Origin of the sequence: Aliiroseovarius sediminis (genome assembly GCF_022678485.1) — a bacterium.
Classification (GTDB): Bacteria; Pseudomonadota; Alphaproteobacteria; order Rhodobacterales; family Rhodobacteraceae; genus Aliiroseovarius; species Aliiroseovarius sediminis.
The window spans coordinates 1-56620 of the sequence record NZ_JALBYP010000032.1 but is presented as its reverse complement, the minus strand read 5'-3'; the positions used below and the strand labels follow the sequence as shown (position 1 = coordinate 56620).

The 56620-nt window shown below is 58.7% G+C and carries 57 protein-coding genes (1 of these 57 cut by a window edge); 27 read left to right on the top strand and 30 right to left on the bottom strand.

Annotation, left to right across the window (positions count from 1 at the left end):
• Both hslU and hslV read right to left on the bottom strand, forming a co-directional pair.
• On the bottom strand, positions 1 to 1072 hold the 5' portion of the coding sequence (gene hslU, locus MN186_RS09275) for an ATP-dependent protease ATPase subunit HslU (protein ID WP_242114096.1). It extends 236 nt beyond the left edge of the window; the window shows 1072 of its 1308 coding nt (coding positions 1–1072); the start codon lies at positions 1070 to 1072; its stop codon lies beyond the left edge, outside the window.
• Entirely contained in the window at positions 1069 to 1626 is a 558-nt protein-coding gene (hslV, locus tag MN186_RS09270; protein WP_242114095.1) for an ATP-dependent protease subunit HslV, read from the bottom strand. Before hslV ends, hslU begins: the two co-directional genes overlap by 4 nt.
• A 97-nt stretch (positions 1627 to 1723) precedes the next feature.
• On the opposite strand from hslV, the gene MN186_RS09265 reads away from it, so the two are divergent.
• Positions 1724 to 2644, top strand: coding sequence for a hypothetical protein (locus MN186_RS09265; protein WP_242114094.1), 921 nt, complete (start codon positions 1724 to 1726; stop codon positions 2642 to 2644).
• Between the two features lie 3 nt (positions 2645 to 2647).
• Here the strand turns inward: MN186_RS09265 and hemH are convergent, their stop codons facing one another.
• Together hemH and MN186_RS09255 are read right to left on the bottom strand one after the other, a co-directional pair.
• A complete protein-coding gene (gene hemH / locus MN186_RS09260) occupies positions 2648 to 3676 on the bottom strand; it encodes a ferrochelatase (protein WP_242114093.1) in 1029 nt (342 codons plus the stop codon).
• Positions 3677 to 3733: 57 nt separating this feature from the next.
• Complete coding sequence (locus MN186_RS09255) at positions 3734 to 4567, bottom strand: methyltransferase domain-containing protein (RefSeq protein WP_242114092.1); 834 nt, start codon at positions 4565 to 4567, stop codon at positions 3734 to 3736.
• Positions 4568 to 4597: 30 nt separating this feature from the next.
• On the opposite strand from MN186_RS09255, the gene MN186_RS09250 reads away from it, so the two are divergent.
• From MN186_RS09250 to MN186_RS09235, 4 genes are read left to right on the top strand one after another with little or no spacing between them, the layout of a single operon-like run.
• Complete coding sequence (locus MN186_RS09250; RefSeq protein WP_242114091.1) at positions 4598 to 5311, top strand: ComF family protein; 714 nt, start codon at positions 4598 to 4600, stop codon at positions 5309 to 5311.
• 47 nt (positions 5312 to 5358) lie between these two features.
• Positions 5359 to 5616: a glutaredoxin 3 gene (grxC, locus tag MN186_RS09245; RefSeq protein WP_242114090.1), complete on the top strand. Its 258-nt coding sequence runs from the start codon at positions 5359 to 5361 to the stop codon at positions 5614 to 5616.
• A gap of 3 nt (positions 5617 to 5619) precedes the next feature.
• Positions 5620 to 6438, top strand: a complete 819-nt coding sequence (locus tag MN186_RS09240; RefSeq protein WP_242114089.1) for a carbon-nitrogen hydrolase family protein — start codon at positions 5620 to 5622, stop codon at positions 6436 to 6438.
• On the top strand, positions 6438 to 6884 hold the full coding sequence (locus tag MN186_RS09235; protein ID WP_242114088.1) for a MarR family winged helix-turn-helix transcriptional regulator: 447 nt from the start codon (positions 6438 to 6440) through the stop codon (positions 6882 to 6884). The genes MN186_RS09240 and MN186_RS09235 overlap by 1 nt, the downstream gene beginning before the upstream one ends.
• Before the next feature lie 124 nt (positions 6885 to 7008).
• Here the strand turns inward: MN186_RS09235 and ubiG are convergent, their stop codons facing one another.
• Complete coding sequence (ubiG, locus tag MN186_RS09230) at positions 7009 to 7776, bottom strand: bifunctional 2-polyprenyl-6-hydroxyphenol methylase/3-demethylubiquinol 3-O-methyltransferase UbiG (protein ID WP_242114087.1); 768 nt, start codon at positions 7774 to 7776, stop codon at positions 7009 to 7011.
• A 56-nt stretch (positions 7777 to 7832) separates the two neighbouring features.
• Here ubiG and pip point away from each other — a divergent pair, with 56 nt between their 5' ends.
• From pip to infB, 5 genes are all read left to right on the top strand, one after another.
• Positions 7833 to 8822, top strand: a complete 990-nt coding sequence (pip, locus tag MN186_RS09225) for a prolyl aminopeptidase (protein WP_242114086.1) — start codon at positions 7833 to 7835, stop codon at positions 8820 to 8822.
• A 132-nt stretch (positions 8823 to 8954) separates the two neighbouring features.
• Entirely contained in the window at positions 8955 to 9539 is a 585-nt protein-coding gene (gene rimP, locus MN186_RS09220) for a ribosome maturation factor RimP (RefSeq protein ID WP_242114085.1), read from the top strand.
• Between the two features lie 5 nt (positions 9540 to 9544).
• Positions 9545 to 11170: a transcription termination factor NusA gene (nusA, locus tag MN186_RS09215; protein WP_242114084.1), complete on the top strand. Its 1626-nt coding sequence runs from the start codon at positions 9545 to 9547 to the stop codon at positions 11168 to 11170.
• 22 nt (positions 11171 to 11192) lie between these two features.
• Positions 11193 to 11831, top strand: coding sequence for an RNA-binding protein (locus tag MN186_RS09210; RefSeq protein ID WP_242114083.1), 639 nt, complete (start codon positions 11193 to 11195; stop codon positions 11829 to 11831).
• Positions 11828 to 14314, top strand: coding sequence for a translation initiation factor IF-2 (gene infB, locus MN186_RS09205; RefSeq protein ID WP_242114082.1), 2487 nt, complete (start codon positions 11828 to 11830; stop codon positions 14312 to 14314). The genes MN186_RS09210 and infB overlap by 4 nt, the downstream gene beginning before the upstream one ends.
• An 80-nt stretch (positions 14315 to 14394) precedes the next feature.
• Here infB and mutT read toward each other — a convergent pair whose 3' ends face one another.
• The 3 genes from mutT to MN186_RS09190 are packed head-to-tail and all read right to left on the bottom strand — an operon-like array spanning position 14395 to position 17041.
• Positions 14395 to 14793 (bottom strand): 8-oxo-dGTP diphosphatase MutT, encoded by a 399-nt coding sequence (gene mutT / locus MN186_RS09200; RefSeq protein WP_242114081.1) that lies wholly within the window; start codon positions 14791 to 14793, stop codon positions 14395 to 14397.
• Between the two features lie 22 nt (positions 14794 to 14815).
• Positions 14816 to 16117 carry a bifunctional glutamate N-acetyltransferase/amino-acid acetyltransferase ArgJ gene (argJ, locus tag MN186_RS09195; RefSeq protein ID WP_242114080.1) on the bottom strand — a complete coding sequence of 434 codons (1302 nt, stop codon included), beginning with the start codon at positions 16115 to 16117 and terminating at the stop codon, positions 14816 to 14818.
• Between the two features lie 18 nt (positions 16118 to 16135).
• Complete coding sequence (locus MN186_RS09190) at positions 16136 to 17041, bottom strand: peptidylprolyl isomerase (protein ID WP_242114079.1); 906 nt, start codon at positions 17039 to 17041, stop codon at positions 16136 to 16138.
• 179 nt (positions 17042 to 17220) lie between these two features.
• Here MN186_RS09190 and secA point away from each other — a divergent pair, with 179 nt between their 5' ends.
• The gene (gene secA / locus MN186_RS09185; RefSeq protein WP_242114078.1) at positions 17221 to 19893 is read left to right on the top strand and encodes a preprotein translocase subunit SecA; all 2673 of its coding nucleotides are present in this window, start codon (positions 17221 to 17223) and stop codon (positions 19891 to 19893) included.
• Between the two features lie 87 nt (positions 19894 to 19980).
• Positions 19981 to 21540 (top strand): phosphate ABC transporter substrate-binding/OmpA family protein, encoded by a 1560-nt coding sequence (locus MN186_RS09180; protein WP_242114077.1) that lies wholly within the window; start codon positions 19981 to 19983, stop codon positions 21538 to 21540.
• Positions 21541 to 21543: 3 nt separating this feature from the next.
• Here MN186_RS09180 and radC read toward each other — a convergent pair whose 3' ends face one another.
• From radC to dnaK, 3 genes are all read right to left on the bottom strand, one after another.
• Positions 21544 to 22317, bottom strand: a complete 774-nt coding sequence (gene radC / locus MN186_RS09175) for a RadC family protein (protein WP_420838921.1) — start codon at positions 22315 to 22317, stop codon at positions 21544 to 21546.
• 52 nt (positions 22318 to 22369) lie between these two features.
• On the bottom strand, positions 22370 to 23512 hold the full coding sequence (dnaJ, locus tag MN186_RS09170) for a molecular chaperone DnaJ (protein ID WP_242114076.1): 1143 nt from the start codon (positions 23510 to 23512) through the stop codon (positions 22370 to 22372).
• Positions 23513 to 23577: 65 nt separating this feature from the next.
• Positions 23578 to 25491, bottom strand: a complete 1914-nt coding sequence (dnaK, locus tag MN186_RS09165) for a molecular chaperone DnaK (protein ID WP_242114075.1) — start codon at positions 25489 to 25491, stop codon at positions 23578 to 23580.
• Between the two features lie 193 nt (positions 25492 to 25684).
• Here dnaK and MN186_RS09160 point away from each other — a divergent pair, with 193 nt between their 5' ends.
• On the top strand, positions 25685 to 26311 hold the full coding sequence (locus tag MN186_RS09160; protein WP_242114074.1) for an alpha-ketoglutarate-dependent dioxygenase AlkB family protein: 627 nt from the start codon (positions 25685 to 25687) through the stop codon (positions 26309 to 26311).
• Here MN186_RS09160 and MN186_RS09155 read toward each other — a convergent pair.
• A complete protein-coding gene (locus tag MN186_RS09155; protein ID WP_242114073.1) occupies positions 26308 to 27129 on the bottom strand; it encodes an ABC transporter permease in 822 nt (273 codons plus the stop codon). The two genes, MN186_RS09160 and MN186_RS09155, sit on opposite strands and share 4 nt — an antisense overlap.
• Positions 27130 to 27259: 130 nt before the next feature.
• Here MN186_RS09155 and cysQ point away from each other — a divergent pair, with 130 nt between their 5' ends.
• The 7 genes from cysQ to MN186_RS09120 all read left to right on the top strand — a co-directional run bounded on the left by cysQ (position 27260) and on the right by MN186_RS09120 (position 35230).
• Positions 27260 to 28057, top strand: a complete 798-nt coding sequence (cysQ, locus tag MN186_RS09150; protein WP_242114072.1) for a 3'(2'),5'-bisphosphate nucleotidase CysQ — start codon at positions 27260 to 27262, stop codon at positions 28055 to 28057.
• A gap of 4 nt (positions 28058 to 28061) precedes the next feature.
• A complete protein-coding gene (locus tag MN186_RS09145; RefSeq protein WP_242114071.1) occupies positions 28062 to 28865 on the top strand; it encodes a 3-deoxy-manno-octulosonate cytidylyltransferase in 804 nt (267 codons plus the stop codon).
• Positions 28866 to 29109: 244 nt separating this feature from the next.
• Positions 29110 to 30006, top strand: coding sequence for a UTP--glucose-1-phosphate uridylyltransferase GalU (gene galU, locus MN186_RS09140; RefSeq protein ID WP_242114319.1), 897 nt, complete (start codon positions 29110 to 29112; stop codon positions 30004 to 30006).
• A 45-nt stretch (positions 30007 to 30051) separates the two neighbouring features.
• Positions 30052 to 31050, top strand: a complete 999-nt coding sequence (locus MN186_RS09135) for a glycosyltransferase family 2 protein (protein WP_242114070.1) — start codon at positions 30052 to 30054, stop codon at positions 31048 to 31050.
• 40 nt (positions 31051 to 31090) lie between these two features.
• Positions 31091 to 32101: a glycosyltransferase family 2 protein gene (locus MN186_RS09130; protein WP_242114069.1), complete on the top strand. Its 1011-nt coding sequence runs from the start codon at positions 31091 to 31093 to the stop codon at positions 32099 to 32101.
• Positions 32098 to 33807: a beta-1,6-N-acetylglucosaminyltransferase gene (locus MN186_RS09125; protein ID WP_242114068.1), complete on the top strand. Its 1710-nt coding sequence runs from the start codon at positions 32098 to 32100 to the stop codon at positions 33805 to 33807. Before MN186_RS09130 ends, MN186_RS09125 begins: the two co-directional genes overlap by 4 nt.
• A 4-nt stretch (positions 33808 to 33811) precedes the next feature.
• The gene (locus MN186_RS09120; RefSeq protein ID WP_242114067.1) at positions 33812 to 35230 is read left to right on the top strand and encodes a nodulation protein NodH; all 1419 of its coding nucleotides are present in this window, start codon (positions 33812 to 33814) and stop codon (positions 35228 to 35230) included.
• Between the two features lie 7 nt (positions 35231 to 35237).
• Here MN186_RS09120 and MN186_RS09115 read toward each other — a convergent pair whose 3' ends face one another.
• The 10 genes from MN186_RS09115 to MN186_RS09070 form a co-directional block, all read right to left on the bottom strand.
• On the bottom strand, positions 35238 to 35702 hold the full coding sequence (locus tag MN186_RS09115) for a PTS sugar transporter subunit IIA (protein ID WP_242114066.1): 465 nt from the start codon (positions 35700 to 35702) through the stop codon (positions 35238 to 35240).
• 38 nt (positions 35703 to 35740) lie between these two features.
• Positions 35741 to 36319, bottom strand: a complete 579-nt coding sequence (gene hpf, locus MN186_RS09110) for a ribosome hibernation-promoting factor, HPF/YfiA family (protein ID WP_242114065.1) — start codon at positions 36317 to 36319, stop codon at positions 35741 to 35743.
• A 245-nt stretch (positions 36320 to 36564) separates the two neighbouring features.
• On the bottom strand, positions 36565 to 37326 hold the full coding sequence (lptB, locus tag MN186_RS09105; RefSeq protein ID WP_242114064.1) for an LPS export ABC transporter ATP-binding protein: 762 nt from the start codon (positions 37324 to 37326) through the stop codon (positions 36565 to 36567).
• Entirely contained in the window at positions 37326 to 37820 is a 495-nt protein-coding gene (locus MN186_RS09100; RefSeq protein ID WP_242114063.1) for an LptA/OstA family protein, read from the bottom strand. Before MN186_RS09100 ends, lptB begins: the two co-directional genes overlap by 1 nt.
• Positions 37820 to 38443 carry an LPS export ABC transporter periplasmic protein LptC gene (gene lptC, locus MN186_RS09095; RefSeq protein WP_242114062.1) on the bottom strand — a complete coding sequence of 208 codons (624 nt, stop codon included), beginning with the start codon at positions 38441 to 38443 and terminating at the stop codon, positions 37820 to 37822. Before lptC ends, MN186_RS09100 begins: the two co-directional genes overlap by 1 nt.
• Positions 38444 to 38525: 82 nt before the next feature.
• Complete coding sequence (locus MN186_RS09090; RefSeq protein WP_242114061.1) at positions 38526 to 39137, bottom strand: ribonuclease D; 612 nt, start codon at positions 39135 to 39137, stop codon at positions 38526 to 38528.
• Between the two features lie 67 nt (positions 39138 to 39204).
• On the bottom strand, positions 39205 to 40074 hold the full coding sequence (locus tag MN186_RS09085; RefSeq protein WP_242114060.1) for a dimethyl sulfoxide reductase anchor subunit family protein: 870 nt from the start codon (positions 40072 to 40074) through the stop codon (positions 39205 to 39207).
• 12 nt (positions 40075 to 40086) lie between these two features.
• Entirely contained in the window at positions 40087 to 40818 is a 732-nt protein-coding gene (locus MN186_RS09080; RefSeq protein WP_242114059.1) for a 4Fe-4S dicluster domain-containing protein, read from the bottom strand.
• Complete coding sequence (locus MN186_RS09075) at positions 40818 to 43643, bottom strand: molybdopterin oxidoreductase family protein (protein WP_242114058.1); 2826 nt, start codon at positions 43641 to 43643, stop codon at positions 40818 to 40820. Before MN186_RS09075 ends, MN186_RS09080 begins: the two co-directional genes overlap by 1 nt.
• Positions 43640 to 43792 carry a hypothetical protein gene (locus MN186_RS09070; RefSeq protein ID WP_242114057.1) on the bottom strand — a complete coding sequence of 51 codons (153 nt, stop codon included), beginning with the start codon at positions 43790 to 43792 and terminating at the stop codon, positions 43640 to 43642. The genes MN186_RS09075 and MN186_RS09070 overlap by 4 nt, the downstream gene beginning before the upstream one ends.
• Between MN186_RS09070 and MN186_RS09065 the strand changes: the two genes are divergently transcribed.
• The 3 genes from MN186_RS09065 (at position 43791) to lpxK (ending at position 47094) form a co-directional block, all read left to right on the top strand.
• The gene (locus MN186_RS09065; RefSeq protein ID WP_242114056.1) at positions 43791 to 44708 is read left to right on the top strand and encodes an alpha/beta hydrolase; all 918 of its coding nucleotides are present in this window, start codon (positions 43791 to 43793) and stop codon (positions 44706 to 44708) included. The two genes, MN186_RS09070 and MN186_RS09065, sit on opposite strands and share 2 nt — an antisense overlap.
• An 89-nt stretch (positions 44709 to 44797) precedes the next feature.
• On the top strand, positions 44798 to 46072 hold the full coding sequence (locus MN186_RS09060; RefSeq protein WP_242114055.1) for a 3-deoxy-D-manno-octulosonic acid transferase: 1275 nt from the start codon (positions 44798 to 44800) through the stop codon (positions 46070 to 46072).
• 8 nt (positions 46073 to 46080) lie between these two features.
• Positions 46081 to 47094 (top strand): tetraacyldisaccharide 4'-kinase, encoded by a 1014-nt coding sequence (lpxK, locus tag MN186_RS09055; protein ID WP_242114054.1) that lies wholly within the window; start codon positions 46081 to 46083, stop codon positions 47092 to 47094.
• Positions 47095 to 47103: 9 nt separating this feature from the next.
• Here lpxK and MN186_RS09050 read toward each other — a convergent pair whose 3' ends face one another.
• Positions 47104 to 47769, bottom strand: coding sequence for a DsbA family protein (locus MN186_RS09050; RefSeq protein ID WP_242114053.1), 666 nt, complete (start codon positions 47767 to 47769; stop codon positions 47104 to 47106).
• Positions 47770 to 47777: 8 nt separating this feature from the next.
• Positions 47778 to 48305, bottom strand: coding sequence for a DUF721 domain-containing protein (locus MN186_RS09045; protein WP_242114052.1), 528 nt, complete (start codon positions 48303 to 48305; stop codon positions 47778 to 47780).
• A gap of 72 nt (positions 48306 to 48377) precedes the next feature.
• On the opposite strand from MN186_RS09045, the gene mutY reads away from it, so the two are divergent.
• Together mutY and MN186_RS09035 are read left to right on the top strand one after the other, a co-directional pair.
• Positions 48378 to 49418, top strand: coding sequence for an A/G-specific adenine glycosylase (gene mutY, locus MN186_RS09040; RefSeq protein WP_242114051.1), 1041 nt, complete (start codon positions 48378 to 48380; stop codon positions 49416 to 49418).
• A 54-nt stretch (positions 49419 to 49472) separates the two neighbouring features.
• Complete coding sequence (locus MN186_RS09035) at positions 49473 to 50612, top strand: alkane 1-monooxygenase (protein ID WP_242114050.1); 1140 nt, start codon at positions 49473 to 49475, stop codon at positions 50610 to 50612.
• On the opposite strand, the gene MN186_RS09030 is transcribed toward MN186_RS09035, so the two are convergent.
• The 4 genes from MN186_RS09030 to MN186_RS09015 form a co-directional block, all read right to left on the bottom strand.
• On the bottom strand, positions 50609 to 51232 hold the full coding sequence (locus MN186_RS09030; RefSeq protein WP_242114049.1) for a glutathione S-transferase: 624 nt from the start codon (positions 51230 to 51232) through the stop codon (positions 50609 to 50611). The genes MN186_RS09035 and MN186_RS09030 overlap by 4 nt on opposite strands.
• Positions 51233 to 51407: 175 nt before the next feature.
• Entirely contained in the window at positions 51408 to 52508 is a 1101-nt protein-coding gene (locus MN186_RS09025) for a site-specific DNA-methyltransferase (RefSeq protein WP_242114048.1), read from the bottom strand.
• Positions 52509 to 52620: 112 nt separating this feature from the next.
• Entirely contained in the window at positions 52621 to 53259 is a 639-nt protein-coding gene (locus tag MN186_RS09020) for a ribonuclease HII (protein ID WP_242114047.1), read from the bottom strand.
• A gap of 114 nt (positions 53260 to 53373) precedes the next feature.
• Complete coding sequence (locus MN186_RS09015) at positions 53374 to 53853, bottom strand: hypothetical protein (RefSeq protein WP_242114046.1); 480 nt, start codon at positions 53851 to 53853, stop codon at positions 53374 to 53376.
• A 153-nt stretch (positions 53854 to 54006) separates the two neighbouring features.
• On the opposite strand from MN186_RS09015, the gene MN186_RS09010 reads away from it, so the two are divergent.
• Together MN186_RS09010 and MN186_RS09005 are read left to right on the top strand one after the other, a co-directional pair.
• Positions 54007 to 54294, top strand: coding sequence for a hypothetical protein (locus tag MN186_RS09010; RefSeq protein ID WP_420838920.1), 288 nt, complete (start codon positions 54007 to 54009; stop codon positions 54292 to 54294).
• Entirely contained in the window at positions 54266 to 54970 is a 705-nt protein-coding gene (locus tag MN186_RS09005) for a winged helix-turn-helix domain-containing protein (protein WP_242114045.1), read from the top strand. Before MN186_RS09010 ends, MN186_RS09005 begins: the two co-directional genes overlap by 29 nt.
• Before the next feature lie 527 nt (positions 54971 to 55497).
• Here MN186_RS09005 and MN186_RS09000 read toward each other — a convergent pair.
• The gene (locus MN186_RS09000) at positions 55498 to 55716 is read right to left on the bottom strand and encodes a hypothetical protein (protein ID WP_242114044.1); all 219 of its coding nucleotides are present in this window, start codon (positions 55714 to 55716) and stop codon (positions 55498 to 55500) included.
• Positions 55717 to 55835: 119 nt separating this feature from the next.
• Positions 55836 to 56620 (bottom strand): helix-turn-helix domain-containing protein (locus tag MN186_RS08995; protein ID WP_242114043.1); only part of this gene is annotated, 785 nt, incomplete at its 5' end.

Genomic DNA, 56620 nt, shown 5'->3' with positions numbered 1-56620 from the left:
CCGTCACTTCTTCGGTGCCCATCAGCGCTGTGTATTGACGCGTCAGCGCGTTGTCGGTTTCGGTCAGGATGCGCACGAAGTCTTCTTCCGTCAGCGCGCGCAGTTCGACCCGGATGGGCAGACGACCCTGCAATTCGGGCAGCAGATCAGACGGCTTAGCCACGTGAAACGCGCCCGATGCGATGAACAGGATATGGTCGGTCTTCACCGGTCCGTGCTTGGTGGATACGGTGGTGCCTTCGATCAGAGGCAGCAAGTCACGCTGCACACCTTCCCGACTGACATCGGCACCGCGCGCATCGGCGCGGGCGCAGACTTTGTCAATCTCGTCCAGAAACACGATGCCGTTTTGTTCGACTGCCTCAAGCGCGGCGCGAGTGACGGTTTCATCATCCAATAACTTGTCCGCTTCGTCCGAGACCAAGACGTCATAGCTGTCGCGCACGGTCATTTTCTTCTTCACGGTGCGCTGCCCGAACGCTTTGCCGAACATATCGCCAAGGTTCAGCATTCCCATGCCCTGCCCCGGCTGGCCCGGCACGTCCAACATCTGCATTGGGTTCGAGCTGTCAGCAACGTCAATTTCAATCTCGTGGTCGTCCAGTTCGCCCGACCGCAACTTTTTGCGAAACATCTCGCGGGTCGCGTCACGGGCATCCGTGCCGGCAATGGCCTCGATCACGCGATCCTCGGCGGCGGCTTCGGCCCGGGATTTCACGTCCTCGCGCATATGCTCGCGGGTTTGCATGATTGCGGCATCCACCAAATCGCGCAGAATCTGTTCCACGTCTCGCCCGACATAGCCGACCTCGGTAAATTTCGTCGCTTCAACCTTGATGAAAGGCGCGCGGGCCAGCTTGGCCAGACGGCGGCTGATTTCTGTCTTGCCGACGCCGGTGGGGCCGATCATCAGAATGTTCTTGGGGTAAACCTCGTCGCGCAGATCATCAGCCAATTGCTTGCGCCGCCAACGGTTGCGCAGGGCCACGGCGACGGCGCGCTTGGCGTCTTTCTGCCCGATGATATAGCGATCCAGCTCGCTGACGATTTCGCGGGGGGTCAGGTCGGTCATTTGCTGATTTCCTCAACTGTCAGGTTGCCGTTGGTGTAAACACAGATATCCGCGGCAATCGCCATCGCTTTGCGGGCCACGCCTTCGGCGTCCAGATCGCTGTCGATCAGACCCCGCGCAGCAGCCAGCGCGAAATTGCCGCCCGACCCGATCGCGGCTACGTCATGTTCAGGTTCCAGCACGTCGCCCGCGCCGGTGATGACCAGAAGCTCCTTGCCGTCAGTGACGATCAGCATGGCTTCCAGTTTCTGAAGATACTTGTCCGTGCGCCAGTCTTTCGCCAGCTCGACCGACGCGCGGGCAAGCTGGCCCGGCATCGCCTCAAGCTTCTTTTCCAGTCGCTCTAGCAAGGTGAAGGCATCCGCCGTGGACCCTGCGAAACCTGCTACCACGTCGAACCCGCCGGGCGAGAGTTTGCGCACCTTGCGCGCGCTGCCCTTGATCACGGTTTGACCAAGGCTGACCTGTCCGTCGCCTGCGATCACCACCTTATCGCCCTTGCGCACGCCAATGATCGTTGTGCCGTGCCAGCCGGGAAAATCCGTTTCTGCCATGTCGCCTCCGTTTCGTTTGACCCTATATGGACGCGGGCGGCAGGTCAGACAAGCACCCCGCCTTGTTCTTGGTCAGATCGGGGGCTAGCGTGCAGCCATGTCGGTCGCCAAAATCCTTCGTATCTATCTTGACCCCGAGCCGTTGCAGCGCGCCCGGCTGGGCAAGTTCAACTTTGTGAACCAGATTGTGTCTGCGCTGGAAAAACGCGGGTTCCGGGTAGAATACCGCAAGAATAGTAACTTGGAGCGTTTGGCATCCGCTGCCCGCAATGGCTATTCCATATTTCTGATGGATGACCCGCTGCACGATAACGCGCTGACCATGCGGCGCAGTTATTTCTATCCGTTCTGGCGGATCGAAGCATCAGCGAAGCGGTGGGAGTTCGAGGTTGCGCAGAAGGATTTTGACCCCAACAAGGTTGACCCCGATGCTGCCCGCGACTGGGCTGACAACTGGCGCAGGTGGTTGTTCAAGGGCGCGGCGTCACAGATCACGAGCGATGGTCCGATTTATGTGCCGCTGCAAGGGCGGCTGTTGCACCACCGCAGCTTTCAATCCGCCAGCCCGGTCGAGATGGTCGCCCATGTCGCGACCTATTTCCCCAAGGCACCCATTCTTGCCACCCTGCATCCCGCAGAAGTCTATACCCAAGCCGAACACAAGGCGCTGAACGACCTTGCGGCCCGTTACCCCAATATCACCTTGGCAACCGGGCAGATGAACGAAGCCCTTGCTACTTGTCGAGTTGTCGTCACGCAAAATTCGTCCGCCGCGCTGTTCGGGTTTTTTTTCGGCAAGCCCGCGGCGCTGTTTGGCCAGATTGATTTCCATCACATCGCCGCCAATGTTCATACGCTGGGCGTGCAAGAGGCGTTCGATACCGTTCAGAACATGACGCCGGAGTTTGACCGCTATCTTTACTGGTTCACGATGCAGAACGCCATTCAGGCGGATGCCGATGATTGCGAGGATCAGATCTTGCGCACCCTGCGAAAACGCGGTTGGCAGGTGGATTAGAGACTATTCCAGCCATCCCGCCAGATTGCGTTCAGCTACGCCTACCAGAGCGGCAATATGGGCGTCATCGTCGTTCAGACAGGGAATATAGGTGAAGCTTTCGCCCCCTGCCTCGACAAAGGCTTCCTGAATCTCTTCCTGAATTTCCTCAAGCGTTTCGACGCAATCGGCGGAAAAGGCAGGCGCGATCACCGCGATGTTCTTCTTGCCGGTTTCAGCCAGCCGCGCGACTTCTTTCACCGTATAGGGCTTCAGCCATTCCTCGGGCCCAAAGACGGATTGGAAGGTCGTGGTGATGTCGTCGTCGCCCCAGCCCAACCGTTCTTTCAACAGGCGGGTGCCTTTCTGACATTGGCAGTGATACGGGTCGCCTTCCATCAGATAGCGTTCCGGCATCCCGTGATAGGACACGACCAGCAGATCGGGCTTCTTCTCCATCGCCGCATATCCGCGTTCGACCGACTGGGCCAGCGCGTCGATATAGGCGGGATCGTCGAAATAGGGCGGGATCGTGCGGCTGGCAGGTTGCCATGCTTCGTCCATCAGGGCGCGGAAGAACTGGTCGTTCGCGGTGCCCATCGTCGCGCCCGCATATTGCGGATAAAGTGGGAAGAACAGGATGCGATCACAGCCCGCCGCGACCATTTCCCGCACCTTCGATTTGGTGGACGGATTGCCGTAGCGCATGCAGAAATCGGTCATCACCTCGGCGCCGTATCTCTTTTCCAGCGCCGCCTTCAGCTTGGTGATTTGCTGCTTGGTGATCGTCATCAAGGGGCTTTCGCCCTGTTTCTCGTTCCAGATCGACTTATAGGCCTCGCCCGAGGAAAACGGGCGTTTCGTTAGGATGATGCCTTGCAGGATTGGCTGCCATTTCCACGCGGGATAGTCGATCACACGCTTGTCCGACAGAAATTCGTTCAGATAGCGGCGCATGGACCAATAGTCATAGCCGTCAGGCGTGCCCAGATTGGCAAACAGAACGCCGACCTTGCGGGCGGGCAGGATTGGGTGGTCTGAGGGTTTTTCCATGGTTATCTCTACGTTCTGTTTCGCGTCTTGGATCAATCGCGGGCTAAGGGATGGGTGTCAATCGGTCAATTTGGTCTCGTCCGTGCCCAGCGCATCGGCCAGCCGCGCGGCAGCCGATCCGGGGCGCAGGGGTTTGGGCTGGCTGTCATCGGGCGCCCAGCCGGTCAGAAAGACCAGATCGAAGCTGGCGGATACACGTCCACCTTCTGCCGAGAAATGCTGGGCATAGCGTTCGTTTATGGTGGTCAAAAAGTGTCGCGACAGGGGCTGAATCAGTCTCTGATCCAGCGCATTTCGCTCGCCCATCAAGCGCAGATCACGGATCAGGGCGGTGGCGTCGGGGTATCTTACCTCGCGCAGATCGCTGTCGGCGACCGGCAGGGCAAAGCCCGCACGCTGCAGCAGCGCACCAAGATCGCGAATCTCGCCCATTGGCAGGATGCGCGGAGAGAGGCCGCCTGTTACCTCGATCTCGACCTCGGACAAAATGGCGCGGAGCTCGGACAGGGTTTGCCCGCCGAACATGACGCCTATGAACAACCCATCCGGCACCAGCGCCCGCTTGGCCTGGATCAACTGACCGACCGGGTCATTGGCCCAATGCAAGGACAGCCCGTGGATCACCAGATCATGTGCGCCGGGGGTCAGATCCAGCGTATCATCATCCGTCACGATTTTTGCGTCAGGAAAGGCTCGCGCCCAGATTTCAGGAAAACCCGTCACAATAGCGGTTTTGGTAAACGTTCTGTTAACCTCTGTCAGGCGATCCTTCACCTCGTCCGCCGCAAGGCGCTGCAGGAACAGCCCGTCGGGTGTGGCGCGATTGCGATTGCGGGCAAGCTGCGCACGATCGGTCAGACGGGGCGGTGAATTTGGGTCGGTCTGTGTCATGGGCGCGGACCATAGTTGGAAGGTCGGAAAATGCAATCGGCGCTTGGCGTGTTTTATCCCCCGCAATGCGTCAGCTGCGAGGCGCACACAGACACTGATTTCGCGCTGTGCGGCGACTGCTGGCGCGACACCCCGTTTATCGAAGGGCTGGTGTGTGACCTCTGCGGCGACCCCTTGCCGGGCGATAATGATGAAACGGTGCATTGCGATGCTTGTCTTGCCACAGACCGGCCATGGTCGCAGGGGCGCGCAGCAATGCTTTACAAAGGGAACGCGCGGCGGCTGATTTTGACGTTGAAACATGGCGACCGGCCCGAACTTGCCCGCGCCGCTGCCCCGTGGCTGGCCCGCGCGGCCACCCCGCTGATCCGTCTGGACACCATAATCGTTCCGATGCCGATCCATTGGTCTCGACTGTTTCGCCGCCGTTATAACCAGTCGGTCGAGTTGGCGCGGGCGATGGCGAATCTTCTGCAGCTGGATCACGCGCCGGATGCGATTGTCCGCCCCAAGCGCACGCGGGCGCATGACGGGATGGATATCGCCGCGCGCTTCGCCAATATGCAGGATGCGATCGGGCCGCATCCTAAAAGCAGTGGCGCGCTGGCAGGTCGTAATGTGTTGCTACTGGATGACGTGATGACTTCGGGCGCCAGTTTCGACGCCGCGACGCGGGCTTGTCTGGCGGCCGGCGCGGATCACGTAAACGTGCTGGCCCTTGCCCGTGTGACGCGGGACGCATAGGTTTTGGGCGTTCCGGCCACCCCGGCCTGCCTTGCTACGGAGCCCACATGAAACCCATCACTATCTATACCACGCAGCTTTGCGGCTTTTGCCATGCTGCCAAACGTTTGCTGAAGACCAAGAACGCCAGTTTTGACGAAATTGACGTGATGATGGACCCGGACAAACGGCAAGAGATGATGCAGCGAGCGGGCGGTCGCCACACTGTTCCGCAAATCTTTATCGGAGGCACCCATGTTGGCGGATACGACGATTTAGCTGCGCTGGATCGTGCGGGCAAACTTGACCCTTTGTTGGCGGGTTAGAGCATGAAAACCGCGCTGATCCAATTCACGGCGGGCGATGATGCGGACGCCAATCTTAAGGTGTTGCGGGGTATGATCCGCGAAGCTGCCGATGCCGGTGCAACCTTCGTCCTGACACCCGAGGTCAGCAATGTGCTGTCCAGCAGTCGCCGCCATCAGGAACGGATCTTGCAAGACGAGGCAGATGACCCCTTTCTGCGCTCCATGCAGGACGAAGCCGCCGCGCTGGGCATATGGCTGCTGCTGGGATCGCTGGCGCTGAAATCCGGTGACGCGGATGGGCGCTTTGCCAATCGGTCTTTCCTGATCACGCCAACGGGCGAAATCACCGCGCGCTATGACAAGATCCATATGTTCGACGTGGAAATCGACGAGAACGAGAGCTATCGCGAAAGCGCCGCTTATCGTCCGGGCGATAAGGCCGTCGTTGCCGAGACGCCGTTTGGCAAGATTGGCCTTACGATCTGTTATGACATGCGCTTTCCGCATCTGTATCGGGCCTTGGCCAAGGATGGCGCGACGATCATCACTGTACCCGCCGCCTTTTCGCCCGTTACCGGCAAGGCGCATTGGGAAAGCCTGCTGCGTGCCCGCGCGATAGAAAACGGTGTGTTCATTCTGGCCCCCGCGCAATGCGGGCAGAACGGGCCGAAACGGGCGACTCATGGACATTCGCTGGTCGTGTCGCCTTGGGGCAAGGTCTTGGCCGATGGCGGCGACGCGCCGGGCATCACCATGGTTGATCTTGACCTTGCAGACGTGGAACAGTCACGCAAACGCGTGCCGTCGCTTGGGCATGATCGTGAATTCGAAGGTCCGTAATGTCAGAAAGCTCGGTTGAAACCCTGTCGGTCGCCTTGTTTAGCGAAATGTTCATGGCTGACCAGTTGGCGCGCAATCGCCTTTCGAAAGCGCTGCCGAAAGGGATGGAGCTGAGTCACTTTTCCGTGTTGAACCATCTTGCACGGTTGAACGAGGAGAAAAGCCCCGCACAACTGGCCAAGACGTTTCACGTCACGCGCGGGGCCATGACCAATACGTTAAGCAAGTTGGAGTGGGCGGGGCACGTCCATATTCGGCCTGACTGGGACGATGCGCGGCGCAAGTTCGTGACCATCTCGCCTTCGGGGCGGTCTGCGCGGGATGCGGCGCTGCAAGCGATTACGCCGATTATCGGTAACATGGTGACGAAGATTGGGGCGGATAAGGTGCGGCAGGTTCTGCCCGTACTGCGTGAAATGCGTCAGATGCTTAGGGAAATGGAATGAGGGTGCTGGAAGCTGCTTCCAGGTCGGTCTGTCCCATCCGTAATTTCACAACGACCACTTGATTCGCTATCAATCGGCCCGAAGGCACGAGGATCACGATCACCGCCTGCCTGCCGCCAACGGATTAACCCGCTGGCCCGTCGCCTTTCGGCTTCACACTGGTCATGGCATAGTTCACCGAAAGGTCGCGGTCCGAGGTTGACCAACTCCACCCCAGCGGGTTGAACACCATGCCCTTGCGATCAACCTCGGTCAGGTCCGCTTTGGTGATCAGGTCGGACAGTTCGTCGGGTGTGATGAATTTTGACCATTCATGCGTCCCTTTGGGCAGCCAGCGCATGACATGTTCGGCGCCGACAATGGCCATCATAAAGCTTTTGGGGTTTCGGTTCAGGGTAGATGTCACCATCAATCCGCCCGGTTTCAGAAGCTTCTGACACGCGATCAGATAGGCCTGCGGGTCGGCGACATGCTCGACCACCTCCATGTTCAGCACCACGTCGAATTGTTCACCTGCGGCTGCCAGCGCCTCGGCGGTGGTGTGGCGGTAATCAATGTCCAGCCCCATTTGTTCGGCATGAAGCTGTGCAACGGGGATGTTGCGAGGTGCAGCGTCGGCGCCGACCACTTCCGCGCCCAGGCGCGCCATGGGTTCGGACAGCAGGCCGCCACCGCAGCCGATATCCAGCAGGCGCAACCCCTTGAACGGAGTATTATCAACAAGGTCGCGTCCGAATTCTGCGGCAATCTGGTTCGTGACATAGTCCAGCCGCACCGGGTTCATCATGTGCAACGGTTTGAACTTGCCGGTCGGATCCCACCATTCGGCGGCCATTGCCTCGAATTTTGCAACTTCGGCGGGGTCAACGGTGGTTTGGCTGTCAACACTCATCGCAAGCCTCTTTCTTTCTGATAGCGGGCGTGGCCCGGTCGAGATATAGATGACATATGGACAAGGTCGCAGGAAAAAACAACGCCACGCCCCGGCTTCATCCGCCGATCGAGCCATTTGACCGGCGGATGCTGGATGTGGGCGATGGGCACAGGCTGTATGTGGAACAAAGCGGCAATCCCGCCGGCATTCCCGTTGTCGTGTTTCATGGCGGGCCGGGTGGCGGGTCGTCACCTGCGATGCGCCGGTTCTTTGATCCCGATGATTATCGCATTGTCCTGTTTGATCAACGCGGCTGTGGACGATCACGCCCTCATGCGAGCATCGACGCCAACACCACATGGCATCTGGTGCAGGATATTGAGCATATTCGCCAAGTTCTTGGCATTGAACGTTGGATCGTGTTCGGTGGCTCTTGGGGTGCAACGCTGGCTTTGGTCTATGCACAAGCGCACCCGGCGCGAGTGGCATCGCTGGTTTTGCGCGGCGTGTTTTTGGCCACGCAAGCCGAGTTGGATTGGTTCTATGGCGGTGGCGCGGCCCGGTTCTGGCCCGAACTATGGTCGCGATTCGCGGGGCTGATCCCTGAAGATGAACGCCATGATATGATCGCAGCCTATAATCGACGTCTGTTTTCCGGCGACCGGCGGGAAGAAGCGCGCTATGCCAAGGCGTGGACGGGATGGGAAAACGCGCTTGCCTCGATCCAGAACACCGGCACGATGATCGACTGCCCGGCCGAGTATGCCCGCGCGTTTGCCCGGCTGGAAAACCACTATTTCAAACATGGTGCTTTTCTGGACGCCGATGGCAAGATTTTGCGTGATATGCCGCGAATTGCCCATATTCCTGGAGTCATTGTGCAGGGCCGTCACGATATGATTTGCCCGCCAGCGATGGCGTGGCAGTTGCATCAGCGCTGGCCGTCCGCGGACTTGCGGATGATCCACATGGCGGGGCATGCCCTGTCTGAACGCGGCATTGCAGACGAGCTGGTGCGTGTAATGCAAATATTGGCGCGGCAACGGCAAACCTTGGCGGTATAAGAGACTCGGCTTGCATCCCGTGGATAACTGCCCTATATCCCTTTTCAACAGCGGCGCTTCGGCCTCCACCCCCGAAGCCCACCGGAAATTTCGACGGGCCCGCTGGCCCGTTTTTTTGTTTTGGAGGTGCGTGTGAGCAACCTTGTTGCCAAAGCGGCCATAGACCGACGTCTTGCCGAGATCGTCCAGCCCGTGATCGAAGGGATGGGGTTTGAGCTTGTACGCCTGCGCCTGATGGGCGGCAAAACGCCCACGTTGCAGATCATGGCCGAACGTCCCGATGGTGGGATCGAGGTTGACGAATGCGGCGAGATATCGACGGCTGTCAGCGCGGTGCTGGATGTCGAAGACCCGATCGAGGATAACTATACGCTGGAAGTCGGCTCGCCCGGCATCGACCGCCCCCTGACCCGCCTCAAGGATTTTCAGGACTGGAATGGCTATGTCGCCAAGATTGAGACCTCGGAATTGATCGACGGGCGCAAACGCTTCAAGGGCGAACTGGCCGGCGTCGAAGGAAATGAAATTCTGATCGAGATCGAGGATAAGGGTGAAACAGTCACCATCGGCCTCGATTTCGACTGGCTGTCGGAAGCTAAGCTGGTTCTGACGGACGATCTTGTTCGGGACGTTCTGCGTCAGCGCAAAGATGACGGGCAGATCGACGAAGCCCAATTTGATGAAGTTCAAAAAATCACCGGTTCTGAGGAGGACTGAGACCAATGGCAATTACTTCTGCAAACCAGTTGGAGCTGCTTCAGACCGCCGAAGCCGTCGCCCGCGAAAAGATGATCGACCCCGCGCTGGTGATCGAAGCGATGGAAGAAAGCCTGGCGCGCGCTGCCAAGTCACGCTATGGCGCGGAAATGGATATTCGCGTGGCGATTGACCGCAAAACGGGCCGCGCCACATTCACCCGTGTGCGCACCGTGGTCGAAGATGAAGAGCTTGAGAATTATCAGGCCGAATTCACCGTCGATCAAGCCAAGCAATATATGGACGACCCCAAGATCGGTGACACGTTCGTAGAAGAAGTGCCGCCGGTTGAAATGGGCCGGATCGCTGCCCAATCCGCCAAGCAGGTAATCTTGCAAAAGGTTCGCGAAGCTGAACGTGACCGTCAGTTCGAAGAATTCAAGGACCGCGCGGGCACGATCATCAACGGTCAGGTCAAGCGCGAAGAATATGGCAACGTTATTGTCGATGTCGGCTCGGGCGAAGCAATCCTGCGCCGGAACGAAAAGATCGGCCGCGAAGCCTATCGTCCGAATGATCGCATCCGCTGCTACATCAAGGATGTGCGCCGCGAAGCCCGTGGCCCGCAGATTTTCCTGAGCCGCACCGCACCGGAATTCATGGCCGAGCTGTTCAAAATGGAGGTGCCGGAAATCTATGACGGCATCATCGAGATCAAGGCCGTGGCCCGCGACCCCGGTTCGCGCGCCAAGATTGCTGTGATATCTTATGACAGTTCGATTGACCCTGTTGGTGCCTGTGTCGGTATGCGCGGCTCGCGCGTGCAAGCCGTGGTGAACGAGCTTCAAGGCGAAAAGATCGACATCATCCCGTGGAACGAAGACCAGCCGACCTTCCTGGTAAACGCGCTTCAGCCCGCTGAAGTCTCCAAGGTGGTTCTGGACGAGGAAGCCGGTAAGATCGAAGTCGTCGTCCCGGACGAGCAGCTGTCGCTGGCCATTGGCCGTCGCGGTCAGAACGTGCGCCTTGCCTCGCAGCTGACCGGTCTGGACATCGATATCATGACCGAAGCCGAGGAAAGCGAACGCCGTCAGGCCGAGTTCGCCGAACGGACCAAGCTGTTCATGGACACGCTGGACCTGGACGAGTTCTTTGCTCAACTTTTGGTCGCCGAAGGCTTTGCAAACCTTGAAGAGGTTGCTTATGTGGAGCTTGATGAGCTGCTGGTGATCGACGGTGTCGATGATGCGACGGCAGAAGAACTTCAGGCCCGTGCCCGCGATTATCTGGAAGCACAGAACGCCAAGGCGCTGGAAAATGCCCGCGCGCTGGGCGTCGAAGACAGCCTGATCGCCTTCGAAGGTCTGACCCCGCAGATGGTCGAGGCATTGGCCGAAGACGGCGTGAAGTCGCTGGAAGATTTCGCCACCTGCGCTGACTGGGAACTGGCCGGTGGCTGGACAACCGTGGATGGCGAACGGTCCAAGGATGATGGCTCGCTTGAGAAATTCGGCGTCACGCTGGAACAGGCGCAAGACATGGTCATGACCGCGCGTATCATGCTGGGTTGGGTTGACCCAACCGAGCTTGAGGCCGACGAGACCGAAGAAGGCGCCGAAGAAGAAGGCGTCGCTGCGGAGGCCGGAGCCTGATCGCAGGCTTCGGGGGCGGCGCATGACGCGTGGTGGCCACAAATCGCGGCCGGAAGAGCCGGAACGGCGCTGCATCGCGACCGGAGAGAGCCAGCCCAAGGCAGGGCTGATCCGCTTTGTCGTGGGGCCTGATGGAACGGTGGTGCCCGATCTTCTGGGCAAGCTGCCGGGGCGCGGGATCTGGGTGTCAGCCGACCGCGCGGCGTTGACGAAGGCCGCCGAGAAGGGGCTGTTCGCGCGCGCAGCCAAACAGCAGGTCGTCGTGCCCGACGATTTGCTGGCGATGCTGGAAAAGGCGCTGGCGGCACGCGTGGTTCATCTGATCAGCCTCGCACGCAAAGCGGGGGGTGCGGTCGCCGGGTTTGAGAAGGTGAAAGACTGGCTTGTTAGAGAACAGGCCGCCGTCTTGATCCAGGCGTCGGATGGGTCCGAGCGGGGGAAGTCGAAACTTCGCCCGCCGCCGGGAAAAGACCGGTTCTTTACCTGCCTGACGGCAGATGAGCTGGGAATGGCCTTTGGCCGTGAAAATGTGATACATGGCGCGCTTGCGTCTGGTGGTTTGGTATCCCGTGTTGTAGAGGAAGCCAAGAAGCTAGATGCGCTGCGCGAGCAAGAGAAAGACGGTGGCAAGGGTCACCGGAAAGGTACGAAGACCAGATGAGCGATAATGACGGTAAAAAGACCCTGGGACTGCGCGGCGGAGCTCGCCCCGGTCAGGTGAAGCAAAGCTTCAGCCATGGGCGGACGAAGAATGTCGTGGTCGAAACGAAACGCAAACGCGTTGTCGTGCCCAAACCGGGTGCGTCGTCGGGTGGTGGCAAGACCTCGTCCGTGGCGGGTGACCCCAAGAAACGCCCCGCTGGCATTTCCGATGCCGAGCTGGAGCGCCGCATGAAAGCGCTGCAGGCCGCCAAGGCCCGCGAAACGGAAGAAGCCGAAGCCCGCGTCGCCGAAGAAAAGGCCCGCGAGGAAGACCGCCAGCGTCGCCGCGAAGAAGCCGAAGCCAAAGAGCGTGAAGAACGCGAGCGTGAAGAGGCGCTGAAAGCCAAGGCCGACGAAGAAGAGCGCAAGAAGCGTGAGGCCGAAGAGGCCAAGACGCGCGCCAAACAGCCGACAACCCCCGCTGTCGACCCGGCCGCCGCGCAGGCCGCCGAACAGCGCGGCCCCGGCAAGGCACCGTCAGGTCCGCGCAAGAAAGAAGATCGTCAAGCGCGCCCCGCTAAGGGTGCGGGTCGTGATGATGGTCGTCGCTCGGGCAAGCTGACGCTGAATCAGGCGCTGCGTGGTGGTGGCGACCGTCACCGCTCGGTCGCGTCGATGCGCCGTAAGCAAGAGCGTGCGCGTCAGAAGGCGATGGGCGAACAGGTTGATCGGGAAAAGATCATTCGCGACGTGCAATTGCCGGAAGCCATTCAGGTTTCCGAGCTTGCCGTCCGTATGGCTGAGCGCGTTGCGGATGTCGTCAAGTCCCTGATGAACATGGGCATGATGGTGACGCAGAACGAAACCATTGATGCCGACACCGCCGAACTGATCATCGAGGAATTCGGCCACAAGGTTGTCCGGGTGTCCGATGCGGACGTCGAAGACGTGATCGACCAAGTTGATGACAAGGAAGAAGATCTTGTCGACCGCCCGCCGGTCATCACCATCATGGGCCACGTTGACCACGGCAAAACCTCGCTTCTGGATGCGATCCGGAATGCAAAGGTCACAGTCGGCGAAGCTGGCGGCATCACGCAGCATATCGGTGCCTATCAGGTGACGACGGAAAACGGTGCTGTGTTGTCCTTCCTGGATACGCCCGGCCACGCGGCGTTTACGTCGATGCGTGCCCGTGGTGCGCAGGTGACGGATATCGTCGTTCTGGTTGTTGCCGCTGATGACGCGGTCATGCCGCAGACCATCGAAGCCATCAACCACGCCAAGGCTGCCGGAGTGCCGATGATCGTGGCGATCAACAAATGCGACAAACCGGCCGCGAACCCCGATCAGGTCCGCACCGAGCTTCTGCAACACGAAGTGATCGTCGAGAAGATGTCGGGCGATGTGCAGGATGTCGAGGTTTCGGCCATCAACGGCACCGGTCTGGACGAACTGCTGGAGGCCATCGCGCTTCAGGCTGAAATTCTTGAGCTGAAAGCCAACCCGAACCGCTCTGCGTCCGGCGCCGTGATCGAAGCGCAACTTGACGTGGGCCGCGGCCCTGTTGCCACGGTTCTGGTTCAGAATGGCACCCTGAAACAAGGCGATATCTTCGTTGTGGGTGAACAATACGGTAAGGTCCGCGCCTTGGTGAATGACCGTGGCGACCGGGTCGATGAAGCTGGCCCCTCGGTTCCGGTCGAGGTGCTGGGCCTGAACGGCACGCCCGAAGCTGGCGATGTTTTGAACGTCGTCACCACCGAAGCGCAAGCGCGCGAGATTGCCGAATATCGCGAACAGACCGCCAAGGACAAACGCGCCGCTGCCGGTGCTGCAACCACGCTTGAGCAGATGATGGCGAAGGCCAAGGCCGACGAAGACGTTGCCGAACTGCCCATTTTGGTCAAGGCCGACGTGCAAGGCTCCGCCGAAGCCATCGTTCAAGCGATGGAAAAGATCGGCAACGAAGAAGTCCGGGTGCGCGTTCTGCACTATGGTGTTGGCGCGATCACAGAATCCGATATCGGCTTGGCCGAAGCGTCGGGTGCTCCGGTGATTGGCTTCAACGTCCGCGCCAATGCGCAAGCTCGCAGCAGTGCCAACCAGAAGGGGGTCGAGATCCGGTATTACTCGATCATCTATGACCTTGTGGATGATGTGAAAGCCGCCGCCTCGGGTCTTCTGTCCGCCGAAGTGCGCGAGAATTTCATCGGATATGCCGAGATCCGCGAAGTCTTCAAGGTTTCGGGGGTTGGCAAGGTTGCTGGCTGCCTGGTGACCGAAGGTGTCGCCCGCCGTTCGGCCGGTGTGCGCCTTCTGCGCGACAACGTCGTGATCCACGAAGGTACGCTGAAAACGCTCAAACGCTTCAAGGACGAAGTGAAAGAGGTTCAGTCCGGTCAGGAATGCGGCATGGCCTTCGAGAACTACGAAGACATCCGCCCCGGCGACGTGATCGAGATCTTCGAGCGTGAAGAAGTCGAACGCACGCTGGATTGATGATCGGGCACCGAAAAACGCAAAAAGGGACGGTCTGACCGTCCCTTTTTTATGTGTTATGCTCGGTTGCGCGTGGCGGGTTACAACCAATCGCGCAGCATAGCGATCAGGGGCAGGTCGGCGGGCGGCATTGGGTAATCGCGCAACTGATCGACCCGCGCCCAGCTAAGCTTTTGACCTTCCAGCGGTTTCGGCTGCCCTTCCCATTTTCGGCAGGCAAAGACGGGCATGAGCAGGTGAAAATCGTCATAGCTGTGGCTGGCAAAGGTCAGCGGCGCCAAGCATGATGCCCAAGTGTCAATGTCCAGCTCTTCTTTCAACTCGCGAATCAGGGCGTGCTCGGGTGTCTCGTCCGGCTCAACCTTGCCGCCGGGAAACTCCCACAGACCCGCCATGGATTTCCCTTCGGGCCGTTGGGCCAGCAATATCCGCCCATCGCGGTCGATCAATGCCACTGCGGCAACAAGAACAACTTTCATCGTGATCCTTTCGGCGCCCGATTTACGACCGATAATCGGCGTTGATCTGGATATAGCCATGCGTCAGATCGCAGGTCCAGACCGTTGACGCGCCGTCGCCGACTCCCAGATCGACCGAGATCGTCAGCTCGTCGCGCAGCATATATTGCGCGCCGTCCTCCTCGCGGTAATCGGGCGACACCCATCCGTTTTCGGCAACCAGAATGTCACCAAACCGGATCGACAGCTTGTCACGCTCTGCGTAGGCACCTGATTTCCCGATCGCCATCACGATGCGGCCCCAGTTTGGGTCTTCGCCGGCGATGGCGGTTTTGACCAAGGGGGAATTAGCGATTGCCATAGCGTGGGTGCGCGCGTCCGTATCGGATTGCGCGCCGGTCACGCGGATTTCGACGAACTTGGTCGCCCCCTCGCCGTCGCGCACGACTTGATGGGCCAGGTCCAGCATCACGCCATGCAACGCCGTGCGGAAGGGTTCGTTGTCGCGCGCGACCGCAACTCCGGATGCCCCAGTCGCCGCCAGCAGCAGCGAGTCGGACGTCGATGTATCACTGTCCACTGTGATGCTGTTGAAACTGGTTCCGGTCAGGTCCGATAGTATCGCTTGCAAATCATCCTGAGCGATCGTCGCATCGGTGAAAATGAACACCAGCATCGTCGCCATATCCGGCGCGATCATGCCCGAGCCTTTGGCAATGCCCGCGATCTGCACCATCCGGTCGCCGATCTTCACCTCGGCCTTCGCGCCCTTGGCAAAGGTGTCGGTGGTGCGGATGGCGTCTGCGGCCTGTTCCAGCCCCTCCGGCGACAAACCGTCTTTCAGATCGTCAAGGGATGCGGTGATCCGATCATGCGGCAAGGGTTCACCGATTACGCCGGTTGAGGCAGTATAGACTCTGTTTTCGGGGATGGACAGCGCATCAGCTACTTGGCGTGTGATGGCCTGCACCGACTTTTCGCCTGCCCCACCGGTAAACGCGTTCGAGTTGCCTGCATTCACCAACATCGCGGCGCCTGCGTCGGGATTGGACCCCAGTTTCGCCTGACAATCCAGAACCGGCGCTGATCGTGTGGATGACTTCGTGAATACACCCGCAATCGTGGTGCCCGGTTGCAGCTCGGCCAGCATCACATCCAGCCGATCTGCGTATTTCACCCCTGCCTTGGCGGCGGAAAACCGCGCCCCACCGATCACTGGAAGGTCAGGAAAAAAGGGGGGCGCAAGAGGTGCGACGGCGTGGGTATGGGTTTCGGCGGCGACCAAGCGGGCCTTCAGTTTGCGCAGCCTCTTTTTCAGCTTCTTGATTTTCGCCGTCTTTCCCATACCCAAGCCTTTCTTGTGTTAGTCGTTGTTTTCCAGAAGTGACATATCACGCAGTGCGGCGGGGTCGATCCCTTCCAGCGCGATACGTTCAATCTTGGCGGCATCCAGAAGGGTTTTCAAAGCAGCTTCGACCGCGTCGCTTTCGATCTTCACGGCCAGTTGGTCGCGCACTTCGTCCAGCGTCGGGGCGCCTTTCATGCGGGTTTCGTTCAGCTTGATGACATGCCAGCCAAACTGCGTCTGAATGGGTGCGGAAACTGCGCCGTCTTCCATTTCCATTACCGCATCTTCGAATGGCTTGACCATCATGCCGGCACTAAACCAGCCCAAATCGCCTCCGTTCGGGCCAGTCGGGCCGGTCGAATGCTCTTGGGCCAGTTCGGCAAAATCGCCGCCACCTTCAATCTCGGCGACCAGCTCCTTCGCCTTGTCTTCGGTTTCTACCAGAATATGTGCGGCACTGAATTCCTTGGTTGGCTCGGCGTCTGCATATTGCGCGTCATAGGCGGCTTGCAGCGCCTCGTCGGTCACCGCGCTTGAAACGACCTCGTCGACCTTATCGTTAGCGGCCAGCTCGCGGCGTTGATTTTCCAGACGGATTTCGGCGCGGTGGCTAAGTTCGCCCATCGCCTGCCCCAGAACGGCCTGCTGGACCAATTGTTCGACAATGCCGGGCAGCAGAACGTCATCGGGCAGTTGCTGGAACTGTTCGGGCAGGGTCATACGGGCGGCAACCACATGCGCCATAGTGATATCGTCGCCATTGACGGTGGCGATAACGGTGTCGCCAGTGACGTCGATCATCTCGACCTCGGGGGCGGCGGTTGTGTCCTCGGTGGGGGCGTCCGTGTCCTGTGCCGCCAAAGGAAGGGCCAGACCGGCCGACATCACGGCGCTTAGAACAATGACGTTGCGTTTCAACATATATATATCCTCAAAACAGGCCGGATTCCCCGGCAACATTGACAGTTTTCCACCTGACGCTTACATCGCATGAAGGCTTGAGAGCGCTGGTTCTTGGGCCCCTAGATAGGGGGCTGAACGGGGACGGGCAAGTTCCCTCTGGTCACACCAGCGTCAGAACCGCATTGAGGCAAAAAAACATGCTTGGAAAAATCGCGCGTAAGGTCTTTGGCACCCCCAATGACCGTATGATCAAAACGACCCGCCCAATTGTCGAGAAAATCAACGCGCTTGAGGATGAATATGCCGCCCTGTCGGATGATGGCATCATCGCCAAGACTGAAGAGTTCAAGAAGCGCATCGCAGATGGGGAAAAGTTGGACGCGATCCTGCCCGAAGCCTTCGCCAACTGTCGCGAGGCCGCAAAACGCGCGCTGGGGCTGCGTGCATTCGACACTCAGCTGATCGGCGGCATCTTCCTGCACCGTGGAAATATTGCGGAAATGAAGACGGGCGAGGGCAAAACCCTTGTCGCGACCTTTCCCGCCTATCTGAATGCGTTGTCGGGCGATGGCGTGCATATCGTCACCGTGAACGATTATCTTGCCAAGCGTGACGCCGATTGGATGAGCGCGGTTTACGGAGCGCTTGGCCTTACCACCGGCGTGGTCTATCCGCATCAGGCGGATGACGAAAAACGTGCCGCCTATGCATGCGATGTGACCTACGCGACGAACAACGAGCTTGGGTTCGACTATCTGCGTGACAACATGAAATCCGACCTGAAGGACATGTATCAGCGTGGGCATAATTTCGCCGTCGTGGACGAGGTTGACTCGATCCTGATCGACGAAGCGCGCACGCCCCTGATCATCTCCGGCCCGTCCGAAGATCGGTCAGAACTTTACGTCACCATCGACGCGCTGATTCCCGAATTGACCGAAGAACATTATACGATCGACGAAAAGAACCGTGGCGCCACGTTTACCGAAGAAGGCAACGAGTTTCTTGAGCAGGTCTTGCACGAACGGGGCCTTCTGCCGGTGGAACAGTCCCTGTATGACCCCGAAAGCACGACGCTTGTTCACCACGTGAACCAAGGGCTGCGCGCGCACAAACTGTTCCAGCGTGACAAGGATTACATCGTGCGCGATGGCGAGGTCGTGTTGATCGACGAATTCACCGGCCGCATGATGGCCGGTCGCCGCCTGTCCGAAGGCCTGCACCAAGCCATCGAGGCCAAGGAAGGTTGCAAGACGCAGCCCGAAAACGTGACGCTGGCTTCGGTGACGTTCCAGAACTATTTTCGGCTTTACAACAAGCTGTCCGGTATGACCGGCACGGCGCTGACCGAAGCCGATGAATTCGACGAAATTTACAAGCTGGGCGTGGTCGAAATTCCCACCAACCGTCCCATCGCGCGGGTCGACGAACACGATGCCGTCTATCGCACCACGGGCGAAAAATACGCCGCTGTGGTTGAGGAGATTAGCAAGGCCAACGAAAAGGGCCAGCCGATGCTGGTTGGCACCACCTCAATCGAGAAATCCGAGGAGCTGTCGCGGCTTCTTAAAGAAGCTGGCATCAAGCATGACGTTCTGAACGCCCGCCAGCATGAACGCGAGGCGCAGATTGTTGCGGACGCGGGCAAGCTGGGGGCCGTGACCATCGCAACCAACATGGCCGGGCGCGGGACCGACATCAAACTGGGCGGCAACGTCGAATTCAAGGTGATGGAGGCCATCGCGGCCGACCCTGATGGCAACCCAGACGAAATCCGTGCACGGATCGAAGCCGAACATGACGCGGACGAACAGGCGGTCAAAGATGCGGGCGGTCTGTTCGTTCTGGCCACTGAACGTCATGAAAGCCGCCGGATTGACAACCAGTTGCGCGGCCGTTCTGGCCGTCAGGGCGACCCCGGTCGGTCATCGTTCTTCCTGTCGCTGGAAGACGATTTGATGCGCATCTTCGGGTCCGAACGGCTGGAAAAGGTGCTGTCCACCCTTGGCATGAAAGAAGGCGAGGCGATCATTCACCCCTGGGTCAATAAATCGCTGGAACGCGCGCAAGCGAAGGTTGAAGGCCGCAACTTCGACATCCGCAAGCAGCTTCTGAAATTCGATGACGTGATGAATGATCAGCGGAAAGCGATCTTTGGTCAGCGTCTGGAAATCATGGAAGCCGAAGACTTGTCTGAGATTGTGGGCGACATGCGCCACCAAGTGATCGACGATCTGGTCGACACCTACATGCCGCCCAAAACCTATGCGGATCAATGGGACACCGAAGGGCTTAGGGCTGCGGTTGTTGAAAACCTCGGGTTCGAGGTGCCGGTGGTCGACTGGGCCGCCGAAGAAGGCGTGGATGACGACAGTATCCGCGAGCGATTGTATGATGCCTCGAACGAATTCATGGCCAAGAAGGCTGCGGATTTCGGGCCCGAGACCATGCGCTCGATCGAAAAGCAGCTTGTCTTGCAGACCATCGACGCTAAATGGCGCGAGCATCTTCTGACGCTTGATCATCTGCGCTCGGTCGTCGGGTTCCGGGGTTATGCCCAACGTGATCCGCTGAATGAATACAAGACCGAAGCGTTCCAGTTGTTTGAAAGCATGTTGGACAGCCTGCGTGCCGATGTGACACAGAAGCTGGCTCAGATTCGGCCCATGTCCGAGGAAGAACAGCAGGCCATGATGCAGCAAATGAAGCAGCAACAGCAGGCGTTGGAACAAGCCGCTGATGACGCGCAGGACGCCAAGGATGGGTTCGACGAAACCAACCCGGCCAGTTGGGGCAATCCGTCGCGCAACGATCCGTGCCCTTGCGGGTCGGGCAAGAAGTTCAAGCATTGCCACGGGCGACTGGTCTGATTCAGTGCGCCCCGCGCATCCACGGTTGAAATTCGGTGCGTCAATCGGGATGATTGCGCATCGGATAGTCACGGGTCGGGGTCTGACATGAGCTTTCTGCGCGCGGGTATCGCCGCCCTTTGCCTGTTTCTGGCATCCAACCTTGCGGCGCACGCACAAGACGTCACGCTGACCTCGCGCGATGGCGAGATCGAGCTGACCGGCACGCTTCTGACCTTCGACGGTGAGTTTTACCGCGTTGACACGGAGTTCGGCATCCTGACGGTCGATAGTTCGGGCGTCACCTGCGAGGGGCCGGGCTGTCCCAGTCTTGGGCCATTCGTTGCCGAACTGACGATCTCGGGCGCACACAGCATGGGCGAGGTGCTGTTCCCTGCGCTGGTCGAAGGCTTCGCGCTGCGTCAGGGATACGCCCTGAAACGCGAGGATGTGCTGGGCGTTGGTACACTTTACACGCTTTACGACGGCGCATCTGGGCAGGAACAAGCGCGCATTACGATTAAATTAACCACGAGCGCGGAGGGGTTTGCCGACCTGTTGGGCCAGCAGGCCGACATGGTATTGTCGATGCGTCGCGCATCCACCCGCGAACGCAGCATGGCGCGCGAGGCGGGGCTGGGCGATCTGCGTGTTGCGCGGCAAAGCCGGGTCATTGCGCTGGACGCGCTTGTGCCCATCGTGGCACCCGGTAATCCGGTCACCCAAATGTCCATTGCGCAACTGGCTGCGATCTATTCTGGCAAAATTCGAAACTGGCAGGAGCTGGGAGGCGAGGATGCGCCGATCACGCCCTATCTGATGGACATTCAGGAGGGGTTCGGCCCGGCCTTCATGCAGGACGTGATCGCCGCCAGCGGTGTCAGCCTGTCGGACCGGGTGCGGTTTCAACCGTCGAACAAGTCGCTGACTGACGCGGTGGCGCGTGACCCGTTCGGGATCGCCATAACCTCGTTCATGCGGCCGGGGAACGGAGAGATCGTACAGCTGACCGGCCGTTGCGGGTTCAAGGTTCGTGCCTCGGCGCAGTCAATCAAGTCCGAAGACTATCCGTTGACCATGCCGATGTATCTGTATCTGCCCGAACGTCGCCTGCCGCTTTTGGGTCGCGAGTTTCTGTCTTACCTCAGAACCGACAGCGCGCAATTTGTGACGCGCCGGGCGGGGTTCGTCGACCAGGCCCTGACCCGGATTCCAATGGGCGATCAGGGCAACCGGATGGCCAACGCCATCGTCGCGGCCGGGGACGAAGTCGCGCTATCCGAACTCAAGCGTATGGTGGACCGTTTTGACGGTAAGGACCGCCTGTCGATCAGTTTCCGCTTCGAAGGTGGATCAACCCTGTTGGATGCGCCGTCACGGTCGAATATCGCGTTATTGGCAAAGGCTTTGGAAAGCGGTCGGTTTGATGGACGTCAGGTTCTGTTTGTCGGGTTTTCGGACGGTCAGGGCGCGGCGGCGCAGAACCTTGGCCTTGCGCGCAAACGCGCCGAAGCCGTACGGACACTGGTTTTGTCGCAACTTGAGGCGTTTGACGACTCCCGCGTGGATTTACAGATTGATGCGTTCGGCGAGGCACTGCCTATGGCCTGTGACGACAGCGCGTGGGGTCGGGGTGTGAACCGTCGGGTCGAAATTTGGGTTGATTGACCCTTACAGATAGCCCGATCCGCGAAAACTCAGCTCGCTCGATTTTCCGACGATCAGATGATCGTGCAGCGTCAGACCCAGTGCGGTTGCGGCGTCGTTGACCTGTTGCGTCATCCGAATATCACTGTCTGATGGCGTGGGATCGCCTGATGGGTGATTGTGTACAAGGATGATCGCGGACGCGTTCAGTTCCAGCGCCCGCTTGACGACCTCACGCGGGTAAACCGGAACGTGGTCGACGGTGCCCTGCCCCTGTGCCTCGTCCGCGATCAGCACGTTCTTGCGATCCAGAAACAGCACGCGAAACTGTTCCGTGTCGCGGTGGGCCATGGTGGTGTGGCAATAATCCAGCACCGCATCCCAGGACGAAATGACATGCCGTTGAATTACCCGACTGCGCGCCAAGCGATGCGCCGAGGCTTCGATGATCTTTAGCTCGGTCATGACAGCATCGCCCACGCCCGGCACATCGCGCAACCGCTGGGTCGGTGCGGTCACGACGCGGTTGAAATCGCCGAACGTGTCCAGCAACATACGTGCCAAGGGCTTTACGTCCTGGCGCGGAATGGCGCGGAACAGGACAAGCTCCAGCATCTCGTAATCCGGCATTGCTTGCGCGCCGCCATCCATGAAACGTTCGCGCAATCGTTTGCGGTGATCCTTGATATAGGACGGCAATTTCCCGTTCTTGACCGATACGGGAATCGCTGGCGCTTCGTCAGTGTCGAAAAGCGCTTGGGGCATTTCTTGGAATTGGAATTGTCTGCTATCGTTCATGACAGCAGACTGCACCGAAACTGGTGAACGAAAGGTTAACAACTCTACGTTGTTAACCTTTCATGCTGTCCCAAAAGCTTTTTACCTTTGTAAAAAAGGATGAACTTTCGGGATTGTTTTCTTCCGATAGCTTTTCAAACTCGCGCAGCAACTCTTTCTGTTTCGCGGTCAGGTTGACCGGCGTTTCCACGGCAAGCTCGATATACATATCGCCGCGTCCGCCGCCACGCAGGCCCGGCATCCCTTTTGAGCGCAGACGCATCTGCCGCCCCGATTGGCTGCCCGCCGGAATTTTCACGCGCGACCGGCCACCGTCGATGGTCGGCACCTCGATGTCCCCGCCCAGTGCGGCGGCCGCAACCGACACAGGCACGCGGCAATGAAGATGTGTGCCTTCGCGGTCGAAAATCGGATGCTCGGTCACGTCGATGAAGATATAAAGATCCCCAGTCGGACCGCCACGCACACCAGCTTCGCCTTCACCAGACAGGCGGATGCGCGTGCCTGTTTCGACACCTGCCGGAATGTTCACCGATAGTGACCGTTCCTTATGCTTGCGCCCCGCGCCGCCACAGCTTTTGCACGGGTTCTGGATCATCTGCCCGGTGCCCTGACATGTCGGACAAGTGCGTTCGACCGTAAAGAAGCCCTGCTGCGCCCGCACTTTGCCCATGCCTGAACAGGTTGGGCAAACAGTGGGCTCGGCGCCTGCTTCGGCACCGGTGCCACTGCACTCATCGCACGCGACCGAGGTCGGCACATTGATGGTTTTTTGCAGGCCCGCGAAGGCTTCTTCCAGCGTGACGCGCAGGTTATAGCGCAGGTCCGATCCGCGTTGCGCACGCGCACCGCCGCCACGGCCCCCGCCCATGAAATCGCCAAACAGGTCGTCAAACACGTCCGAGAACGCGCTGGCGAAATCGCCACCGCCGCCGGGATGTCCGCCGCCGGGCCGACCACCCATGCCGCCTTCGAACGCCGCATGGCCAAACCGATCATAGGCCGCTTTTCTATCAGCGTCCTTCAACACATCATAAGCCTCATTCGCTTCCTTGAACTGGGCTTCGGCGTTCGGGTTATCTGAATTGCGGTCGGGGTGCAGCTCTTTCGCTTTTTTGCGATAGGCCTTTTTCAATTCGTCTGCCGACGCGCCTTTCGACACGCCGAGAACTTCGTAATAATCACGCTTTGACATGGAGAACTCCCTTTGGGAGGGGGGCAGGGCCGCCTGATGCAGCCCCGCCCGTTACCTATTCAGACTTAACGTTTGTTTTCGTCGTCAAGGTCTTCGAAGTCGGCATCGACAATGTCGTCATCTACCGCCGAGGGGCCTTCGGCTTCCTCGGGTTCTTCGCCAGCCGCTTCTTCCTGCTGCGACTTATAGATCGCTTCGCCCAGCTTCATGGCCGATTCGGTAACGTTCTGGATGCCGGATTTAATCTTCTCGGCGTTGTCTTCTTCCATCACGTCTTTCAGCGCAGAAATCGCAAGCTCGATCGCTTCGATCGTGGTCGGGTCCACCTTGTCCGAATGCTCTTCCATCGACTTTTCGGTCGAATGGATCAGGCTTTCGGCTTGGTTCTTGGCTTCGACCAGTTCCTTACGTTCCTTGTCGGCTTCGGCGTTGGCTTCGGCATCTTTCACCATCTTCTCGATGTCGTCGTCCGACAGACCGCCCGAGGCTTGAATGGTGATTTTCTGCTCTTTGCCGGTGCCTTTATCCTTGGCGCCCACTTCAACGATGCCGTTGGCGTCGATGTCAAACGTCACCTCAATCTGCGGAAGTCCGCGCGGTGCGGGCGGGATGTCTTCCAGATTGAATTGACCCAGAACTTTGTTGTCCGCAGCCATCTCGCGCTCACCTTGGAACACACGCAGGGTCACGGCGTTCTGGTTGTCTTCCGCGGTCGAGAAGATCTGCGACTTCTTGGTCGGGATCGTCGTGTTGCGGTCGATCAGGCGTGTGAACACACCCCCCAGCGTTTCGATGCCCAACGACAAGGGCGTTACGTCCAGAAGCACGACGTCCTTGACGTCGCCTTGCAGAACGCCGGCCTGAATGGCGGCACCCATAGCAACCACTTCGTCCGGGTTCACGCCTTTGTGCGGCTCTTTCCCGAAGAACTTGGACACTTCTTCAAAGACCTTCGGCATACGGGTCATACCGCCGACCAGAACGACTTCGTCAATGTCATCCTTGGACAGACCAGCATCCTTCAGTGCGGCCTGACACGGCTTCAACGAGCGCTTTATAAAGTCAGACACAAGGCTTTCCAGCTTGGCGCGGGTCAGCTTCATGACCATATGCAGCGGCGAACCATCCGACCCCATCGAGATGAAGGGCTGGTTGATTTCCGTCTGAGACGAGCTGGACAGCTCGATCTTGGCTTTCTCGGCGGCTTCTTTCAGGCGTTGCAGGGCCATCTTGTCTTTCGACAGATCGACCTGATTTTCCTTTTTGAACTCATCGACCAGATACTGAACGATGCGCATGTCGAAGTCTTCACCACCAAGGAACGTGTCCCCGTTGGTTGATTTGACTTCAAACAGACCGTCGTCGATTTCCAGAATGGTCACGTCGAACGTCCCGCCACCAAGGTCATAGACCGCGATGGTTTGGGTTTCTTTCTTGTCCAGACCGTAAGCCAAAGCAGCTGCAGTCGGTTCGTTGATGATCCGCAACACTTCAAGGCCAGCGATCTTGCCGGCGTCTTTTGTGGCCTGACGCTGTGCGTCGTTGAAATAGGCAGGAACGGTGATGACGGCTTGCGTCACTTCTTCACCAAGATAGCTTTCCGCCGTCTCTTTCATCTTGCCCAGAATGAAGGCCGAGATTTGCGAGGGCGAATATTTCTGCCCGGCCGCTTCGACCCAAGCATCACCATTGCCGCCGTCGACAATGGAATAGGGGACAAGCTTTTTGTCTTTTTCAACAGCCGGGTCTTGCATGTTGCGACCGATAAGGCGCTTCACGGCGAAGACGGTGTTGTCGGGGTTGGTGACGGCCTGCCGTTTGGCCGATTGGCCCACAAGGCGTTCGTCGTCCTTGAAGGCGACAATCGAAGGCGTCGTGCGCGCGCCTTCTGCGTTTTCAACGACTCGCGGTTGCGAGCCGTCCATGATGGCAACACATGAGTTGGTGGTGCCGAGGTCGATACCGATGACTTTAGCCATGCTCAAAATCCTCTCGTAGGCGATGTTGTGGGAGCCGACCTTGCAAAGCATCGGCCCCAGATCCCAGATTTCTGACCGGTTGGGTGTGCCCCAATCCAGCGTCTCGGCGTATATAAGAAGGGGAAATGGGGCCTGCAAGCCGTCAAGAGGAAACGAATGCCTAAAAAACCGAGTCTTTTTCAGAGTTTCGACCATGACACCGTCTAAATTGTCGCCGTTGGATCTGGGTGGCGCACAACTTTTCAAGGGAATGTTGGATCGCGATGCTCAATTGGCATTGGTGGATGGGGTGCGGCAGGTTGTTCGCGATGCGCCGTTTTTTCATCCTGTCACTCGGTCTGGTAAGCAGATGTCGGTGCGCATGACATCGGCGGGGCGGCTGGGCTGGGTGTCGGACCGGCGCGGATACCGCTATGAGCCGCGCCATCCGGGCGGCGATCCATGGCCCGACATACCCGCCCCCGTCCTGGACATTTGGCGCGCCGTTGCCGACACGGATCGGGCACCCGATTGCTGCTTGATCAACTATTATGGCGCGGGTGCGCGCATGGGGATGCACCAAGACCGGGACGAGGGCGACTTCTCGTATCCAGTTGTCTCGGTCAGTCTGGGTGATGACGCGTTATTTCGGATTGGCGGGACCGAGCGGAAGGGGCCGACGCAATCAACATGGCTGCAATCGGGTGATGTGCTGATGTTGGATGGCCCGGCACGGCTGGCGTATCACGGGGTGGACCGTCTTCGGTTTGGGTCAAGTGATCTTTTGCGCGATCACGGGCGAATCAACCTTACGCTTCGTGTGGTGACACAGGCGGATTAACGCCGCGCTTCCCAACTGGCGGACACGTGTTTACGGCTGTAGCTGTCGCCCAACATGCCAAGGAAGGCCAGCACGATTGATACGATCAACGGATACTCCCAATTCGAGTGATGCGGGAAATAGTTGATGAACACGTAGCCCCGTGCCTGGTCGATGATGTGAAACAGCGGGTTCCACGCAAACATCGCCAACATGAAGAACGGCAGTGTATTGGCCAAAAACATCTTGCCGGATGCAAACATATTTACCCGCATGTAAAGCGTGGTCGCGACCGAGGTGAAGCGCGGAAACCACGGCTTGATCGCCATGAATACGATCCCCACCGACACGCCGTTGAACCATGACAAAAGCACCATCATGAAACTGCCGACAGGGTCGTGAACATCAACCGGATGAAAGGCAAGACCATAGATCGTCAACACAACGATGATCGACAGAATCTGTAAGTAAAGCGACCCTAATGCTGTCGCGGCGATCGAAACCAACGTATTCATCGGCCCGTGCAGCATCATGGTCGAGGTCGGTCCATTGGCGGTCGCCACGGCCCGCATCGTTTTGACGTTGGTCATGAAAAGAAACACGCCCGACATGATATACAGCAGAAAATCGCCGCGGATGGCGGCGGATCGCAGGCCAAGCACGCTCATCATCACATAAAAGACGGCAACCATCAGCAGCGATTGCACAATATTGATGAACAGCCCGATCACCGCGTTGGGATGTGCTTTTCGCAGGTCAAAGACGGTCGCGTGATAAATCACCGCGATCATCGAGATCGCCGCCTGCCGCCGCGTCCGGTTTACTTTGACTTCAAACATGGGTCTGCCTTTCACCGGCGCGGGTAAATAATTGCAGGGAATTCTTGCCGTTCCGTTACCCAATCATCATAAGAGGACGAAATGACCTAATCAACAGAACCGCGCAACCGCACGGACAAGGAGCGATACGTTGGATTTTAGCCGTTTGGAAACTGTCATGCGGGCGCTTGCGCTGGATGCGGGTGATGTGATCATGGACATCTACAAATCGGACGATTTCGATGTGCGGTCCAAATCCGACGATAGCCCCGTCACCGCCGCGGACGAAGCGGCGGACAAGGTGATCTCGGACGGGTTGCGCGCGGCGTTTCCCGACGTGCTTCTGGTGACGGAAGAACAGGCCGACAGTCATGCACGACAGGCCGACACCTTTTTGATCGTTGACCCGCTGGACGGCACTAAGGAGTTCATTCACCGGCGCGGCGATTTTACCGTCAACATTGCCTATGTCGTGGACGGCACGCCCATTCGCGGGGTTGTCTATGCCCCTGCCAAGGGGCGTATGTTCTTCACCCGTGCCGATGGCAGCAGCGTCGAGGAACAAGGCCCCTTTGACCGTGATGTCTTGGGCAAGCTGACGCCGATTTCCGTCTCGACCCCCGACAATGACGCGCTGATGGTGGTGGCGTCGAAATCCCACCGCGATCAGGCGACGGATGATTACATCAACAAATATGCGGTGAAAGACATGACCTCGGCCGGCAGTTCACTGAAGTTCTGTCTTGTTGCCACCGGCGAGGCGGACATCTACCCCCGCGTGGGCCGCACGATGGAATGGGATACCGCCGCAGGTCATGCGGTGCTGAAAGGCGCGGGCGGCGACGTGGTGCGCTTTGACGACCACACGCCGCTGACCTATGGCAAACCCGATTATGCAAACCCGTTCTTTATCGCTATTGCGCCGGGCGTGGAGTTGAAGAAAGCCTGATCGAATGAGCGTTCTGATCGTCATTCCGGCGCGTTTCGCCTCGGTCAGGTATCCGGGCAAAGCGTTGGCGCCGTTGTGCGGCGCGACGGGGCAGGAAAAGACCCTGATCCGGCGCAGTTGGGACGCAGCGCTTGCCGTCGGTGGCGTTGATCGCGTCGTCATTGCCACCGATGACGACCGCATCCGTGCCGAAGCGGCCGGGTTCGGGGCCGATGTGGTCATGACCTCGCCGGACTGTCGCAACGGAACCGAACGCTGCGCCGAAGCTCTGGATGCGCTGGGCGGGGATCATGACATCATCGTTAACCTGCAAGGCGACGCCCCCCTGACCCCACCGTGGTTTGTCGAAGACCTGATCGCCGCGCTTAAGGCTCACCCGACTGCGGAAATGGCCACACCCGTGCTGCGTTGTGACGGCCGGTCGCTGGCCGGTTTTCAGGAAGACCGCCGCGCGGGCCGGGTTGGCGGAACGACCGCTGTGTTCGGGGCCGACGGCAAAGCGCTTTATTTCTCGAAAGAGGTGATCCCCTATACTGCTGACAAAGACTGGCAGGACGACAATCTTACGCCGATCTTTCACCATGTGGGCGTCTATGCATATCGACCCTCTGCGCTTGCGGCGTATGCTCGTTGGGCGCCGGGGCCGTTGGAGGAGTTGGAGGGTCTGGAGCAGCTGCGCTTTCTCGAGCGCGATCACCCGGTGCATTGCGTCGAAGTCGATGCGCGGGGCCGTGCGTTTTGGGAATTAAATAACCCCGAAGATGTTGCCCGCATCGAAGCTATTTTGAAAGACCTCGATATTGAATGAATCAAACCACCAATACCCGTACACGCGCGCCCAAGGGTAACAGTCCGCACTTTTTGAATGTTAAGATGAATCGACTTGAGAAAGCCGTACAACTGACCCATTGTCGTGGACAATTGCCGTGAGATTGTCAGATTTTATATTCATAAGTGATCAAAACGACCAGCGAATCGATGCAGTTCACGTAATTGGTGGCCGGTTGGTTGGAGTCTTATCCGGGTAAATGGTTAAAAGCAGAGGTATTCCCATGACGCAAAAAAGGGTCACGAAGGCTATTTTCCCGGTTGCCGGACTAGGAACACGGTTTCTGCCCGCAACCAAGTCGATCCCGAAAGAGATCATGACGTTGGTCGACCGCCCGCTGATCCAATATGCGATTGACGAAGCGCGCGCGGCGGGTATCAAGGAATTCATCTTTGTGACCTCGCGCGGAAAAGGGGCTTTGGAAGATTATTTCGACAATGCCCCCGTTTTGGAACAAGAGCTGCGCAAGAAGGGCAAGGAAGATCAGCTTGAAGCCTTGCAAGACACCAATATGGAAAGCGGTGCGATTGCCTATGTGCGCCAGCACAAGGCGCTGGGGCTGGGCCATGCCGTGTGGTGCGCGCATCGGCTGATCGGAGACGAACCCTTTGCCGTGATCTTGCCCGATGACGTGATCGCCGCAGAAAAACCCTGCTTGCAGCAGATGGTCGAAGCACACGCGGAAACCGGCGGCTGCATGGTCGCAGCGATGAAGGTGCCCGCCGAAAAAGCCAGCGCGTATGGCGTGCTTGACATCAAAGACGACCTGGGCGCGATGGTGTCGGTCAAGGGCATGGTGGAAAAGCCGAAAGTGAACGAAGCGCCATCAGATCTGGCGGTGATTGGCCGCTATATCCTGACGCCCAGTGTCCTGCGCAGCCTGAACCAGATGAAAACCGGTGCGGGTGGTGAGATCCAACTTACCGACGCGATTGCCGCCGAAATTCAAGAGGGCCGCGATGTCTTCGGCTACCGCTTTCGCGGAAAGCGTTTTGACTGTGGTTCGAAGGCCGGGTTCTTGCAGGCGACTGTCGCCTTTGGTTTGGCGCGGGACGAATTGCGGGACGAGTTTGCGTCTTATCTGCATGACATCGTAGCGCCAAAAAACGCGGCCGAGTGACCGACAGTGCCCGACTCGCGTCAGGCCCTTTGGACGGCGTATCGGATGCGGTGGAAGCGGCGTCGTCTGATCTGGCGGTCGATCCGGTCACGCCGCGACCTGACGCCCGTCGTCAATCGCACCGACCGGATTGAAGCCGGACAGGTCCGCGCCTTTATCACAGTGCGGAACGAACAGGCACGTTTGCCGTATTTCCTGTCCCATTACCGCGCGCTTGGGGTGGGACATTTTCTGTTCGTTCTGAACAACAGCGATGACGGGTCCGACGCCTATTTGTCAGGGCAACCTGACGTATCGCTATGGCGCACCAATGCCAGCTACAAGGCGTCGCGCTTTGGTGTGGATTGGATCACTTGGCTTCTGTTTCGCTATGGTCACGGTGCGTGGTGTCTGACAGTCGATGCAGATGAACTGCTGGTCTATCCTCATCACGACACCCGTGACCTGTCCGCCTTGACTCAAAGGCTGGAACAGACCGGAGCGACCGCACTGGGTGCGTTAATGCTGGACCTGTTCCCAAAGGGGCCGTTGGACCAGCACAGCTATGCGCCCGCAGACAACCCGACCAAGGTATTACCGTGGTTTGATGCAGGCCCTTATCGCGTTCAGCGGCAGCATCCGGCGCTGAATCTTTGGGTCCAGGGTGGGCCGCGCGACAGGGTGTTCTTTGCTGACCGCCCTGCTCGTGCGCCCACGTTGAACAAGTTTCCGCTGGTGCATTGGAACCGGCGCTTTGCCTATATGAACTCGACTCATGCGCTACTACCGCCGCACCTTAATTTGGAGTGGAACGGCCCGGAATGTATCTCGGGCGATACGCGCTTGTCGGGTGTCTTGTTGCACACCAAATTTCTGCCGGGCATTACCGCCCGGGCGCAAGAGGAAAAGGGCCGCAGGGAACATTTCGGTCGGCCCGAGGATTTCGATGACTATTATGACTGGCTCGGGACCACGCCTGACCTGTGGCATGACCGCGCGGTTGCCTATCAGGACTGGCGGCAGTTGATGGATTTCGGGTTACTTTCCAATGGCGGCTGGACCTAAACCGATGCTAGCGTGACATCGGGCAGACACGAGGAAAGCGTTGGGCGTCTGGACATCATATCGACTGCGGCTGAAACGTCAGCAATGCCACCTGCGGGCCCTGCGCAAACGCCGCCAATTGGCCGCGGTGACGGACCGAACCGAAGCGATCCGGGCGGATGATATTCTGGCCTTTTCGACCATCCGCAATGAACATATCCGTCTTCCCTATTTCTTGGACTATTACCGCACGCTTGGTGTGAACCACTTTCTGATCGTCGATAACGGATCGGATGATGGCGGGCGCGAATATCTGGCCGAGCAGCCCGATGTATCTCTGTGGACCACCACCGCCAGTTACAAAAGCGCGAATTTCGGGGTGCATTGGATCGGCTGGTTGCAACGGAAATACGCCGATGGGCATTGGGCGCTGACCGTCGATCCCGATGAACTTCTGGTCTATCCTTTCCATGATACCCGCCCGCTTAGGGCGCTGACGGATTGGCTGGACACCTGCCAGATCCGATCATTTGGCACCCTGCTTTTGGACATGTACCCCAAGGGCGTGCTGGACGCCCAACCCTACGCCGCAGGCCAAGATCCGTTCGAGATCGCGAACTGGTTTGATAGCGGCAACTACTCGATCACGAAGAACCCGAAATACGGCAACCTATGGATACAGGGTGGCCCGCGCGCGCGCGTGTTCTTTCACGACAAGCCGATCAAAGCACCGGCGTTGAACAAGATCCCGTTGGTCAAGTGGAGCAAACGCTATGCCTATGTCAGTTCAACCCACGCGCTTTTGCCGCGCGGGTTGAACCTTGTTTATGACCAGTGGGGCGGCGAAAAGGCGTCGGGTTGCCTGCTGCACGCAAAATTTCTGGACACGTTCAGCGCAAAGTCGGCCGAGGAACTTGAGCGCGGCCAGCATTACGCCAACAGCTATGAATACCGCGCCTATCATCGCGGCACCAAGGAAGACACCGACTTGTGGTGCGATTGGAGCGAGAAGTATCTGAACTGGCGACAACTAGAGGCGCTGGGCCTTATGTCCAAGGGAAACTGGGCATGAGCTTGGGAATCGTCATGCTGGTTCACGACGCGTTGGACCGCGCGCGGCAGCTGGTCCGTCACTGGGCAACGAACGGATGCCCGGTGGTGATCCATGTGGATGATAACGTGACGCCCGATGATTTCGCAGGCTTCGTCGCGTCGCTCAGCGATCTTGATAATGTGCGGTTCTGCGACCGTCAGCGTTGCGAATGGGGAACTTGGTCTTTGGTTGCAGCCAGCCAGACCGCATCGGAACAGATGTTGAAGGCGTTTCCCTATGTGCGTCACGTCATGCTGGCATCGGGCAGTTGCCTGCCCCTGCGGCCTATCCCTGAAATGCTGGCCTACCTGAACCGCCACGCGCAGACTGACTTCATCGAAAGCGCCACGACCGAGGATGTGCCCTGGACCATCGGCGGTCTGGACATCGAACGTTTTACCCTGCGTTTTCCATTCTCATGGAAACGTCATAGGCGGCTGTTTGATCGCTATGTGAAACTTCAGCGGTGGATGGGGACGAAGCGGAAAATCCCCGAGGGGTTGGTTCCGCATTTGGGCAGCCAGTGGTGGTGCCTGTCGCGCAACACCTTGTCGGCCATTCTGAACGATGCGAACCGGTCGACTTATGATGCCTATTTCCGGCGGGTGTGGATACCGGATGAAAGTTATTATCAGACACTTGCGCGTCGCCATTCGTCGCAGATTGAAAGCCGGTCGCTGACCCTGTCAAAGTTCGATTTTCAGGGCAAGCCCCATGTTTTTTACGACGACCATTTGCAGTTGTTACGCAGGTCGGACTGCTTTGTGGCACGCAAGGCGTGGCCCTATGCGGACAAGCTCTATGACAGTTTTCTGTCGAATCAGGGCGGCGCGACCGCGGCCTCTGCCACGCTGATCGACCCCAGCCCTGGCAAGATCGACCGTATTTTTACCAAAGCAATTAAGCGGCGCACGAAGGGCCGGCCGGGCCTTTATATGTCCAGCCGCTTTCCACGCGAGGGCCATGAAAAAGACGTGACCGCCGCGCGCTATACGGTGCTTGAGGGGTTCGCGGACATCTTCGAGGATTTCGACGAATGGCTGGCCGATACGGTCAGCGCGCGCGTGCATGGACACCTGTTTGCACCAGGTGGTGCGCAGTTTGCCGGCGGAGGAGACGTATTCTTCGGTGCGCTCAGTGATGCGGCGATGCTGCGCGACTATAACGCCAAGGCGTTTCTAACCAATCTTGTCTGGAACACGCGCGGGGAACGGCAGTGTTTTCATTTCGGGCCGCGCGACAATCAGGAGGTGTCATGGGTGATGGCCAAAGACCCCAACGCGCGGGTTTACGTCGTGTCCGGCGCGTGGGCAGTGAAGCTGTTTCATTCCAACCGTGCCCCCGCCGACCTAAGGCGTCAGGCTGCGCGTTTGCAACAGATCGAAAACGCGCATCTGAACGCCCTTCGCTCAAGCTATGCCCGCGCGCGCACTCACATCTGGTCGTTGGCCGATTTCGTGCTGAACCCGGCCGATCTGTTGCAGACCGTTGTGGACGACACGGGCCCGCGCACCGGGGTTCCGTTGACTAACCTTCCTAAAATGCGGCCCTTGGACGGGTTCCCAGAGTTCCTGCAAAATCTCCGAAATCAGGGGATGCACCCTTATCTTATGGGCGATTTCCCGTCGGATCTGGATTTGGTGGCCACGGCCCAAACCCGGCAACACCCCAATATGGTAAGGTGAAGCTATGTCCCGACCTTTCGATTGCTTCATCATCCTTGCTGAAATGCGCACCGGGTCCAACTTTCTGGAAAGCAACTTGGACCAGTTCCCCGGACTCCAATGCTATGGCGAGGCGTTCAACCCCTATTTCATGGTCACGCCTAAAACCGAAGAACTGTTCGGCGTGACCGTGCCGATGCGCGATGCCGACCCCCTGCACCTGCTGGAGCGTATGAAGGCAGAAACTGACGGTTTGCCCGGATTTCGTTTCTTTCACGATCACGACCCGCGTGTGTTCGACGTGCTGATCGACGATCCGCGCTGCGCCAAGATCGTGCTGACCCGCAATCTGGTTGACGCCTATGTGTCGCGCCGGATCGCGATGGCGACCGATCAATGGCAGCTGAGCAATGCGGCGGACGCGCGCAAACAGCCCGCGCGCTTTATCCCGGACGAGTTTGAAAAACTGTTTTACCGGATGAAAAGCTTTCAGGTGAAGATCAAAGACCGGCTGCAGCGGGCGGGGCAGACGGCGTTCTATATCGACTATGAGGACGCGCAGAAGATCGAGGTGGTAAACGGTTTGGCGAAATATCTGGGCGAGGATGGTCAGATCACCGAATTTGCCAGAACTTTCAAAAAGCAGAACCCCGAACCCCTGTCAGACAAAGTTCAGCAGTTCGAATTGCTGGCCGCCACGGTTGCCCGGATCGACGTGTTCGACCTGCATAAACTGCCGAATTTCGAGCCAAGCCGCCCACCTGTGCTGAAATCCTATGTGGCGTCGGATGCGCTGGGTCTTGTGTTTCTGCCCATCGCGGGCGGACCCACCGCGCAGGTTGAAAGCTGGATGGATGCCGCGGGGCCGCTTACACGTGATTTTTCACAAAAGACGCTGCGGCAGTGGAAGCGGCAGCACAAAGCCCATCGCAGCTTCACCGTACTGCGCCATCCGGTGGCGCGGTTACACGCCGTGTTTTGCGACCTTCTTGGCTCGCGCGATGGCGACCCGGACGCCGATTTGAAACATGCGCTGCGAGAGACCTTCAACGTGGCGCTGCCTGAGGGGCCCGGCGCGTCTTGGACGCTGGATGATCATCAAAGGGCGTTTCTGGGCTTCATCGACTTTGTCGGCAAAAACCTGAGCGGCCAGACGGGAATCAAGGTCGATCCGCGTTGGGCCACGCAATCTGCGACAGTGCAGGGATTTGCTGCCTTCGCCCTGCCCGACCACATCCTGCGCGAGCCCGAATTGGCCAACGGATTTGACCGACTTTTGTCAGATGTCGGCATTAAGGGTGGGGCGGACCTGCCCGCCGGCCAACCGGACGCGCCGTTCCCGCTGGGGCAGGTCCATACCGCCGACATCGAGGCCGCAGTGCGCAAAGTCTATCACCGTGACTATGTGATGTTCGGATTTCGGCCTTGGACCAAACAGCGGTAAGGCGTCGTCACGCCGCCTTGTTCGACAAGCTATCAGTCAGCAATGCGTGAAGTGTGGTGGTGTCGGTGTTGGCTCTCAATTTGGCGCAAATGGCGGTGTCCCGCATTGTGCGCGACACCAGCGCCAACGCCTTCAGATGTGAGACACCGGAATCTTCGGGCGCAAACAGGGCAAAGACCAAATCGACCGGCTGCTTATCCACGGCATTGAAATCAAAGGGGGTTTCCACACGAAGAAAGCAGCCAACCACCTTGTCCAACCCATGCAGGCGGGCATGTGGCAAAGCCACCCCGCGGCCCACACCGGTGGGCCCCAGGGTTTCGCGATGTTGCAGCGCGGCGAAGGCATCGCCTCCGTTAATGCCATAGCAGTCCATCGCCAGATCTCCAAGATCCTGAAACAGGCGTTTCTTGGAGGTGACGTTCGACACGACCTTTACGGCCGACGGCTCTAGGATGCTCGAAAGTTCCATCGCCAACAACTTTCCCCACCCACCAGCGGGCGGGAGGTTTAGATAGAGTTTTTAGGGTCGATCCAGCCCACATTACCGTCTTCACGGCGATAGACCACATTCATCCCCTCGGTTTTCTCGTTTCGAAACACCAGAACGGGCGCGTGTGCAAGCTCCATCTGCATAACCGCTTCACCAACCGAGAGCGACGGAATTCGCGTCTCCATCTCGGCGATGATCATGGGTTGAAGGGTTGCGTCGTCTGCTTCGTCCGGACCTTCGTCTTCTGACGCGAGGATATACGAGGACCCGCCGAAAACTTCAACCGGGTCTACACGATCTTTGTGGTGGTCTTTCAATCGACGCTTGTAGCGGCGCAACTGCGTCTCCATCTTGTCGGCGCAATTATCAAAGGCCGCGTAAATTTCCGTAGCGGTTCCCTTGGCTTGGGCGATCAGGCCAGTGGACAGATGCACAACCGTTTCACAAACAAATTCATGCGCACTTTTCGAAAAGATTACCTGCGCATTTGTTGGCCGCTCGGCATATTTGCGAATGACGTTGTTCAGTTCATCCTTCACATGAACCTGAAGCGCTTCGCCGATGTCGATTTGTTTGCCGCTGATTTGATATTGCATCCATACCTCCTATGGTATTTGCAGGTCACACCTTACTTCCCCAGACCGGGAAAAGCCCGAATTATCATAGTAATTATATAGTGTTATAAAAGACTTACACAACCTTCGCCGCCCAAGATATATCCGGGCAATCCATCTTATTTTGCCCTTGGCGGGACGGCCCTGAAGAAAGATCAAATGTTGACGCATTGGCCTATTTGGCGACGACTTGGCGATGCTTGTCAAGCATCTGACAGCCCCACCGCCTATTTGAACGAGAAATTTTGCCCCAGATAGACCCGGCGCACGTTTTCATCGCGAATCACCTCGTCCGTAGTGCCGCTCATCAGGATATGCCCGTCATGCAGGATATAGGCGCGGTCCACAATCTCGAGCGTTTCACGCACGTTGTGGTCGGTGATCAACACGCCGATACCGCGGTCTTTCAATTCGTGAACCAGTGATCGGATCTCGCCGACAGCTATGGGGTCGACACCGGCAAAGGGTTCGTCCAGCAACAGATATTTGGGGTTTGACGCCAACAGCCGGGCGATTTCGACGCGCCGCCGTTCGCCCCCTGACAAGGCCATTGCAGGGGTGCGGCGCAGGTGGCTTATGGAAAACTCGCTGAGCAGTTCTTCCAGCCGCTCGCGCCGTTTGTGTCGGTCGGGGGTCGAGATTTCGAGGATCGCCAAGATGTTATCTTCGACCGACATGCCGCGGAAAATCGACATTTCTTGTGGTAGATAACCGATGCCGTATTTCGCGCGCCGATACATCGGCAGCAACGTAACATCACGCCCGTCGATCATGACCTGCCCGGCTTCGGGCGTGATCAGCCCGGCGATGGCATAAAAGGTCGTACTTTTACCGCTACCGTTTGGTCCTAGAAGAGCGACGACTTCGCCGCGGTGAAGCTCCAGGTCCACGTCGCGGATCACGGGTTTCTTGCGATAGCTTTTGCGCAACCCAATGACGCGCAACCCGGCATCGCCATTTTCAACGGTCAAATCAGGGGACGCGTCCATCACTCCGCACCCGTCTGGATGATCGACTTAACGCGGCCATCCATCGTGCCGGTGCCGGATTTGAGGTTCACGGTCAGCTTTTCCGATGACAGTGCGTTCTGGCCTTGGGTCAATATTACGCCCCCGGTCATCACGATCACGCCGCTGTCGATGGTATAAATCGCGTCGCGCGATTCTGCGGCCTCCGCCCCGTTGACCAACGTGACCCCGTCCGAGGCCAGCAGCCGCGAAATCTCGCCCGTCGTATCAGTGCCGGTGGCGTATTCGACCCGAACCTTGCCTGCGGACAGGCGCATTTCGCCCTGCCCGATTTGCACGTTGCCGACGAAGGTCGCCGACCCGTCGGCTTGATCGACGTTCAACTGGTCAGCCGAGATTTCCACCGGAAGCGTGTTGTCATGTTTCAAGCCGCCAAATGCGACCTGAGCTTGGGCATGTGCTGCGACTGGCAAGCAAAGCGCCAACAACAAGGCTGCGATACGCGCGCCGTTCATCACTGTTCTTCCCCCTCTGTCTGGGGCTGATATATCAGTTTTACACCGTCTTTGAAAACAAGAAGATAGGTGTCATTATCTTCACCCTCGCGGGTAATTTCTGCTTGGCCGGCTGTCAGGTGGCCCATGGGTCCGTCCGCTGTGACCGGGCCGTTCGTGGCGGCGTGCGTCGAATCCATCGCAGTCGAAAGCTGATCGGTGGTTATGTGATAATCCGTCGATGTAACCAACGTCACGCCGCCTGCCAGATCAACCCGGTTTGACGCGCCATTAATGACCGCAGTCGCGGCATTGATATCCACCGCGCCCCCATCGGGCGTTTCGATCCGGGCGGCCAGCACCTTGGCGGTAAAAAGGTTGGCCTGATCGGGGTCGGGTACGGCGCTGTTGGCTTCGAATGTGATCGCAGCACCATCGGCGGTCACGCTGGAAAACCGGGGGCTGTCGATGCGTTGTTCGCCGGTCAATTCTTCCAGATTGACCCGCGCATAGGACAGCGACGTGGTCGGATCGACGGATTTCGAGATCAGAAACATCGTGGACAACAACGCAAGCGCACCGACCGGCAGAAGAACCTTCAGCCAAGAGATAAAGCGCGAATAACGGTTGTCGGGTCGGACCATGTGCCCTCGGAAAATCAATTGTCTGAAATGTTATCTAAGCACCAATCTGACCAATCCAAGCAAGCGGCGCGGATTGGTCCGGTTAGTGCGAGAAAATATCGACCTCGGGCCAGCCCGCCAGATCCAGCTGTGCGCGCATCGGCAGGAAATCGAAACAGGCCTGCGCCATCTCGGTCCGGTTTTCACGGTCAAGCATCTGGTTCAGCTCTTCCCGCAGGCGGTGCAGATACAGAACGTCCGACGCGGCATAGTCCAGCTGCGCGGTCGTCAGCTTTTCCGCGCCCCAATCGCTCATCTGTTGTTGCTTCGAGATATCGACCTTCAACAACTGATCCAGCAGGTTTTTTAACCCGTGACGATCAGTGTAGGTGCGGATCAGTTTCGACGCGATCTTGGTGCAATAGACAGGCGCCGTCACCACGCCAAACGCGTTCAGCAGCGCGGCAATGTCGAACCGGCCAAAGTGAAACAGCTTCAGCACATCCGGGTCCGCCAACATCCGTTCAAGGTTCGGTGCGCTGGTCTGGCCTTTTTCGACCTGCACCAGATGCGCGTCGCCATCGCCCGACGACATCTGAACGACGCACAGCCGGTCGCGATGCGGGTTCAGACCCATGGTTTCGCAGTCGATGGCAACAACTGGTCCCAAGTCCAGCCCATCGGGAAGGTCGCGCTTGTATAGGTGGTTGGCCATCGGTGCCCCTCGTCCGTTTGTTCTGTCTCTGATAGGCTGCACGGGCGCGGGGTTCAATGCAAAGGCGTCATTTGCCGTGATACAGGCCCACGACATGCTCGGCCTCGGCGAAGAACAGCCAGCGCCCGATCACGATGCCGGGCAGATGCAACGCCAGGGCCAGAAACGCGGTCACATGGCCGGGCGGGGTCAGCAGCAGGATCGCCGCCGGCAGCACGCCTGCAAGGGCCAGTGCAATGACGCGCAACTTCGCCGCGTGTTTGCGCCCGATGCGATACACCATTTCGTCGACCACGTAATTGCGCGCCGTATGCCCGCTTTCCAACATCCGCACCTCGCCAAGATGGGCCAATCCTGTGGCATCAGCCGTTGTGCCGCGCGCCGCCGCGTGTTGGTCGCCGACCCGCCACATGACCAGCAGAACAAGGGACAGCGCAAGAAGCAGCCAACCGGCGATCTTCGACTCGCCCGCCAACAGCGCACCACCGCCCAGCGCGTGCAGCATGTACATTACCGGAGTCATCGGCTGCCGCCAGCGTGGAATGGTCTTCATTTGTGTATAGATCATGCCGGTGGTGATCACAGTCACGAACGCAAAAAAAGACCCTAACACGCCGGTAAATACCATTTCTGCCCCCAGAAAAATACGCGGGATGGCGATCAGCGCGAAAGTAAACAAGGTGACGACCGCGACAATCCCCTCGCGGCTTAGCCAACTGGTGCGCCACTGGCTAAACGCATAGATCGCGTTCTTCTTGTTTGGCAGGTGAAATGTGGACGCAATCAGCCCGACACACGACAGCGTATAGGCGATAAAAAAGAACGCGAATGCAGTTCCCCCGCTGACATCTGGCATGCCCAGACCCAGCCAGAAAAACAGGCCGAACCCAAGCCCTGACAGGATGGTGAAAATAATAACACTGGGCGCGGGATGCATCCGTATCCTCCGTCAGAGCTTTTCAAGCGCTTTATCAAGCCAGCCAAGGAACCCTTGTGGCTTGTCCGCGACCGCCTTGAGCGGTTGCGTGTTCAGCGTGTCCTTGGGGCGTGGCGGAAGGTACTTGTTCACGGGCTTGGTGCCAAGGTCCGGCATCAGGTCATACCCGCCGCGATCTGCCACCAATTTCGACACATCGCTGTCCGGGTCGCCAAGGTCGCCGAAATGACGCGCACCGGTGGGGCAGGTGCGCACGCAGGCTGGGACGCGGTCCTCTTCCGGCAGGTTTTCGTTATAGATCCGGTCAACGCACAAGGTGCATTTCTTCATGATCCCCGCCTCGTGATCCAACTCGCGCGCGCCATAGGGACAAGCCCAGGCGCACAAGCCGCACCCGATGCAGCGATCTTCGTTGACCAGCACGATCCCATCCTCGGACCGCTTATAGCTCGCGCCGGTCGGGCAGACGGTCACGCAGGGCGCATCGTCGCAATGCAGACAGGATCGCGGGATGTGGACGGTTTGCGCGGGGCGGCCTTCGGCTTGTGCTTCATAGGAAAACACACGGTTCAGAAACGTGCCGCCGGGGTCCGCGCCGTAAGGGTCGGTATCTGACAGCGGCGCGCCATAGTTCTGCGTGTTCCACCCCTTGCAGGCGGTCACGCATCCTTGGCAGCCAACGCAGGTGTCCAGATCAATCACCAGTCCTAGTTTCTTGTCAGTCTTATCAGGAAGTGCTGTCATCAGATTTTCCTTGCCACGACATTCGGCCCTTTGCCAACGGGCGAGGTAATTGGTGGATACGAAGGCTGGCTTTCCGCTGGTTTAGGGTCTGCTTTTGCGATCTTGACGCGCAGATCAAACCACGCCGCCTGCCCCGTTACCGGGTCGGAGTTTGCCCAGCGAAGCCCGTCCCCTTTCGGCGGCTGAAGTTCGTGAATCAGGTGGTTCAGAAGGAAACCCTCGGTCGCTTCCGGCGCATCGTTATCCAGCGCCCACGCCCCTTTGCGTTTGCCGATGGCATTCCATGTCCAAACTGTTTTCGGGTTCAGGCTTGCGTGCTGGGCAACCGGCACCGTGATCGACCCATGCGCCGAGGTCACGGTGGCATAATCACCATCTTCAAACCCGTGTGTACGCCAAAGATCGGTCGGCAGATAGAGGAAGTTCTTGTCGGTGATCTGCCGAAGCCACGCGTTCTGCGATCCCCAGGAATGATACATGTGCATCGGGCGCTGGGTCAGGGCGTGGATTGGAAACTCGTCTGTATCGACGTTGCTGTCCTCAAACGGTGGATACCAGATGGGAAGCGGGTCCATGGTTTTCTGAATACGGGAGCGTAGATGTTCGGGGGGTTGGATATCGCCAAACCCCCCGGCAGCGAGCTGGAACTTGCGCATCGGTTCGACATAGAGGTTGAACACATAGGGCGCTTCGGCATCGAAAATCCCACGGTCCACCGCCCATTCCTGATAGGCCTTGTTCCACGGTTTATAAAACCGCGCCTCGTCGGGAATATGATCGACCCAGAAACCCCCATTTTCGATATAGCGGTCGATTTGGGCTGGATTAGGCTCTCCTCGTCCCCTACCCTTACCATCCTTCCCCCGCCATCCGGCCAGTGGGCCAACGCCCGGACGCCGTTCGTGATTCACCATGTAATCGGCGTAATCTGTAAACTTCGGCGCGCCATCTTCAGTCACGAAACCCGGCAGGCCCAGCTTGGCCCCCAACTGAAGCAGCACGGTCTGAAACCCGCGCACATCGCGGTCGGGTTCAACCACCGGCCAGCGGATCGCATCCGCCGCACCATCCGCCTCGCAGATCGGACGATCCAGCAGGCTGATGCAATCGTGACGCTCCAGATAGGTCGTGTCAGGCAGAATTAGATCGGCATAGGCCACCATTTCCGAGCTATAGGCATCGGAGTAAATGATATGCGGGATCACGTAGTCGCCGTTCTCGTCTGTGTCGGTCAGCATCTCCATGACCCCGGACGAATTCATCGACGAATTCCACGCCATGTTGGCCATATACATGAACAGAGTGTCGATCTTGTAAGGATCACCGGCATGGGCGTTTGAGATCACCATATGCATCAGCCCATGCGCCGACATCGGGTTCTCCCACGTAAAGGCTTTGTCGATCCGTTTGGCGTTTCCATCACCGTCCAGCAGCAGATGCTCCGGCCCCATTGGATAGCCCAAATGCGGGCCATCAAGCGGCTGGCCGGGCGTGACGCCAGCATGCGGTTTCGGGTGCGCCTCGGGCGGCTTCGGATAGGGCGGCTTGAACCGGAACCCGCCCGGAACCTCGACCGAGCCAAGCAGGATTTGCAGCACATGCAGCGCGCGGCAGGTCTGGAAACCGTTCGAATGCGCCGAGATCCCGCGCATCGCGTGAAAGCTGACGGGCCGCCCGATCATCTTGTCATGCTTTTGCCCCTTCCAGTCGGTCCAGGGTTGTTCGAGCACGATTTCTTCGTCAAAGGCGACACGCGCAAGTTCGGCGGCGATGGACTTTATGCGGTCAGCGGTGATTCCGGTTTGCTCGGCCACGGCATCAGGCGCGTAATCGTCAGACAGATAGCGTTCCGCCAGCAACTGAAACACCGGACGATGTGAGATCCCGGCGTGGCGATAGCTTGCCGCCAGATCGGGCATTACGCCGGGCGTGTCGTAATCCGCGAGCTTGCCGGTCGCACGGCAAATGACCTGCGGCTTGCCGTTTTGGCCGCGCAAGAAAAGCCCATTTTCAGGCGATTTAGGGTCTTCAATAAAGATGAAGCCAGCATTGGTATAGCGCGACAGATAGGGCAGATCGACTTTCCCCGCCCGTAAAAGCTCGTGGACCAGCGCCAGAATGAACAACCCGTCCGTGCCCGGCGTGATGCCCACCCAATCATCTGCAATCGCATTGTAACCCGACCGGATTGGGTTCACGCCAATGATACGAACGCCGCGTTCTTTCAGCTTACCAAGGCCCAGCTTGATCGGGTTGCTGTCGTGGTCCTCCGCCACACCAAACAGCATGAACAACTTGGTGCGGTCCCAATCGGGCTGTCCGAATTCCCAAAACGAACCACCCATCGTATAGATGCCCGCCGCCGCCATGTTGACCGAACAAAAACCGCCATGGGCGGCATAGTTCGGGGTGCCATAGGCCTGCGCGAACCAGGACGTGAAGCTTTGACTTTGATCGCGCCCGGTGAAGAACGCCATGCGCTTTGGGTCGTTCGCGCGCAGGGGGGCCAGCCAACCGGCGGCGATATCCAGCGCCTCGTTCCAGCTGATCGTTTCAAACTCGCCCGACCCGCGCGGGCCGACCCGCTTCAAGGGCGCGTGCAACCGCGACGGCGCAAGGTGCTGCATCAGCCCCGCGGACCCTTTGCCACACAGCACGCCCTTGTTCACAGGATGGTCGCGGTTGCCGTCGATATAGGCAACCTGCCCGTCCTTCATGTGCACGTTGATCCCGCAGCGGCACGCGCACATGTAACAGGTTGTCTGGCGCACCTCATCCGAGATTTGGGGCGAGGTTTCGATCTGTATATCTTCCGGTTTGTTCATTCAGATGGTGGCCTCGCTTCGTCTGCTTTGAAAGCCAACCAGCCCACCGCCTTGATCGGTAGGTCCAGTTGGCGATCGGTTTGGGGCCAGTATGCACCGTCCGTCCGCGTCTTGCCAATGGGGTGGCCGATGCCTAGCGTATCGCGCATGGATTACGACCACCTGATAGATGCTGAGACATGGGCCTTCATCCGGGACAGTGCGCAGTTTGATCTGCCGGACTCGGGCGGTGCGGATATCTCTGCGCAACGGGAAAGCTATGACCGGATGTGCCGCGCGTTTTTTGCGGGCTATCCGCCCGGTGTGTCGGCACGCGATGATCACGCCCATTCGGTGCCTATCCGCATCTACGAAAGCGGGCCAAGCGATGCGACCTTGATCTATTATCACGGGGGCGGTTTTGTCGTGGGTGGGTTGGACAGCCACGACGATATATGCGCTGAGCTGTGCGCGCGGACGGGCGTCCGCGTCGTCAGCGTCGATTATCGGCTTGCCCCCGAGCATGTACATCCAGCCGCTTTCCAAGATGCCATGGCTGCGGCGCGCTATGTGGCTCTAACATGGCCTGGATCGCATATCCTGGTAGGGGATAGCGCGGGCGGAAACCTTGCAGCAGCGGTGGCCCATGCCAGTCGTCGTTCAATTGATTTTCTGGGGCTGGTGTTGATTTACCCCGGGCTGGGGGGTGATATGTCGTGCGGGTCATACCGCATCCACGCGCACGCGCCCATGCTGACGCTTGCGGATGTAAAGTTCTATGATCGCATCCGCCATGATGGCCCCGGACCAACGGACGACCCAACCGCTGCCCCCCTGGCCGACAGTGACTTTTCCAACCTGCCCCCGACCGCAATTTTCACTGCGCAGTGCGATCCGCTGTCTGATGATGGGCGCGCCTATCGCGATGCAATTCTGGCCGCCGGAGGTCGTGCGCACTGGACCGAGGAACCCGGTTTGGTCCACGGATATCTGCGCGCCCGGCACAGTGTGGCGCGGGCACGTGACAGCTTTGATCGTATCGTCGCCGCAACAAAGATGATTGCCGCAGGCGATTGGCAAGACTGACCCTTTCCACATGATCGCAGGTGGCATAATCTGTGCCTATAATAAGGCGAACGGTTAACGTATCGCGAAACGAGGAAGTGCAGTAGAACATGCCGCCTATCGGAATCTCTTTGTTCCGCGGTCTGCAAAACATGCAGGGCGCCGCGGGGCTGGAACGTCGTTTGCGACGCAGACTTGCCGACGGCAAAGAACACCCGACCCGCAACGGCGAGCGGCTGGGCCGTGACCTTGCCGACCGACCGCCAGGTCAGGTTGCGTGGATACATATGCAGAACCTCGATGAACTGGAAGAAGTCCTGGGCCTTGTCGGGTACCTTAAGGTCGATCACGAGGATCTGACGATCCTGATCACCACCACCGACTACGACGGCCCACCGTCCGAACATGCGGACTTCATCCATCAATACGTGCCCTACTCTGCGCCTGCGCCCGTTGCGGCGTTTCTGGATCACTGGCGGCCGGATGCGCTGCTTTGGATGGATGGAAGGCTTGATGTCACCCTGCTGCCTGCTGTGTTTGCGCGAAAGATCCCGGCCTTCTGGGTCAACGCCCACGTGCCGAAAGAAGCGCAGCGCCAATGGCGGTGGCTGCCGGGATCAACCAAATCGATTCTTTCGGGGTTCGATACTGTTCTGGCTGAAAGCGATGCTGCGCGGCGCGAGCTTTGCAGATTTGGTGCCGTCCCGAACCGGGTCGTGGCTTCGGGGCCGCTGCAAATCCAGGTTCGACCGCCCAGCTGCAATATGGTCGAGCGGGACGAGTTTGCAAAAAACCTTGCGGCGCGACCGGTCTGGCTGGCCGCAGGTGTGTGCAAGGTCGAGGAAGACGCCTTGCTGATCGCCCACAAGCAACTGGTGCGTAAATCGCACCGGTTGTTGTTGATCATCGAGCCGCGCGAGATGGATCGCGGTGTCGAGCTGGCCGCAGAGCTAGAGGCCGAGGGTTGGGTCGTCGCCTGCCGATCGCGCGACGATGTCCCCGGTCCTGACATCCAGATTTTCATTGCTGACCAAGAAGGTGAATCCGGTCTTTGGATGCATCTTGCGCCGATCACCTATGCCGGTGGCAGCATGGGCATTGGAACTGAGCTGAATCCGTTGGAGCCCGCTGCGCTGGGCTCGGTCGTATTGTTCGGACCGAAGGTTAACGGCGCACATGAAGCCTATCGTCGGTTAGAGCGTGCCGGCGCCGCCACCAGGATTGATAACGCCGATGACCTGAGCCAAGCAGTCGAACATCTGTTATCCCCGGACGAAGCCGCAAAAATGGCGATGGCCGCGTGGGATGTCACCACCAGCGGGGCTGAGGTCAGCGATTTGTTGCGTGATAAGCTGTCTGACGCCTTGTCCGGTGCGCTGGGGTAGGGCGGGTTATGAAAACGCCTCGGTTCTGGTTCACCCCGCCCGACCGCCCCGATTGGCGGGCCCGTATTCTGGCGCCGCTGGGCTGGACCTATGGCGCCGCAACCGCGCGGCGTCTGGAACAGGGCGACGGGTATCGGGCGCAGGTGCCCGTGATCTGCGTGGGCAATATCAACGCGGGTGGCACGGGCAAGACGCCCACGACCATCGCGCTGGCGCAACGCCTGTCCGGTTGGGGGTATCAGGTGCATATCGTGTCACGGGGGCACAAGGGCACGTTGGACGGCCCCGTTCTGGTGGACGAGCGCACCCATGACGCAAACGCCGTCGGGGATGAGCCATTGTTGATGGCTGCTTTCACCAAGGTCTGGATCGCGCGCGACCGCGCCGAAGGCGTGCGCGCCGCCGAAGCCGCGGGCGCCGAGGTCATACTGATGGATGACGGGTTTCAGAACCCGGCGGTGCAGAAATCCCTGTCGATCGTCGTCGTAGATGCGGTTAAAGGGTTCGGCAATGCGCGCTGCATTCCCGCCGGACCGCTGCGCGAGCCGGTGACGGCCGGGCTTGCGCGGGCGGATTTGCTGCTGTCCATCGGTCCCGATGCGGCGCAGGCCCGGTTTGCAAACGAATGGCGCGGAACCATTGACTGCCCCCATGCGACCGGCTGGCTAGAGCCGTTGCAAACCGGCATGGATTGGCAGGGGATGGACGTGCTGGCCTTCGCGGGCATTGGCCTGCCCGAGAAGTTTTTCGCGACGGTCAAAGGTCTTGGCGCCAACCTTCTACGGGCCGAGGCGCTGGCAGATCACCAACCCTTGACTGACGCGCTGATGAAACGGTTGCAGATCGAGGCAACCGCTTTGGGTGCCCAGCTTGTCACCACGGAAAAAGACGCGGTGCGCTTGCCCGACGCTTTCAAGCGGCAGGTGTTGACTGTGCCGGTTCGGCTGGAGTTGTCCGACTGGGGCCCTATCGACGCCGAATTGGCCCGGATTGGGCTGGGTCAGAGCCTGTCAAAGCCCTGACCCGAAGCTTTATTCGCCCAGCTTTTCGTCAATCAGCTTGGCAAATTCGTCATAAGACATGTTGGAATAGGTCTTGCCGTCGATGACGAAAGACGGGGTCGCGTTGATCTCGTCTTCAGCGGCGTTCTTTTGATAGGCGGCGACCATGCTTTCGGCCATAGCCTCGTTCTGCAAACAGGCGTCCATCTGTTCATCCGTCATGCCAGCGGTGCGGCCCAGCTTGCGCAGGTTGCTGATGATCGTGGCGGGATTACCATCGCCGATCCAATCCTCCATCCCGTCATAGATCATGCCGGTCATGCCGAAATATTTATCTTCCCCGCCGCAGCGGGCGATCATCCCGGCCCACAGACCGAACCGGTCGAAATACACCTCGCGATGAATGAATTTCACCTTGCCGGTGTCGATATAGTTCTTCTTCAATTCCTGAAAGACGGTCTGATGGAAATTGCCGCAATGCGGACAGGTGAACGAGGCGTATTCGATGACCGTCACCGGCGCGTCTTCGTCGCCCATCACCATGTCGGGGGCAAGCTCGACATCGGCGTCGGCTTCGGCGTCTTGCGCCTCGGCAATGGACACACCGGGAACCGAGCCGTTGTTCTGGCTCATGTAATACGCGCCACCGCCGATCAGCAGGACGGCGGCAAGCAAAATGGGAAGAATACGGGTCATGATAGATTTCAGCCTTTGTCGTTTCGTTTCATCAGCACGTTTTGTGCCAGCTTTTCAAGCGCGTCGCGCAGGCCTGCGTCGGTTACGTCTGCCGTGACCTGGGCTGCGCGGGCGCGGGTTGTATCGTCGGGCGCGGTTTTGCGTTTCGGGGCAGGGGTGAACTGTGCCTGGCCTTCGGCAAAGCCGGTGGGTGCGGTTTGGGTGATCCTTATCCGCGCAATGGCATTATATCCATAGATCGCGTTCACCTTTTCGCGCAGTTGTTCCTTCTGCATCTCAAGCATCGGGGCTTGTGCGCCGGTGGTTAAAACGGTCAGGGTCGCACCCATCCCGCCGCGACCATACGAGACCTCGATCGGCTTTGCGATGGCAGCGGTGGCGTCGCCCACGATTTCGGCCCAGTGGGTCAGAACGCGGGTCACGGCAAAGCCGCGCGACTCGCTTGCCTTGCGGATGCGCGTAGACAGAAGGCTTGATGTCCTTTCAAAGCCCTTACGGCGGCGCTTGATTTTCGCAGGCTGACTCACGTCTGGCACATCCCGGTTTTGCCCCTATTCTATGCGGTTGAACATGCTATGCCAGTGCAAAGCCATGACAGGAGGTAAAACTTGTGTGACGCGCCGAAATCTGCCGACCTTTTGGCCTGGTATGACCGCCATGCCCGCGAACTGCCGTGGCGCGTCGGACCTGCGGATCGCGCGGCGGGCGTGGTACCCGACCCCTATGCCGTGTGGCTGTCTGAAATCATGCTGCAACAGACAACTGTCGCCGCAGTTAGAGACTATTTCACCAGATTCATGACCCTTTGGCCCACGGTCGAGGCATTGGCGGACGCCGATGATGACCGCGTCATGGGTGAATGGGCGGGGCTTGGATACTATGCCCGCGCGCGCAACTTGCTCAAATGCGCGCGGGTGGTGGCGCAGATGGGCGCGTTCCCCCGGACGCGCGCGGCGCTTGAGGAATTGCCGGGCATTGGCCCCTATACCTCGGCCGCGATTGCGGCGATTGCCTATGATCTGCCCGAGACTGTCGTTGATGGGAACGTCGAACGCGTGATGTCGCGGGTGTTTCAGATCGAAACACCATTACCCGATGCCAAGCCCGAGATGAAGCAGCGCGCCGCCAGTCTGACGCCAGATGCGCGACCCGGCGATTATGCGCAGGCGGTGATGGATCTGGGGGCCACGATCTGCACACCCAAGTCGCCTGCCTGCGGGATATGTCCGTGGAATAGACACTGTCAGGCCCGTGCGGCTGGGGTGCAGGCGACGCTGCCGGCCCGCGCGCCCAAGACGCCGAAACCCACGCGATATGGTGTCGCCTATTTGGCGCGGCGCACGGATGGCTTGTGGCTGGTCGAACGTCGCCCGGAAAAGGGGTTGCTGGGTGGCATGTTCGGCTGGCCCGGCGCAGACTGGGGCGACACCGCAACCGAGGCCCCGCCGATCCCCGCCAATTGGCGCGACCCCAAGGTCGAGGTGCGCCACACCTTTACCCATTTTCACCTTAGATTGTCGCTGCGGGTCGCATCGGTTCCGGTCGACGCAGCGCCGAACAAGGGCACGTTCCGGGCGATCCGGCCGTCAGACCTGCCCACCGTCATGCGCAAGGCCTTTGACGTCGCGACAGCCACCCTGCCGGATTGAGACCGCGCGCGCCGCAAGCTATACTTTCACCGAGGGACATAAGAAAGCTTGATCATGGTTCCAGCATCGACCCTATCGCGGTTCCGAAACGCAGCGCCCTTCGGCGTGTCGTTGGTGCTGCCCCTGTTGGTTTGCATCGCCGCGTGGAACGGGGGGTGGTATGTGCTGTTGCCCCCCTTGGGGACATGGTGGCTTTACGCCCTGCTGGATGCGGCCATCGGGCGATATTCCGAGAATGCAGACCCTAACACGCCGGAAAACGATCTTTTCTGGTATCGCCTGATCACGCTGATCTGGTTTCCCATCCAGTTCGTGATGATCTTCGGGATGATCTGGTATGTGACCGGTGCCGACCATCTTTCGCTGCTTGAAAAGTTCTTTGTGTTCTTCGGTGTGGGCGTCCTGTCGGGGTCGGTCGGCATTGTCTATGCGCACGAGTTGATGCACCAATCCAACCGGTTAGAGCGGTGGTTGGCTGATCTGCTGCTAGCCACGGTGCTTTACAGCCATTTCCGCACCGAACATCTGCTGGTTCACCATCCCTATGTCGGCACCACCCGCGATGCCGTGACCGCGCGGTATAATGAAGGGTTTCATCGCTATTTCTTCCGCGTCCTGCGTCAGGCGCCCGTGTCGGCATGGCGGGCGGAAAAGGCGATGTTGGCGCGGCGGGGGCTGTCGGTCATCGACGGGTCAAGCCCGTTCTGGCGATACGGGGCGTTGCAACTGTTGGCGTTGATCCTTGCGGTCTTGCTGGGCGGTTGGCTGGGCGTGGCGCTGTTTGCGTTCCAGGCGCTTGTCGCGATCTGGCAACTGGAGCTGACAAACTATGTCGAACATTACGGCCTGACGCGTAAACATCTGGGCGACGGCAAATACGAACGCGTGATGCCCCGCCACAGTTGGAACGCCGATCACCGCGCGTCAAACTGGCTGTTGATCAACCTACAACGCCATTCCGACCATCACTATAAACCCGCGCGGCGGTTTCCGTTATTGCAGACCTATCCGGACGATGAGGCGCCGCAACTGCCTTTTGGTTATCCGGTGATGACAGTGGCCGCGATGATCCCGCCTGTCTGGCGGCGCGTTATGAACCCCCGTGTGCGGGCGTGGCGCAAACATCATTACCCCGAGATCACGGATTGGAGCGCCTATAAGGCCGGCACCCTGCCACCGCCGGGCCTGCGTTAAGGGAAGCAAGTGGGCGCGTCGCCCGTTTGCCATGGCGGGTATTTCTGCATCACGCGGGCAAGGCGGTCACTTGCCAAAAAAGCCTCTAACCAAGCCGAAACGCGCCGTGTGGCCTCTGCATCGAAGCGGGGTTTGTCGATCATCGCGAACTGGCGCACGAAGGGTAGGGTGGCGAAATCGGCCAGCGTCGGTTGGTTGCCGTGAAGCCAACCGTCGCCAAGTTGCGGATCAAGCCCGGCCAGAATGTCCATCGCCTCGGCGCGCGTGACCTCGGGGTCGCTGTCGGGATGGCGCACGGCGTATTTCGTCAGATCAAGCGCGCGTTTGAACGGGCCGTCAAACACCTCGATCAGATCGAGCCCAGCGTCGGGCATGTCGAGCAGCACTTCGGGATCATTCTGCGCCAAGGCCCATCGCATGATGTCGAAACTTTCGTCCAGCACCTCGTCAGGCGTCACCAGACACGGCACGGTTGCCGAGGGCGAGGCGTCAAGAAACGCTTGCGGCTTGTCGCGCAACAGGATCTCGCGCAACTCAACCTGCACCCCGCTGCTGGCAATGGCAAGGCGGGCGCGAATGGCATAGGGGCAACGGCGGAAGGAATAAAGGATCGGCAACATGGTCTATTCCTGCCTGATATGGGGCACTGGATGCAAGTCGCCGTTATGCGCCCGCCAAAAAAGGCCCCACCCTTTGCAGGGCGGGGTCAGTTAAAGTGCCATGGAACAGACCACAGGCACCGGCGGTACACCGTGTTGCGGGCGCATGTCTCTGCGCCCTGCAGAATGTTTTGGATCAGTTCATTTCAGCGCGGATTTGTTGGCGCAGCAGGTCAATCGGAACTTTCTTACCGTCTTGTTTGAAGAACCAATAGGTCCAGCCATTGCAACTGGGTGCACTTTCCAGCGCCGCGCCAACCTGGTGGATCGACCCGCGCGCCTCGCCCGAGATCAGCGTGCCATCGGCGCGAACCTTGGCGGTTTTGCCGCGCGGGCTTGTCAGAACCTCGCCCGGGCGCAACATGCCGCGTTCGACCAACTGGCCAAAGGGCACGCGCGGCTCGGCGCGTTTGGACGGGGTGGTGATCAGGGCTTCCTTGTCGAACTTGCGCACCTTCGCGATGCGTTTCGTGGCGACCTTGCGATAGGCTTCTTCGCGCTCGATCCCGATGAAGTCACGACCCAGCATCTTGGCCACAGCCCCCGTGGTGCCGGTGCCGAAGAACGGGTCAAGGATTACGTCGCCGGGGTTGGTCGATCCGACCAAAACACGGTGCAGCAGGCTTTCCGGCTTCTGCGTCGGATGCGCTTTGTCGCCGTTTTCGTCCTTCAGACGCTCGTGCCCCGTACAGATCGGCAACACCCAGTCGGACCGCATCTGAATACCTTCGTTCAACGCCTTCAGCGCTTCGTAATTGAACGTGTATTTCGCGCCCTCGGATTTCGAGGCCCAGATCATCGTTTCATGCGCGTTGGTGAAGCGTTTACCGCGGAAATTCGGCATTGGGTTCGACTTGCGCCAGACCACATCGTTCAAGATCCAATAGCCTTGGTTCTGAAGCTCGGCCCCCATACGGAATACGTTGTGATACGAGCCGATGACCCAAATCGCGCCATCTGGTTTTAGGATGCGGCGGGCGGCCTTAAGCCAGGCGCGGGTGAACTGGTCATAGGCCTTGAAGCTGTCGAACTGGTCCCAGTCGTCGTCCACCGCATCGACCTTGGAGTTGTCAGGGCGGTGCAGCTCGCCTTTCAGCTGCAAGTTATAGGGCGGGTCGGCAAAAATAAGATCGACCGAGTTTTCCGGCAGACTGTTCATCACCTCGATGCAGTCGCCATCAATAATCTGGTTCAGCGGCAGGTCTACAGCCGCTTTTGTGGTGGTTTTCGTTTTCATTTCTGCCTCATGTACCCAGCGCATTTTGCGCCTATCGGTGGCGCATTGGTGCGCTCGTTTTGATGAGATCAGAATGAGTCAAAGGCGATTCGCCGTCAATTTCTTTTTTGAATCAGTCACTTATATATTTATCTTGATACAAGATATTGTGTACTGGTTTGAAAGAACGTCTATGGTGTGGGGTCACACCAAGATTTTGCAGCGCCAACCTGTGGCTTTTTGACGGGTATCCTGCGTTCGTCTCCCACCCATAGCCGGGAAACTGTTGCGCCAAATCCACCATGATCCGATCGCGGGTGATTTTGGCGATGATAGAGGCGGCGGAAATCGACAATGATCGCGCGTCTCCTTTCACGATTGTCTCGGCGGACAGCGTCAGCCCGCGCGGGGTCATATTGCCGTCGATCAACACATGGTCGGGTGGGGTCGTCAGCCCGGAAACCGCGCGCTCCATCGCCAAGTGACTGGCGCGCAGGATGTTCAGTTCGTCAATTTCATCGACCGTGGCGTGTGCGACGGAAATATCGGCACTGGCGATGATGATGTCGTAAAGCGCATCACGCCGTTTGGCCGTCAGCGTCTTGGAATCATTCAGGCCAGCGGGAATGTTTGTCGGGTCCAACACGACTGCCGCCGCTGTGACCGGCCCCGCCAATGGGCCGCGCCCCACTTCATCCACCCCGGCGACACGCAGAAAGCCGCGCGCGTGGGCGGCGGTCTCGAAGCTGAAATCGGGGGTGGGCTTAGTCATTCCCTTGCGTCGCCCATCGTGCCCGTGCCTGCAAGCAAAAAAGACGGGGGCCGAAGCCCCCGCAAGTTTCGCGGCGTGAAGGTTAGGGACGCCACGCCGCTGTTCGATATTGGGTTAATAAAACTTCCCAAGCCGATAGCCGCGATTGTTAAGGCAATGGGGTCGATACGTCTTGCGCGTGACATAGGTGCCTTTCTTGTTGCGGGCGACCACCTTGGTTTTACAGGCACGCGGAAGGTTTGAATAATAATCGAAGTTGCGCTTGAGGCATCGATTGCTGAAAAATGTTTTCTCGCCTTGTTGGGTGCGATAGCTGCGCACGCATTTTTTCGGCAAGATCAGATGTTTCGGAACACGGTCGCGATGCACCTTCTTCGGCGGCTTCTTGTGAGTGTCCTTGTAAGCCGGGGCAACATTGTTGTCGGACAGAATTGCACCAAGCGCGGCCAGCCCCAACAGCGCGCCGATGATCGCAGTGAAATTCTGATCGTCGGTTCGGGAACTTTCCGCGGACACGGGGGCGACCGACAGGGCCACCGCAAGCGTGGCGCTGAGCGCGAGTTTCAAGGGAGCGGCGACAAGGCGGCGTATCATCTGATATCCTTTCGGCTGGGCATCCGGTGGGACGCGTGGAAGATGAACCAACTTTGGCGCGGTGCGTAAAAGTCAGGCAATAACGCCCTGTTGTTATCGCCTATCAACGGCTTTGATATTGATTAACCAGCGTGGGGATCGCATGGTCCGGGCATGATGAAACAGATCCTTCTTGCCCTCGCCATCACCGCAATTGCCCTGCCCGCTCAGGCCGGGTGCTATGCTGATTACAAAGCCAAGCGCGACAATCCGCTTAGGCTGCATTACGGCGTGATTGAACTGCCGGACGCGGCCTGCAACGATCGGCAGGTGGCAACCCGCCAAGTTCAGCAGCGTTTGGCACAGCAGGGGTGGCTCCTTTTGAAGATTCAGTCCATTTTCGACGAGACAGGTCTTACCGAAAGGAAAGAAAGTGCCGGAAAGTTCTTTCTTCGCTTCTGACACGCGGCGCGTGTCGAACCGCGTGGTCGTTGCCGGGATCGCCGCAATTGTTGCGATCTTGCTGATCGCAGCGGTCGTTTTGTTTATGACCCTGCCTGACGCCAATGCGTTCAACACGCGGGTCGAGCGGATATTTGTTGAAAATGATGGCCTGACCTCGGGCGCTGAAATCAAGCTTCTTGAGATACTCGCCCAGTCCGGCACCGCTTTTGCCGACACTCTGACCAGCTATCGGATGGTGATTTTCGTGCTGCTGATCTTCGCCACCGCGCTTCTGATCGCGGCGCTTGTATTCCTGTTGACCATCATCGGCCTGAACCGCCGGATGAGCGAGATCGAGCGCGCAGGCATTCAGGTCAATTCGCTTCTGATCAGCCGCGAAGAACGCACGGTTTACCTGAACAACATGGAATTTACCCTAACCGAAGCGGCAATCGAAACCCTGTCTGCCTTGGCCGAAGCGCGGATGGACGAAGAGGTTTTGTCCGGGTCCCAGCTTGAGGGGCTTATTTCTGGCCGCGACCCCGTCGACTGTGACGAAGCAGCCGGCGCCACCCGCATCAAACGCCTGCGCGATGCGCTGGGCAATCAGATGATCAGCGAACTTCTGGTCAAAACCATCGCGCGACGCGGTTACATGCTGTCGATCGACAAGGGTGTGATCAGGATGGTCTGAGAGGGCACGACCGCAACCATCAAGGAACTGCCGTGCGGAAAACTTATTAGTTAACTGTTAGATATACTATATTTCATTGGCGGTGGTGTCCGTATTAGGTGGTGAACCCTACACCTCCGCGCATCCTTTGGCCTTTAATGCTGGTTAGCATCGCCTGCTCAGCACCAAATGATATCTTTTCCCGCAGCACTACAAAGCGTTTGTCTTCGAGAAAACCAATTGGTCGGTATCCTTATCGTGCAAGCCCCGTCGTCGCTGCGGACCCAATTCCATTTAAGGCTTAGTGCGTCAAGCGCTGCCATGAGAGCCTGCCAGAGGTCGTGATCCTTAACACTATTGCCGTTCGCTTGGCTTGATTGCTTTTGTTGCCTTGCCGAAAGCTGCCTGGTCCCTCGCCTTGGTTTCACATACTAATCGGTGATCGCCACCGAGAGGTTGCGCAAACCGGTGCGCTCCACGTGATACGCACGGCCCCTGCGGATGCCGTGGATGCGGCTTGAACCGCACTGGTTGCTGTTCATTCCCTTTCATCGCTGCAAGCAGGGACTACCTGTCAACGGATGAAACAACGGTGACAACAAAGATGACCCGGTTGCGTGCGTGATCTCTTCCCACCCGAAGATTGTTTCAACCTTTTCAAAGCTGCCGGTTGCATTGCAGATTACATCGGCACGCTCTATCCGGTTCATGAACAGTTCAGGCCCCCGAATGACTGCTGCCAGCCCTTTTTTCAGGTGTTTGGTCAAATCATTTAATCAAGGCGAGCTAGGTTGCGACCGGCGCACCCTTGGAAACGGGAGCGAAGACTCGCGCCCAATAACCCGGCGCAAAGACGACATCACCCAAGCTTGGCCGAGAACCAGTTTTATCTTGCTGTCGCAAGATGAGATGACAACCCGGCAACGTCTGGATCGGCAACCAACGGTGACATTGGCATCCGGCGCGCTTCTGTCGGTGTTATGCCATACAGCCTGCGAAACGCACGCAGGAACTGGTTGCTGCTTGAAAATCCGTATTTGTGCGCAATGGTTGTGATCGAGTCTGATCTGCTTTGGTGCAGGTTTCGGTACGCTGCGGCCAGCCGCCGTTCGCGAATGATTTGTGCGATACCGTTTCGGTTGGGAAACATACGGTAAAGCTGCGCGCGAGACATGCGGAAGTGATCGACCAGCATGTCCGGCCCCAATTCGGTATCGCCCAGGTGGTTGTCGATGAACTCGACAATCTGACGTCGCACGGTTTGATGCATTGTCGCGTCGCTGGTGCCTGCTTGGGGCAGGCGTCCCGCAACAGCGGCGGCAAACAGGTCAATTGTCGCATGGTCCATCATCATTGCGTCCTTGACGGGTATGTCGGCCATTACATCCGCAAAGCCGAAAGCAAGGTTCGTGATAATTCGTGTGCTCGATTGTCCTGCGCGCAAAACCGTACCGTGCGCGCTTCGACCACCCGTGGCTTTATCAATCTGGTCGCGCGGCATGTAGATCATAACGCTGGCACCCGCACTTTGGATGTCCTTGTGCGGTTGGGCGTAATCCCAAACACCGATATCGCCAGGGTTCAGTTTTATTTCGGTTCCATCGCAATCACCGATCAGGGCCCCCTTGACGAAAAAATCCAGCTGGTAGCCATCAAGCCCGTTGCGCGCGA

Bases quoted from the DNA above. Each gene is read 5' to 3' on its own strand.
- hslV (WP_242114095.1), bottom strand. From the start codon at position 1,626: ATGGCAGAAACGGATTTTCCCGGCTGGCACGGCACAACGATCATTGGC.
- MN186_RS09265 (WP_242114094.1), top strand. From the start codon at position 1,724: ATGTCGGTCGCCAAAATCCTTCGTATCTATCTTGACCCCGAGCCGTTG.
- hemH (WP_242114093.1), bottom strand. From the start codon at position 3,676: ATGGAAAAACCCTCAGACCACCCAATCCTGCCCGCCCGCAAGGTCGGC.
- MN186_RS09255 (WP_242114092.1), bottom strand. From the start codon at position 4,567: ATGACACAGACCGACCCAAATTCACCGCCCCGTCTGACCGATCGTGCG.
- MN186_RS09250 (WP_242114091.1), top strand. From the start codon at position 4,598: ATGCAATCGGCGCTTGGCGTGTTTTATCCCCCGCAATGCGTCAGCTGC.
- grxC (WP_242114090.1), top strand. From the start codon at position 5,359: ATGAAACCCATCACTATCTATACCACGCAGCTTTGCGGCTTTTGCCAT.
- MN186_RS09240 (WP_242114089.1), top strand. From the start codon at position 5,620: ATGAAAACCGCGCTGATCCAATTCACGGCGGGCGATGATGCGGACGCC.
- MN186_RS09235 (WP_242114088.1), top strand. From the start codon at position 6,438: ATGTCAGAAAGCTCGGTTGAAACCCTGTCGGTCGCCTTGTTTAGCGAA.
- ubiG (WP_242114087.1), bottom strand. From the start codon at position 7,776: ATGAGTGTTGACAGCCAAACCACCGTTGACCCCGCCGAAGTTGCAAAA.
- pip (WP_242114086.1), top strand. From the start codon at position 7,833: ATGGACAAGGTCGCAGGAAAAAACAACGCCACGCCCCGGCTTCATCCG.
- nusA (WP_242114084.1), top strand. From the start codon at position 9,545: ATGGCAATTACTTCTGCAAACCAGTTGGAGCTGCTTCAGACCGCCGAA.
- MN186_RS09210 (WP_242114083.1), top strand. From the start codon at position 11,193: ATGACGCGTGGTGGCCACAAATCGCGGCCGGAAGAGCCGGAACGGCGC.
- infB (WP_242114082.1), top strand. From the start codon at position 11,828: ATGAGCGATAATGACGGTAAAAAGACCCTGGGACTGCGCGGCGGAGCT.
- mutT (WP_242114081.1), bottom strand. From the start codon at position 14,793: ATGAAAGTTGTTCTTGTTGCCGCAGTGGCATTGATCGACCGCGATGGG.
- argJ (WP_242114080.1), bottom strand. From the start codon at position 16,117: ATGGGAAAGACGGCGAAAATCAAGAAGCTGAAAAAGAGGCTGCGCAAA.
- MN186_RS09190 (WP_242114079.1), bottom strand. From the start codon at position 17,041: ATGTTGAAACGCAACGTCATTGTTCTAAGCGCCGTGATGTCGGCCGGT.
- secA (WP_242114078.1), top strand. From the start codon at position 17,221: ATGCTTGGAAAAATCGCGCGTAAGGTCTTTGGCACCCCCAATGACCGT.
- MN186_RS09180 (WP_242114077.1), top strand. From the start codon at position 19,981: ATGAGCTTTCTGCGCGCGGGTATCGCCGCCCTTTGCCTGTTTCTGGCA.
- radC (WP_420838921.1), bottom strand. From the start codon at position 22,317: ATGAACGATAGCAGACAATTCCAATTCCAAGAAATGCCCCAAGCGCTT.
- dnaJ (WP_242114076.1), bottom strand. From the start codon at position 23,512: ATGTCAAAGCGTGATTATTACGAAGTTCTCGGCGTGTCGAAAGGCGCG.
- dnaK (WP_242114075.1), bottom strand. From the start codon at position 25,491: ATGGCTAAAGTCATCGGTATCGACCTCGGCACCACCAACTCATGTGTT.
- MN186_RS09160 (WP_242114074.1), top strand. From the start codon at position 25,685: ATGACACCGTCTAAATTGTCGCCGTTGGATCTGGGTGGCGCACAACTT.
- MN186_RS09155 (WP_242114073.1), bottom strand. From the start codon at position 27,129: ATGTTTGAAGTCAAAGTAAACCGGACGCGGCGGCAGGCGGCGATCTCG.
- MN186_RS09145 (WP_242114071.1), top strand. From the start codon at position 28,062: ATGAGCGTTCTGATCGTCATTCCGGCGCGTTTCGCCTCGGTCAGGTAT.
- galU (WP_242114319.1), top strand. From the start codon at position 29,110: ATGACGCAAAAAAGGGTCACGAAGGCTATTTTCCCGGTTGCCGGACTA.
- MN186_RS09135 (WP_242114070.1), top strand. From the start codon at position 30,052: ATGCGGTGGAAGCGGCGTCGTCTGATCTGGCGGTCGATCCGGTCACGC.
- MN186_RS09125 (WP_242114068.1), top strand. From the start codon at position 32,098: ATGAGCTTGGGAATCGTCATGCTGGTTCACGACGCGTTGGACCGCGCG.
- MN186_RS09120 (WP_242114067.1), top strand. From the start codon at position 33,812: ATGTCCCGACCTTTCGATTGCTTCATCATCCTTGCTGAAATGCGCACC.
- MN186_RS09115 (WP_242114066.1), bottom strand. From the start codon at position 35,702: ATGGAACTTTCGAGCATCCTAGAGCCGTCGGCCGTAAAGGTCGTGTCG.
- hpf (WP_242114065.1), bottom strand. From the start codon at position 36,319: ATGCAATATCAAATCAGCGGCAAACAAATCGACATCGGCGAAGCGCTT.
- lptB (WP_242114064.1), bottom strand. From the start codon at position 37,326: ATGGACGCGTCCCCTGATTTGACCGTTGAAAATGGCGATGCCGGGTTG.
- MN186_RS09100 (WP_242114063.1), bottom strand. From the start codon at position 37,820: ATGAACGGCGCGCGTATCGCAGCCTTGTTGTTGGCGCTTTGCTTGCCA.
- lptC (WP_242114062.1), bottom strand. From the start codon at position 38,443: ATGGTCCGACCCGACAACCGTTATTCGCGCTTTATCTCTTGGCTGAAG.
- MN186_RS09090 (WP_242114061.1), bottom strand. From the start codon at position 39,137: ATGGCCAACCACCTATACAAGCGCGACCTTCCCGATGGGCTGGACTTG.
- MN186_RS09085 (WP_242114060.1), bottom strand. From the start codon at position 40,074: ATGCATCCCGCGCCCAGTGTTATTATTTTCACCATCCTGTCAGGGCTT.
- MN186_RS09080 (WP_242114059.1), bottom strand. From the start codon at position 40,818: ATGACAGCACTTCCTGATAAGACTGACAAGAAACTAGGACTGGTGATT.
- MN186_RS09075 (WP_242114058.1), bottom strand. From the start codon at position 43,643: ATGAACAAACCGGAAGATATACAGATCGAAACCTCGCCCCAAATCTCG.
- MN186_RS09065 (WP_242114056.1), top strand. From the start codon at position 43,791: ATGGATTACGACCACCTGATAGATGCTGAGACATGGGCCTTCATCCGG.
- MN186_RS09070 (WP_242114057.1), bottom strand. From the start codon at position 43,792: ATGCGCGATACGCTAGGCATCGGCCACCCCATTGGCAAGACGCGGACG.
- MN186_RS09060 (WP_242114055.1), top strand. From the start codon at position 44,798: ATGCCGCCTATCGGAATCTCTTTGTTCCGCGGTCTGCAAAACATGCAG.
- lpxK (WP_242114054.1), top strand. From the start codon at position 46,081: ATGAAAACGCCTCGGTTCTGGTTCACCCCGCCCGACCGCCCCGATTGG.
- MN186_RS09050 (WP_242114053.1), bottom strand. From the start codon at position 47,769: ATGACCCGTATTCTTCCCATTTTGCTTGCCGCCGTCCTGCTGATCGGC.
- MN186_RS09035 (WP_242114050.1), top strand. From the start codon at position 49,473: ATGGTTCCAGCATCGACCCTATCGCGGTTCCGAAACGCAGCGCCCTTC.
- MN186_RS09030 (WP_242114049.1), bottom strand. From the start codon at position 51,232: ATGTTGCCGATCCTTTATTCCTTCCGCCGTTGCCCCTATGCCATTCGC.
- MN186_RS09025 (WP_242114048.1), bottom strand. From the start codon at position 52,508: ATGAAAACGAAAACCACCACAAAAGCGGCTGTAGACCTGCCGCTGAAC.
- MN186_RS09020 (WP_242114047.1), bottom strand. From the start codon at position 53,259: ATGACTAAGCCCACCCCCGATTTCAGCTTCGAGACCGCCGCCCACGCG.
- MN186_RS09015 (WP_242114046.1), bottom strand. From the start codon at position 53,853: ATGATACGCCGCCTTGTCGCCGCTCCCTTGAAACTCGCGCTCAGCGCC.
- MN186_RS09010 (WP_420838920.1), top strand. From the start codon at position 54,007: ATGATGAAACAGATCCTTCTTGCCCTCGCCATCACCGCAATTGCCCTG.